57 protein-coding genes, 2 tRNA genes, 1 other RNA gene and 1 pseudogene (2 of these 61 only partly in view) are annotated in these 57,671 nt (G+C 31.1%); 30 read left to right on the top strand and 31 right to left on the bottom strand.

Features of this window, described 5'->3' with window-relative positions; translation table 11 throughout:
• From ACKTTR_RS08475 to ACKTTR_RS08465, 3 genes are all read right to left on the bottom strand, one after another.
• Positions 1-1,039 carry the 5' portion of a phospho-sugar mutase gene (locus ACKTTR_RS08475; protein ID WP_408027428.1) on the bottom strand. 671 nt of this gene lie to the left of the window's left edge, so only the first 1,039 of its 1,710 coding nucleotides appear in the window; the start codon lies at positions 1,037-1,039; the stop codon falls past the left edge of the window.
• 33 nt (positions 1,040-1,072) lie between these two features.
• On the bottom strand, positions 1,073-2,029 hold the full coding sequence (locus ACKTTR_RS08470) for a glycosyltransferase family 2 protein (RefSeq protein WP_408027427.1): 957 nt from the start codon (positions 2,027-2,029) through the stop codon (positions 1,073-1,075).
• Between the two features lie 78 nt (positions 2,030-2,107).
• Entirely contained in the window at positions 2,108-2,629 is a 522-nt protein-coding gene (locus ACKTTR_RS08465; RefSeq protein WP_408027426.1) for a DUF4199 domain-containing protein, read from the bottom strand.
• A 176-nt stretch (positions 2,630-2,805) separates the two neighbouring features.
• On the opposite strand from ACKTTR_RS08465, the gene ffs reads away from it, so the two are divergent.
• Positions 2,806-2,904, top strand: an RNA gene (gene ffs / locus ACKTTR_RS08460) — signal recognition particle sRNA small type.
• A 20-nt stretch (positions 2,905-2,924) separates the two neighbouring features.
• On the opposite strand, the gene ACKTTR_RS08455 is transcribed toward ffs, so the two are convergent.
• Positions 2,925-3,848, bottom strand: coding sequence for a site-specific tyrosine recombinase (locus tag ACKTTR_RS08455; RefSeq protein ID WP_408027425.1), 924 nt, complete (start codon positions 3,846-3,848; stop codon positions 2,925-2,927).
• Between the two features lie 94 nt (positions 3,849-3,942).
• Here ACKTTR_RS08455 and ACKTTR_RS08450 point away from each other — a divergent pair, with 94 nt between their 5' ends.
• The 3 genes from ACKTTR_RS08450 to aroQ all read left to right on the top strand — a co-directional run bounded on the left by ACKTTR_RS08450 (position 3,943) and on the right by aroQ (position 5,639).
• Complete coding sequence (locus tag ACKTTR_RS08450) at positions 3,943-4,431, top strand: outer membrane beta-barrel protein (RefSeq protein ID WP_408027424.1); 489 nt, start codon at positions 3,943-3,945, stop codon at positions 4,429-4,431.
• Positions 4,432-4,638: 207 nt separating this feature from the next.
• Positions 4,639-5,124, top strand: coding sequence for an outer membrane beta-barrel protein (locus tag ACKTTR_RS08445; protein WP_408027423.1), 486 nt, complete (start codon positions 4,639-4,641; stop codon positions 5,122-5,124).
• Between the two features lie 98 nt (positions 5,125-5,222).
• Complete coding sequence (gene aroQ / locus ACKTTR_RS08440; RefSeq protein ID WP_408027422.1) at positions 5,223-5,639, top strand: type II 3-dehydroquinate dehydratase; 417 nt, start codon at positions 5,223-5,225, stop codon at positions 5,637-5,639.
• On the opposite strand, the gene ACKTTR_RS08435 is transcribed toward aroQ, so the two are convergent.
• Both ACKTTR_RS08435 and ACKTTR_RS08430 read right to left on the bottom strand, forming a co-directional pair.
• Complete coding sequence (locus tag ACKTTR_RS08435) at positions 5,616-6,803, bottom strand: lipoprotein N-acyltransferase Lnb domain-containing protein (protein WP_408027421.1); 1,188 nt, start codon at positions 6,801-6,803, stop codon at positions 5,616-5,618. The two genes, aroQ and ACKTTR_RS08435, sit on opposite strands and share 24 nt — an antisense overlap.
• 84 nt (positions 6,804-6,887) lie before the next feature.
• On the bottom strand, positions 6,888-7,865 hold the full coding sequence (locus ACKTTR_RS08430) for a YheT family hydrolase (protein WP_408027420.1): 978 nt from the start codon (positions 7,863-7,865) through the stop codon (positions 6,888-6,890).
• Between the two features lie 105 nt (positions 7,866-7,970).
• Here ACKTTR_RS08430 and ACKTTR_RS08425 point away from each other — a divergent pair, with 105 nt between their 5' ends.
• Entirely contained in the window at positions 7,971-8,717 is a 747-nt protein-coding gene (locus tag ACKTTR_RS08425; RefSeq protein ID WP_408027996.1) for a CDP-alcohol phosphatidyltransferase family protein, read from the top strand.
• A gap of 539 nt (positions 8,718-9,256) precedes the next feature.
• On the opposite strand, the pseudogene lptB reads toward ACKTTR_RS08425, so the two are convergent.
• The 4 genes and pseudogenes from lptB to ACKTTR_RS08405 all read right to left on the bottom strand — a co-directional run.
• Positions 9,257-9,991 (bottom strand): annotated as a pseudogene (lptB, locus tag ACKTTR_RS08420) (LPS export ABC transporter ATP-binding protein); the annotation flags it as partial.
• A gap of 86 nt (positions 9,992-10,077) precedes the next feature.
• On the bottom strand, positions 10,078-10,425 hold the full coding sequence (locus tag ACKTTR_RS08415; protein ID WP_408027419.1) for a carboxymuconolactone decarboxylase family protein: 348 nt from the start codon (positions 10,423-10,425) through the stop codon (positions 10,078-10,080).
• A complete protein-coding gene (gene tatC / locus ACKTTR_RS08410; RefSeq protein ID WP_408027418.1) occupies positions 10,400-11,221 on the bottom strand; it encodes a twin-arginine translocase subunit TatC in 822 nt (273 codons plus the stop codon). Before tatC ends, ACKTTR_RS08415 begins: the two co-directional genes overlap by 26 nt.
• Position 11,222: 1 nt before the next feature.
• Positions 11,223-12,194, bottom strand: a complete 972-nt coding sequence (locus ACKTTR_RS08405) for a KpsF/GutQ family sugar-phosphate isomerase (protein ID WP_408027417.1) — start codon at positions 12,192-12,194, stop codon at positions 11,223-11,225.
• A 146-nt stretch (positions 12,195-12,340) separates the two neighbouring features.
• Here ACKTTR_RS08405 and ACKTTR_RS08400 point away from each other — a divergent pair, with 146 nt between their 5' ends.
• From ACKTTR_RS08400 to ACKTTR_RS08390, 3 genes are all read left to right on the top strand, one after another.
• Positions 12,341-14,536, top strand: a complete 2,196-nt coding sequence (locus tag ACKTTR_RS08400; protein WP_408027416.1) for a RecQ family ATP-dependent DNA helicase — start codon at positions 12,341-12,343, stop codon at positions 14,534-14,536.
• A 13-nt stretch (positions 14,537-14,549) separates the two neighbouring features.
• Complete coding sequence (locus tag ACKTTR_RS08395; protein ID WP_408027415.1) at positions 14,550-14,978, top strand: VOC family protein; 429 nt, start codon at positions 14,550-14,552, stop codon at positions 14,976-14,978.
• Positions 14,979-15,040: 62 nt separating this feature from the next.
• Complete coding sequence (locus ACKTTR_RS08390) at positions 15,041-15,571, top strand: YdeI/OmpD-associated family protein (RefSeq protein WP_408027414.1); 531 nt, start codon at positions 15,041-15,043, stop codon at positions 15,569-15,571.
• Here the strand turns inward: ACKTTR_RS08390 and ACKTTR_RS08385 are convergent.
• The 4 genes from ACKTTR_RS08385 to porX are packed head-to-tail and all read right to left on the bottom strand — an operon-like array spanning position 15,568 to position 19,192.
• On the bottom strand, positions 15,568-15,939 hold the full coding sequence (locus ACKTTR_RS08385) for a DUF4258 domain-containing protein (protein WP_408027413.1): 372 nt from the start codon (positions 15,937-15,939) through the stop codon (positions 15,568-15,570). The two genes, ACKTTR_RS08390 and ACKTTR_RS08385, sit on opposite strands and share 4 nt — an antisense overlap.
• Positions 15,940-15,977: 38 nt before the next feature.
• Positions 15,978-17,174, bottom strand: coding sequence for an alanine dehydrogenase (locus ACKTTR_RS08380; RefSeq protein WP_408027412.1), 1,197 nt, complete (start codon positions 17,172-17,174; stop codon positions 15,978-15,980).
• A 6-nt stretch (positions 17,175-17,180) separates the two neighbouring features.
• The gene (gene tsaE, locus ACKTTR_RS08375; RefSeq protein WP_408027411.1) at positions 17,181-17,594 is read right to left on the bottom strand and encodes a tRNA (adenosine(37)-N6)-threonylcarbamoyltransferase complex ATPase subunit type 1 TsaE; all 414 of its coding nucleotides are present in this window, start codon (positions 17,592-17,594) and stop codon (positions 17,181-17,183) included.
• A gap of 50 nt (positions 17,595-17,644) precedes the next feature.
• Positions 17,645-19,192, bottom strand: coding sequence for a T9SS response regulator signal transducer PorX (gene porX / locus ACKTTR_RS08370; protein WP_408027995.1), 1,548 nt, complete (start codon positions 19,190-19,192; stop codon positions 17,645-17,647).
• Between the two features lie 152 nt (positions 19,193-19,344).
• On the opposite strand from porX, the gene ACKTTR_RS08365 reads away from it, so the two are divergent.
• From ACKTTR_RS08365 to fabG, 8 genes are all read left to right on the top strand, one after another.
• Positions 19,345-20,577, top strand: coding sequence for an HD domain-containing protein (locus tag ACKTTR_RS08365; RefSeq protein ID WP_408027410.1), 1,233 nt, complete (start codon positions 19,345-19,347; stop codon positions 20,575-20,577).
• Between the two features lie 65 nt (positions 20,578-20,642).
• Positions 20,643-21,683: a UDP-3-O-(3-hydroxymyristoyl)glucosamine N-acyltransferase gene (gene lpxD / locus ACKTTR_RS08360; protein WP_408027409.1), complete on the top strand. Its 1,041-nt coding sequence runs from the start codon at positions 20,643-20,645 to the stop codon at positions 21,681-21,683.
• Complete coding sequence (locus tag ACKTTR_RS08355) at positions 21,676-23,067, top strand: bifunctional UDP-3-O-[3-hydroxymyristoyl] N-acetylglucosamine deacetylase/3-hydroxyacyl-ACP dehydratase (protein ID WP_408027408.1); 1,392 nt, start codon at positions 21,676-21,678, stop codon at positions 23,065-23,067. Before lpxD ends, ACKTTR_RS08355 begins: the two co-directional genes overlap by 8 nt.
• A gap of 2 nt (positions 23,068-23,069) precedes the next feature.
• Entirely contained in the window at positions 23,070-23,855 is a 786-nt protein-coding gene (gene lpxA / locus ACKTTR_RS08350; protein ID WP_408027407.1) for an acyl-ACP--UDP-N-acetylglucosamine O-acyltransferase, read from the top strand.
• A gap of 44 nt (positions 23,856-23,899) precedes the next feature.
• The gene (gene efp / locus ACKTTR_RS08345; RefSeq protein WP_408027406.1) at positions 23,900-24,466 is read left to right on the top strand and encodes an elongation factor P; all 567 of its coding nucleotides are present in this window, start codon (positions 23,900-23,902) and stop codon (positions 24,464-24,466) included.
• Between the two features lie 39 nt (positions 24,467-24,505).
• Positions 24,506-25,432, top strand: coding sequence for a UDP-3-O-(3-hydroxymyristoyl)glucosamine N-acyltransferase (locus ACKTTR_RS08340; RefSeq protein WP_408027405.1), 927 nt, complete (start codon positions 24,506-24,508; stop codon positions 25,430-25,432).
• A 67-nt stretch (positions 25,433-25,499) separates the two neighbouring features.
• Positions 25,500-26,372 carry a succinate--CoA ligase subunit alpha gene (gene sucD, locus ACKTTR_RS08335; RefSeq protein ID WP_099214339.1) on the top strand — a complete coding sequence of 291 codons (873 nt, stop codon included), beginning with the start codon at positions 25,500-25,502 and terminating at the stop codon, positions 26,370-26,372.
• A gap of 80 nt (positions 26,373-26,452) precedes the next feature.
• Positions 26,453-27,199, top strand: coding sequence for a 3-oxoacyl-[acyl-carrier-protein] reductase (gene fabG / locus ACKTTR_RS08330; RefSeq protein WP_408027404.1), 747 nt, complete (start codon positions 26,453-26,455; stop codon positions 27,197-27,199).
• Between the two features lie 285 nt (positions 27,200-27,484).
• Here fabG and ACKTTR_RS08325 read toward each other — a convergent pair whose 3' ends face one another.
• The 3 genes from ACKTTR_RS08325 to ACKTTR_RS08315 form a co-directional block, all read right to left on the bottom strand.
• Positions 27,485-27,910, bottom strand: a complete 426-nt coding sequence (locus ACKTTR_RS08325; RefSeq protein ID WP_408027403.1) for a helix-turn-helix domain-containing protein — start codon at positions 27,908-27,910, stop codon at positions 27,485-27,487.
• 644 nt (positions 27,911-28,554) lie between these two features.
• Positions 28,555-32,223 (bottom strand): phosphoribosylformylglycinamidine synthase, encoded by a 3,669-nt coding sequence (purL, locus tag ACKTTR_RS08320; protein WP_408027402.1) that lies wholly within the window; start codon positions 32,221-32,223, stop codon positions 28,555-28,557.
• A 98-nt stretch (positions 32,224-32,321) separates the two neighbouring features.
• Positions 32,322-33,104, bottom strand: a complete 783-nt coding sequence (locus tag ACKTTR_RS08315) for a carboxypeptidase-like regulatory domain-containing protein (RefSeq protein WP_408027401.1) — start codon at positions 33,102-33,104, stop codon at positions 32,322-32,324.
• Positions 33,105-33,326: 222 nt separating this feature from the next.
• Here ACKTTR_RS08315 and ACKTTR_RS08310 point away from each other — a divergent pair, with 222 nt between their 5' ends.
• A complete protein-coding gene (locus ACKTTR_RS08310) occupies positions 33,327-35,045 on the top strand; it encodes a thiol-activated cytolysin family protein (RefSeq protein ID WP_408027400.1) in 1,719 nt (572 codons plus the stop codon).
• 155 nt (positions 35,046-35,200) lie between these two features.
• Here ACKTTR_RS08310 and ACKTTR_RS08305 read toward each other — a convergent pair.
• Together ACKTTR_RS08305 and ACKTTR_RS08300 are read right to left on the bottom strand one after the other, a co-directional pair.
• Positions 35,201-35,283, bottom strand: a tRNA-Leu gene (locus ACKTTR_RS08305).
• 41 nt (positions 35,284-35,324) lie between these two features.
• Positions 35,325-35,397 (bottom strand) — tRNA-Lys (locus tag ACKTTR_RS08300).
• Positions 35,398-35,504: 107 nt separating this feature from the next.
• Here ACKTTR_RS08300 and ACKTTR_RS08295 point away from each other — a divergent pair.
• The gene (locus ACKTTR_RS08295) at positions 35,505-36,017 is read left to right on the top strand and encodes a shikimate kinase (RefSeq protein WP_408027399.1); all 513 of its coding nucleotides are present in this window, start codon (positions 35,505-35,507) and stop codon (positions 36,015-36,017) included.
• Here ACKTTR_RS08295 and ACKTTR_RS08290 read toward each other — a convergent pair.
• Complete coding sequence (locus ACKTTR_RS08290) at positions 36,009-36,512, bottom strand: phosphoribosyltransferase family protein (RefSeq protein WP_408027398.1); 504 nt, start codon at positions 36,510-36,512, stop codon at positions 36,009-36,011. The genes ACKTTR_RS08295 and ACKTTR_RS08290 overlap by 9 nt on opposite strands.
• Before the next feature lie 31 nt (positions 36,513-36,543).
• Positions 36,544-36,933, bottom strand: a complete 390-nt coding sequence (locus ACKTTR_RS08285) for an RNA-binding S4 domain-containing protein (RefSeq protein WP_408027397.1) — start codon at positions 36,931-36,933, stop codon at positions 36,544-36,546.
• A 79-nt stretch (positions 36,934-37,012) separates the two neighbouring features.
• On the opposite strand from ACKTTR_RS08285, the gene ACKTTR_RS08280 reads away from it, so the two are divergent.
• Positions 37,013-37,882 (top strand): FKBP-type peptidyl-prolyl cis-trans isomerase, encoded by an 870-nt coding sequence (locus ACKTTR_RS08280; RefSeq protein ID WP_408027396.1) that lies wholly within the window; start codon positions 37,013-37,015, stop codon positions 37,880-37,882.
• Between the two features lie 72 nt (positions 37,883-37,954).
• On the opposite strand, the gene ACKTTR_RS08275 is transcribed toward ACKTTR_RS08280, so the two are convergent.
• From ACKTTR_RS08275 to smpB, 5 genes are all read right to left on the bottom strand, one after another.
• A complete protein-coding gene (locus ACKTTR_RS08275) occupies positions 37,955-38,566 on the bottom strand; it encodes a porin family protein (RefSeq protein WP_408027395.1) in 612 nt (203 codons plus the stop codon).
• A 111-nt stretch (positions 38,567-38,677) separates the two neighbouring features.
• Positions 38,678-39,628 carry a transketolase family protein gene (locus ACKTTR_RS08270; RefSeq protein WP_408027394.1) on the bottom strand — a complete coding sequence of 317 codons (951 nt, stop codon included), beginning with the start codon at positions 39,626-39,628 and terminating at the stop codon, positions 38,678-38,680.
• Between the two features lie 54 nt (positions 39,629-39,682).
• Positions 39,683-40,264, bottom strand: coding sequence for a Maf-like protein (locus tag ACKTTR_RS08265; protein WP_408027393.1), 582 nt, complete (start codon positions 40,262-40,264; stop codon positions 39,683-39,685).
• Complete coding sequence (locus tag ACKTTR_RS08260; protein WP_408027392.1) at positions 40,251-41,147, bottom strand: UbiA prenyltransferase family protein; 897 nt, start codon at positions 41,145-41,147, stop codon at positions 40,251-40,253. Before ACKTTR_RS08260 ends, ACKTTR_RS08265 begins: the two co-directional genes overlap by 14 nt.
• Positions 41,147-41,605 carry an SsrA-binding protein SmpB gene (gene smpB, locus ACKTTR_RS08255; protein ID WP_408027391.1) on the bottom strand — a complete coding sequence of 153 codons (459 nt, stop codon included), beginning with the start codon at positions 41,603-41,605 and terminating at the stop codon, positions 41,147-41,149. The genes ACKTTR_RS08260 and smpB overlap by 1 nt, the downstream gene beginning before the upstream one ends.
• A 122-nt stretch (positions 41,606-41,727) precedes the next feature.
• Here smpB and ACKTTR_RS08250 point away from each other — a divergent pair, with 122 nt between their 5' ends.
• Entirely contained in the window at positions 41,728-42,363 is a 636-nt protein-coding gene (locus tag ACKTTR_RS08250; RefSeq protein ID WP_408027390.1) for an OmpW/AlkL family protein, read from the top strand.
• 134 nt (positions 42,364-42,497) lie between these two features.
• The gene (locus tag ACKTTR_RS08245) at positions 42,498-43,226 is read left to right on the top strand and encodes a DUF6503 family protein (RefSeq protein WP_408027389.1); all 729 of its coding nucleotides are present in this window, start codon (positions 42,498-42,500) and stop codon (positions 43,224-43,226) included.
• Positions 43,227-43,326: 100 nt separating this feature from the next.
• Here the strand turns inward: ACKTTR_RS08245 and ACKTTR_RS08240 are convergent, their stop codons facing one another.
• Complete coding sequence (locus tag ACKTTR_RS08240) at positions 43,327-43,755, bottom strand: Hsp20/alpha crystallin family protein (protein ID WP_408027388.1); 429 nt, start codon at positions 43,753-43,755, stop codon at positions 43,327-43,329.
• Between the two features lie 141 nt (positions 43,756-43,896).
• Positions 43,897-46,500: an ATP-dependent chaperone ClpB gene (clpB, locus tag ACKTTR_RS08235; RefSeq protein ID WP_408027994.1), complete on the bottom strand. Its 2,604-nt coding sequence runs from the start codon at positions 46,498-46,500 to the stop codon at positions 43,897-43,899.
• A gap of 156 nt (positions 46,501-46,656) precedes the next feature.
• On the opposite strand from clpB, the gene ytxJ reads away from it, so the two are divergent.
• Positions 46,657-47,049: a bacillithiol system redox-active protein YtxJ gene (gene ytxJ / locus ACKTTR_RS08230; RefSeq protein ID WP_408027387.1), complete on the top strand. Its 393-nt coding sequence runs from the start codon at positions 46,657-46,659 to the stop codon at positions 47,047-47,049.
• Positions 47,050-47,119: 70 nt separating this feature from the next.
• Positions 47,120-48,676 carry a DEAD/DEAH box helicase gene (locus ACKTTR_RS08225; protein ID WP_408027386.1) on the top strand — a complete coding sequence of 519 codons (1,557 nt, stop codon included), beginning with the start codon at positions 47,120-47,122 and terminating at the stop codon, positions 48,674-48,676.
• A gap of 3 nt (positions 48,677-48,679) precedes the next feature.
• Here the strand turns inward: ACKTTR_RS08225 and ACKTTR_RS08220 are convergent, their stop codons facing one another.
• A complete protein-coding gene (locus ACKTTR_RS08220; RefSeq protein ID WP_408027385.1) occupies positions 48,680-49,237 on the bottom strand; it encodes a Crp/Fnr family transcriptional regulator in 558 nt (185 codons plus the stop codon).
• A gap of 93 nt (positions 49,238-49,330) precedes the next feature.
• Between ACKTTR_RS08220 and ACKTTR_RS08215 the strand changes: the two genes are divergently transcribed.
• Both ACKTTR_RS08215 and ACKTTR_RS08210 read left to right on the top strand, forming a co-directional pair.
• Positions 49,331-49,906: an HD domain-containing protein gene (locus tag ACKTTR_RS08215; protein ID WP_408027384.1), complete on the top strand. Its 576-nt coding sequence runs from the start codon at positions 49,331-49,333 to the stop codon at positions 49,904-49,906.
• 9 nt (positions 49,907-49,915) lie between these two features.
• On the top strand, positions 49,916-51,091 hold the full coding sequence (locus ACKTTR_RS08210; RefSeq protein WP_408027383.1) for an MFS transporter: 1,176 nt from the start codon (positions 49,916-49,918) through the stop codon (positions 51,089-51,091).
• Positions 51,092-51,132: 41 nt separating this feature from the next.
• Here the strand turns inward: ACKTTR_RS08210 and fahA are convergent, their stop codons facing one another.
• Positions 51,133-52,413, bottom strand: a complete 1,281-nt coding sequence (gene fahA, locus ACKTTR_RS08205) for a fumarylacetoacetase (protein WP_408027382.1) — start codon at positions 52,411-52,413, stop codon at positions 51,133-51,135.
• A 168-nt stretch (positions 52,414-52,581) separates the two neighbouring features.
• Here fahA and glyA point away from each other — a divergent pair, with 168 nt between their 5' ends.
• Positions 52,582-53,856, top strand: a complete 1,275-nt coding sequence (gene glyA / locus ACKTTR_RS08200; RefSeq protein WP_408027381.1) for a serine hydroxymethyltransferase — start codon at positions 52,582-52,584, stop codon at positions 53,854-53,856.
• A 64-nt stretch (positions 53,857-53,920) separates the two neighbouring features.
• On the opposite strand, the gene rmuC is transcribed toward glyA, so the two are convergent.
• Positions 53,921-55,300 (bottom strand): DNA recombination protein RmuC, encoded by a 1,380-nt coding sequence (gene rmuC / locus ACKTTR_RS08195; RefSeq protein ID WP_408027380.1) that lies wholly within the window; start codon positions 55,298-55,300, stop codon positions 53,921-53,923.
• A 105-nt stretch (positions 55,301-55,405) separates the two neighbouring features.
• Between rmuC and ACKTTR_RS08190 the strand changes: the two genes are divergently transcribed.
• The 4 genes from ACKTTR_RS08190 to ACKTTR_RS08175 form a co-directional block, all read left to right on the top strand.
• Complete coding sequence (locus tag ACKTTR_RS08190) at positions 55,406-55,957, top strand: 1-acyl-sn-glycerol-3-phosphate acyltransferase (protein WP_408027379.1); 552 nt, start codon at positions 55,406-55,408, stop codon at positions 55,955-55,957.
• A gap of 80 nt (positions 55,958-56,037) precedes the next feature.
• A complete protein-coding gene (locus tag ACKTTR_RS08185; RefSeq protein WP_408027378.1) occupies positions 56,038-56,592 on the top strand; it encodes a DUF4251 domain-containing protein in 555 nt (184 codons plus the stop codon).
• A 46-nt stretch (positions 56,593-56,638) separates the two neighbouring features.
• Complete coding sequence (locus ACKTTR_RS08180) at positions 56,639-57,238, top strand: Crp/Fnr family transcriptional regulator (RefSeq protein ID WP_408027377.1); 600 nt, start codon at positions 56,639-56,641, stop codon at positions 57,236-57,238.
• A 215-nt stretch (positions 57,239-57,453) separates the two neighbouring features.
• On the top strand, positions 57,454-57,671 hold the 5' portion of the coding sequence (locus tag ACKTTR_RS08175; protein ID WP_408027376.1) for a hypothetical protein. It continues 124 nt past the right edge of the window; the window shows 218 of its 342 coding nt (coding positions 1-218); its start codon is at positions 57,454-57,456; its stop codon lies off the right edge, out of view.

The raw sequence follows: 57,671 nt of genomic DNA, 5'->3' as shown, positions 1-57,671 counted from the left end.
ATCCTACAAATTGTTTTCCATTTAATTTTCCTTGTTTTTTCCAATCGTTGATTAAAAAATCGGTCATCATGCTCATAGTTTGATTTCCGTTTAACAAGGTCATGTTTCCATCCAAATCTCTAACGGCTATTCCAATTCTATCCGAATCAGGGTCAGTTCCTAATACAATATCAGCATCAATTTTATTAGCTAAGTCAACCGCCATTTCAAGAGCTGCTGGTTCTTCAGGGTTTGGAGATTCAACTGTAGAGAAATCACCATCAGGTGTAGCTTGTTCTTCAACAATGTGAACCTGTGTATACCCAGCGCGTTTTAAAACTTCAGGAATTAACTTGATAGAAGTTCCGTGTAAGGAAGTAAATACAATTTTTAAATCTTCACGTCCTTTGATATCAAAAGTTCCGTTAGCTAAAGAAGCTTTCCAAAAAGCTTCGTCAATTTCGCTTCCGATAGAAGTTATCAATTCTTCTTTTGCATTGAAACTGATTTCAGAAAAATCTAATGAATTTACTTCGTTAATGATTTCTGTATCATGTGGAGGGACAATTTGTCCTCCATCATTCCAATATACTTTATACCCATTGTATTCTGGTGGGTTATGAGAAGCTGTTAAAACAATTCCAGCCTCGCACCCTAAGTAATTTACAGCGAAAGACAATTCTGGAGTGGGACGCATATCTTCAAACAAAAATACTTGAATATTGTTAGCAGATAAGACATTAGCAACTACTTTAGCCAACCACTCACTGTCGTGACGACAATCGTAACCGATAGCCACTTTTAATGCTTTATCAGGATATGTTTTGTGTAAGTAATTGCTTAGTCCTTGGGTAGCTTTCCCTAAAGTATATTTATTAATTCTGTTGGTTCCAGCACCAACAATTCCGCGCATTCCACCAGTTCCGAATTCTAGGTTTTTATAAAAACGATCGGCTAAATCGTCAGCATTAGTATTTATTAATTGCTGAATTTCTTGTTGCGTTTCTGAGTCAAATGTGTCAGAAAGCCATTGTTTAGCATTGTTTAAAATCTCTTCCATGTATCAAATTAAAAAAAGCACAAAGGTACGAGTTTAAAAATTCAGTTGTTCTCTAATTTTATAATGTTTTTGCTGGGGGTTACTCTTAATTATAAGCTCACCTAAGAAACCAGCTAAAAATAAAAGAGTACCTAATATCATAGAGGTTAAAGCGATATAAAACCAAGGGTTGTTTGTAACTAATATTGCTTTTACTCCCACAGTAAGGTGATATATTTTCATCACTCCAATAAAAAAAGCAGACAAAAAACCAAAAATAAACATTAAAGTCCCCCATAAACCGAAGAAGTGCATAGGACGTTTTCCAAACTTAGATAAAAAAGAAATAGTAATTAAGTCTAAAAAACCGTTGACAAAACGATCCATGCCAAATTTGGTAACACCATATTTACGAGCTTGGTGTTGTACTACTTTTTCATCAATACGGTTAAAACCTTCATTTTTAGCTAAAACAGGTATGTAACGATGCATTTCACCACTTACTTTTACTGCTTTCACTACTTCTTTTTTATAGGCTTTTAGTCCGCAGTTAAAATCATGCAATTTTAATCCTGATGTTTTACGTGCTGCCCAATTAAATAATTTTGAGGGAATATTTTTTGTCACAACATTGTCGTAACGCTTCTTTTTCCATCCAGAAATTAAATCGAAATTATCTTCGGTGATTAAACGGTACAGTTCAGGAATTTCATCAGGACTGTCTTGTAAATCGGCATCCATGGTAATAACTACACTTCCTTGTGCTAAACCAAAACCTGCGTCTAAAGCTTGAGATTTTCCGTAATTTTTTTGAAATCGAATACCTTTTACTGACTTGTTTTTTACAGATAATTCTTCAATAACACTCCAAGAAGTGTCGGTACTACCGTCATCAATAAAAATAAGTTCATATAAAAATCGATTGGATTGCATAACTTTTGCAATCCAATCGTGTAACTCGTGTAAAGACTCTTCTTCATTAAGAAGTGGTATTACAACCGATATATCCATATATTTTGTTCAATGTTTAAAGGGTAAAGTTACGAAGTATTACTTTTATGTAAAACTTAAACTTGTTTAAACTATGTTTTAATATTGTTCTTCTTCTGTTTTTTTCATGATAGCTCCTCCGATAGCAGAAATAATAAATCCGAAGAAGGCTGAAACAACTATAGAGACCGGAATAGTTATTACAGGGCTACTAAATTTTTCAGCCATGGCTTCTGAAGCTTCAATTTGTTCATCGCTCATGCCTGAATCTAACCATGCTTGTTTTTGTACTTCCATCATTTGGTTTTGAAAATCTGGTTCAATAACATTAGTAAATAGTAATGTATAAATAGTAGTAATTACGGCACTAATAACAGCAATACCAACTCCTACTTTTAAAGCTTGACCAAAAGTTAAAAATCCACCATTATCAGTTTTAAATTTTTTGATTCCTAAAACGATGATAGCAACCATTGCTATAAAGCTAATGACTCCACTTAACCATCCAAATTTAATTAAGGTACCTGTTGCATAAAATGCTAAATGAATAAAAACCCCAATAATACCTAGATATAATCCGTAGTTTAAAATAATGTTTTTACTGTTTGTTTGATTTTCCATTGTGTGAATTTAGTTAGTGATACAAATATATTCTTTTTTAATGTTACGTTTATTTAATACTGGCAAAAGCAAAAAATATAAACAACAAACTATTAGTATTCAAAAACTTAGAAATGTTACAGTTTTTTTATTGAAATTTTGTTGTTTTTTACGAAAAAATGGTTGTAAATTTGCATCGGCAAGTCCTACACAACCAGCTCCCTTTGAATCCCCCAGGGCGGGAACGCAGCAAGGGTATTAGGTCGTAGCGGTGTGATGTAGGTAGCTTGCCTTTTTTTATGCTCAAAAGTTTCGTTTATTTTTTCTCTTCCTTTTTATTTTTATCACTTCTAGGGTGATAATCTTCAACTACTTTTTTAAGAAAACTATTATCTAAATGCACATAAATTTCAGTTGTAGTAATACTTTCATGTCCTAATAGTTGTTGAATGATACGTAAATCTGCTCCATTTTTTAGTAAATAGGTGGCAAAAGAATGTCGTAGTGTATGCGGACCAATACTTTTTTTAAGACTGATTTTTTGAGCCAACTCTTTTAGAATAATAAAAATCATTTGTCTAGTTAAACGTTTTCCTCTTCTATTTAAGAAAACAGTATCTTCATCTTCTTTTTTTGGAGTAATTTGAGACCTGATTTCATTAATGTAAAAGGTAAGTCTATGAATTGTAGTAATATGTATAGGAACGAAACGATATTTATTCCCCTTTCCAAGTATACGTATATAACCATCATCAAAAAATAAATCTGAAAGTTGTAGGTTGATTAATTCACTAACACGAAGACCACAACTATATATGGTTTCAATGATAGTTTTGTTACGTTCTCCTTGAGGGTGACTTAAATCAATTGCATCAATTAGTTTATCAATATCTTCTTTTTCTAAAGTGTCTGGTAACTTTTTAATAATATTAGGGCTTTCTACTAAATCAGTAGGGTTGTCTTTTCGATAATCTTCAAATACCAAAAAATCAAAAAAACTACGTAAGCCTGAAATTAACCTAGCTTGACTACGAGCATTAATTTTTTTACTTACTTCGTAAATAAATTGTTGTATTGTTTCTTGGGTAATGTGAATAGGGGAAGGGTTAGTTTCTAAAGAGCTTACAAAAAAAGTTAATTTTTTTATATCCCTTTGATAACTATCAATAGAGTTTTTTGAAAGTCCTCTTTCGATTTTTAAAAAGTTAGTATAATCAGATATAGCTTGTTTCCAGTTCATTTGTCAAAAGAGTATTTTTTAGAAAAAGGTATTGATAAAAATAAAAATAAAGTTACTTTTGTTGGACAAACTTATAATTATAAATTTAAAAATTATGAAAAAATTATTATTAGTAATTGCTATGGTAGCAGTAGGTTTAACTGCTAATGCACAAGAAGGAAAATTTAATTTAGGAGCTAGCATTGGTTTACCTGCAGCAGATGCTGATACTGGTTACGATTTTGCAATAGGTTTGGAAGCTAATTATTTATTTAGTGTTTCAGATAATTTTCAATTAGGACCTTCAGTTTCTTACTCTCATTATTTTGGTGGTGATATAGCAGGTTTTGATATTGAAGATGCTTCTTTTTTACCTATCGCGGCAGCAGCACGTTTTAACGCTTCTGAAAAATTCATAGTAGGTTTAGATCTAGGTTACGCAGTAGGTATAAGCCCTGATGCAAATGATGGTGGATTTCATTACAGACCATTAGTAGGTTATAGTGTTTCAGATAATACTTCTATTCAAGCTTCATATTCAGGAGTTAGTGTTGAAGGTGGTACAATGGCTAATTTTGGATTAGGTGTTGTATTTGGACTATAGTTTAATAGTTTCAATAAAATAAAAAAGGGGGTAATTATACTCCCTTTTTTTATGCTAAAAGAATATCTTTTTTGCTAACCTTTTTGTTTTTAGCGCTTTAAGTAAGAGAACCTATTTTAACCTCTTTTTTATTAAAAAAATGAGATGTTAAAACCTTATTTAAGTGTATCTTTGCCGGCTCAAAATAAAACTTATAAAACAAAAATTATGAAAAAATTTTTAGTAGTTGCTATGATGGCTTTCGGTTTAGCTGTTAATGCACAAGAAGGACAATTAAACGTTGGTGGAACTATTGGATTACCTGTAGGTGATGCTGATGAAGCTAATGTAACAGGAGCAATTGAAGCTAACTATTTATTTGATATTGCTGAGAACTTTAAAGTAGGACCATCTGTATCTTATTTACACTTCCAACAGGAGGGAGCTGATGCTGCTTTTATTCCAGTATCTGTAGCAGGTCGATATAGTTTTGCTGATAAATTTTCAGTTGGAGCTGATTTAGGTTATGGTATTGGTGTAAGACCTTCAGGAAATACTGAAAGTGGTTTTTACTTCAGACCAATCGTTGGTTACCAAGTAACTGAAAAAATTAACTTACACGTAGATTATACAAGTGTTGTATTAGATACTGATTACGGTAATTTTACTCCTGCTACAATTGGAATTGGAGGAACTTATTCTTTTTCTTTATAATAAGAAACTTTACAATAAGTAAAAAAGGAAGCAATTTTGCTTCCTTTTTTTATGCTTAAAAGTTAAAAAGAGTATTTTTACTTTAGAAAATATTAAGAATGAAAAAAATAATCATAATCAACGGACCTAACTTGAATTTATTGGGAAAACGTGAACCAACTATTTATGGGGTAAGCACTTTTGAAGACTATTTGAAAGAGTTAAAAAATAAATATGTAAATATTCAGTTAGAGTATTATCAATCTAATATTGAAGGAGAAATAATAGATAAACTACATGAAGTCGGTTTTGATTATAATGGTATTATTCTAAATGCAGCAGCTTATACACATACTTCTGTTGGTATCGGCGATGCGGTAAAAGGTATTGATACTCCTGTTGTTGAAGTGCATATTTCTAATATACATGCTCGTGAAGAGTTTCGCCATTTAAGTTATATAGCTCCGAATGCTAAAGGTGTTATTTTCGGATTTGGTTTGCAAGGGTACGAACTAGCGCTTCAAAGTTTTTTGTAAATACCAGTAGCGAATCCATAGTAAGATAAACAATGGAATCATAGGATAGGTGTATAATTGTATTTCAGTGAGCCATACAATTGGTATAGTTATTAAAAAAAATAATAGAAATAGGCAGTATTTACAAACCCAAATAGGTGGCTCTTTTTTTAATAAGATAAAGGCTATAATAACATTTGGAGCAAAAGCCCATAAAAAGTTAAAGTTATTTGGAGCTGTGGAGTGATTGGTGAAGAACCATAAGAAAACAATTAATAAACCTAAAACCCCTGTGATGAAAAATAAAGTAAAATCAAGCCATTTGGTTCTTTTAGAGTTTTTAATGTCTTTATAAGTAATAAATATCCCAAGTAAGGAGAATAATAAAATTACTAAAAAAGGACTAACCACATCACTTTTTGATTCTTTCTCTTTAAAATCGAGTAATATATTAGTGTTTTGTACTAAATTTCCTTCTGTTCCATTTTTAATTATCTTAGACGCTTTTAAAGCTTCAAAAACATAATCGGGTAGATATAAATATTCTGAAGGTTTTGCAATTTTATCTAATTTACTTCCCAGTGCAATATTAATTCCTAAACTACCCCAAGTGTTAGGATTGATTTCTTTGTTCATTAATTGTCTTAGAGATTGTTTTTTAGTAACAAAATCATCCTTGAAAACTAAATTATCACTTGTAACTTTTTGTATTATATCACGCGGTCTAGTAGCGCAGTTATCAAAAAAAGGGTCGTAAAAATAGCTTGCATTTTCAGGTAGAGCATTTGTTTCTAAAAACTGAAAGAACTCATTTCTTTGTTGCTGTGTTAAATTTAAAATTTGCTCTTTAACCCAACGCTTGTCTTGTTGAGCACTTTTTAAAGATAAATGAAACGGATAACGAGCCAATTTATACTTCATATAACCTTTGGTGAAATTTACATAAAAGTTAGGGTCGTCAAAATCAAAAATACCATAGTTGTAAAGTAAATCTAATTGTAAAACAGGATCTTTCACACGGATAGCTGTGTGTCCAAATTTCTCGTATAAAGCCTCTCCAGGACCAGAAGTAATGATACTGATTTGAGAAAATTTAGATAAACCTAAAGTATTAACTCTTTGAGAAAAACCTAGGTTAATAACTACTAAACAAAGTAAAAGAAACACATGTTTTTTTATCATCATAAGGATCTGAGAAAGTTATTGTTGGTATTTGGTACAAATATCATAAATCCGATTAATATAACTGGGTATTTTTAAGGTTATTGTTTAAGATTTAATTCCAAGAGTTTCATGAATAAATTTTGAAATACGTTGCTCTAACCATTTGTTTTCTGTATTAGAAAAAGAAGATATAAAGCCAACATGTCCACCATAATTTGGTGTGGATAAATAAAAGTTTTTCATGTTTTTTGCTTCTTTTATCGGGTAACATTCTTTTGATAAAAAACTATCATCTAAAGCATTTATGAGTAATGTAGGGACTTTTATTTCAGGAATAAAAGGTTTTGCACTTGCTTTTTTCCAATAATCCTCAGAGCTTTTAAATCCAAAAACAGGAACTGTATATTGTTTTTCTAAATGTCGAAATTTACTTGCTTTGAATAAAAGTTCTTTGTCGAGCTGAAAATCAGGAAACTTTTCGGCTTTTTGTAACAGTTTCAACTTCATAGTACGTAAAAACTCATTTAGGTAAATTTTGTTTTTTAGTTTGTTTAATTCGGCTTGAGATGAAGTTAAATCTACAGGGACAGATACAGCTATTCCTCCTTTTACTTCCGAAGGAATATTGTTATATTCTCCTAAAAATTTCAGTGTTAGGTTACCTCCTAAGCTAAAACCAATAATTATAATGTTTTCGTAATTATAATTACTATTTAAATGCTTAATAACAAACTCAACATCATCAGTTTTTCCACTATGGTAAGTTTCTAAAAGTAAATTATCTTCTCCGCTACAACCTCTTAAATTCATACAAACTATATCGAAACCAATATTGTTTAAATGATTAGATGTTGTAATCATGTAATTTGATTGAGAGCTCCCTTCTAGTCCATGAATTAATAACACGAGTGTTTTAGATTCGACTAAAGAAAAATCTAAATCAATAAAATCAGCATCCCAAGTTGTAATTCTTTTTCTATGATATTTAATAGTGTCTTTCATGAATAAAGGTCGATAAACAGTGTTGAAATGAGCACTTTTAAAAGGTAAACTAGGTGAAAATGTATCTGAAATAATTGGCATAATACTATGTTATAGCTTTTTAAACAAATATGACAAAAAATAGCTAGAATGTAAAAGCCATTGAATGATTTCTTATTTTAGCTGTAAATTATGAGTACTATGAATATTAAAAAATATATTCCCAATTTATTAACTTTAGGAAACCTGTTATGTGGAACTATTGCTACCATTTTCGCTATAAAAGGTGATTTTTTTGCTACAGCAATCTTGGTGATGCTAGGAATACTTTTTGATTTTTTTGATGGATTTACCGCTCGTATGTTAAAGGTACAAGGTGAATTAGGAAAGCAGTTAGATAGTTTAGCAGATATGGTAACGAGTGGGGTAGTACCAGGGATTGTAATGATGCAAATGTTGGTAAATGCTTTAGACGTAGATGCTGTTGGATATTTTGGAGTTGATGAGTACGGAGCAACAGGTAGTAACTTACCATACATAGGATTATTATTAACATTGGGAGCTGGATATCGTTTAGCAAAGTTTAATATTGATGAGCGTCAATCAGATAGTTTTATAGGTGTACCTACACCAGCTATGAGTTTATTTGTAATTTCATTACCATTGATAGCTCAGTTTGATAAAGAATCATTTTTAATAGGTTTTATTGAAAATCAATACTTTTTGATATTAATTACAATATTATTTACATATTTAATGAATGCTGAAATTCCATTATTCTCTTTAAAGTTTAAAAACTTTTATTTTAAAGATAATGTGATTAAGTACGTGTTTTTAGCTTTATCAATTATATTAATTGTGACGCTAAAAATAGTAGCAATTCCAATGATTATTCTTTCTTATGTAGTATTGTCTATAGTAAATAACTCAGATAAAAAGCTTTCTTCAAAATAGAACCTGAAAAGGAGTAAATGAGGTATAAAAAAACACGTTGATAATCAACGTGTTTTTTTATTATAGACTTAACTTTAGATGCTTTTTTGAGGATTGTAAATATCTATTATGAAATGATAATTATCTAAGGATATCTTATCTTCAGCAAAGGCTTTATCCATAAGTTTATTTTTTGAAAACTCTCCTTTTTTATAAATATCCCAGTTTTCGTTGTTTCTATTGGTTAATATAACTTTATCAGAGTCTATTTCAAAGTTACACCAATCATTATAATTAGCTATTTTTTTATAGCTATGGTCAGATACTTTGATGTTTCCTTTAACATTTAAGTTTTTAATATCAATAGAAAGGTTACAGAAATCAACAAAATTTATATTATCAGCGGGTACTACAAGAAATGAATTAACATTTCCTTTTTTTCTATATAATTTAAACCCTTCTTTTAAATTATAATCATCATAGACTTTAGAAAAAGAAGAGAAAATATCTTCTTCTTTTGCGTTTTCAATTATAAAATGATTTTGTGTTACAGCTTGATTATCAAATTTCTTCTTTTTAAGCTCAAAATCCTTTCCAAGATATACTCTACGAACAGTTTCGTCTTCTGCAAGCTCTTCAGGAGTTCCTTCTTTTAAAATTCCTCCATTATACATTAAATAAGTTCTATCAGTAATTGCTAATGTTGCTTGTACATCATGATCGGTAATTAAGATACCAATATTTTTATTTTTCAGCTGTGCTACAATTCCTTGAATATCTTCCACCGCAATAGGGTCTACACCTGCAAAAGGTTCATCTAATAAAATGAATTTAGGATCAGAAGCTAAACAACGTGCTATTTCTGTTCTACGACGCTCACCACCGGATAATAAATCACCACGGTTTTTGCGTACATGTCCTAAACTAAATTCATCAATTAGTTCTTCTAAGCGTTGTTTTCTTTCAGCTTTAGTTCTGTCAGTAAATTCAAGAACCGACATAATATTATCTTCTACTGAAAGTTTTCTAAAAACTGAAGCTTCTTGTGCTAAATAACCAATTCCTTTTTGAGAACGTTTGTACATAGCATCGGTAGTAATTTCTTCATCATCTAAAAAAATATGACCATCATTAGGTTTAATCATGCCTACAATCATATAGAAAGAGGTAGTTTTACCAGCTCCGTTAGGACCAAGTAACCCAATAATTTCACCTTGTTCAACTTCTAAAGAAATTCCTTTAACTACTTTTCTACTACCGTATATCTTTTGTATGTTGTCTGCTCTTAACTTCATTTATTATTGTTGAAAATGGAATTGTTTAAGGTATAAAAGTAACAAAACTGTTTCTTAAAAACTTCTTAAATCAATTTATACATAAATTAAGCTTCGTTTTCCAAAGCTTCCCAAAACTCTACAGCTCTTCTTAAATGAGGGATAACAATAGTTCCGCCAACTAACGTAGCAATACTCATAGTTTCCATCATTTCTTCTTTGGTAACACCGTTTTCGTAAGCTGTTTTTAAATGATAAGCAATACAATCATCGCAGCGTAGCACTGCAGAAGCTACTAAACCTAATAACTCTTTAGTTTTAACAGGTAAATGCCCTTTAGTAAAAGCATTGGTGTCTAGGTTAAAAATACGTTTGATTACTTTATTATCTGATGCTAAAATCTTTTCGTTCATTTTAGCACGGTAGTCGTTAAACTCTTGGACTTTTTGTGACATTCTTTTGTTGTTGTTTTATGACAAATTTTGAAACATAAATACTCATTTCATATAAAATCATGATTGGTACCGATACAATTACTTGACTAGCCACATCTGGTGGTGTAATAATTGCAGATAATACCAATACTATTACTAAGGCATGCTTGCGATATTTTCTTAAAAATTCTGGTGTAATCAACCCTATTTTTGAAAGGAAGAAAATAACTACAGGAAGTTCAAAGAATATAGCTACACCCAATAATGTATTAGTAATAAGACTAATGTAAGCCTCTAATTTAAAGTTGTTTTGTATAGCATCTGATATTTCAAAATTGTAAAAGAAATACACAGACATAGGTAAAATAACATAATAACTAAATAAAATTCCTAAAAAGAATAGAAAAGAAGAAGTAAAAATAAACCCTTTTGATTTTTTCTTTTCACTTTCGTGTAAACCTGGAGCTATAAATCTCCAAAATTCCCACAAAATATAAGGAAAGGCAACTACAAACCCTAAGATTAGAGAAGACCAAATCCCCGTCATTAATTGCTGAGTAGGATTTAAAGCTTGTAGTGTTTGTTTAAAATTTATTGTACAAAAACTACTGTCAATTCCAATAGAAGAAAAGACCTTACAAAAGAATTGATAAGTTGCAAAATCAGGTTTTAAATGAGCTAAAAGTATCTCATTAAAAACAAAATTAATGTTTGCAAAAATTACAATTGCAATAATAAAGATTGCCGTAAAACTTCTTACTAAGTGCCATCTAAGTTCTTCAAGATGGTCTAAAAAAGACATTTCCTTTTCTGCCATCTTAAAATATTCCTTCTTTAATCAAATCGTGTAAGTGTACTACACCAACATAATTGTTGTTTTCGTTAGTAACTAGAATTTGAGTGATATTGTTGTTTTCTAAAGTGTCTAAAGCTTCCACAGCCATAGCATCTACATCAATTGTTTTTGGTGTAGTGCTCATAATATCAGCAGCAGTAAGCTCATCTATTTTAGTTGTTTTACTTAGCATTCTACGAATATCTCCGTCAGTGATAATTCCTGTAATTTTATCATTTTCATCAACAACAGCAGTAACACCTAAGCGTTTTTCTGAGATTTCAACAATTACCTGAGTAACTTTATCAGTACTTTTTACTTTAGGTAATTCGTTATTTTTAACAAGGTCTGAAACTCTTAAATATAAACGTTTTCCTAAAGCACCACCAGGATGATATTTAGCAAAATCACTACTAGTAAAACCTCTTAATTCTAATAAACAAACAGCTAATGCATCTCCTAAAACCAATTGAGCTGTAGTGCTAGTTGTAGGCGCTAAGTTATTAGGACAGGCTTCTTTATCTACAAAAGAATTTAAAAGGAAATCAGCATTTTTTCCTAAGAAAGAATCAGGATTTCCTGTTATAGCGATAATTTTGTTGTTAGAGTTCTTAATTAAAGGTACTAAGACTTTTATTTCAGGAGTGTTTCCGCTTTTAGAAATACAAATCACCACATCGTTATCCTGTACATTACCTAAATCCCCATGTATAGCATCGGCAGCGTGCATAAAAACAGCAGGTGTACCTGTTGAGTTAAAAGTTGCTACCATTTTAGTAGCAATATTGGCACTTTTTCCAATACCAGTTACAATAACACGCCCTTTAGAATTAAATATAAAATTAACAGCGTCCGTGAACGAGCTATTTAATAAATTTGCTAAATTAGCAATAGCATTACTTTCTAAAAGGATAGTTTCTTTTGCGGTTGAGAGAATAGCGTTTGCGTCTTTCAAGTTAAAAAAGTTTTAAGTATATTTTTAAAGTGTAAAAATAGGAATATTTGAGAAGAAAATCTTTTTTAATAAAAAGAAAGTTTACGTTATATATTGTTGGGAATTTTTGTAAATTAGTTCTCGTTTTTAATTTTTGATATTAGAAGATGAATAAAGAGCAGACGGATTTATATGGATCATTAAAAAAAATCTTCGGATTTAACCAGTTTAAAGGGCTACAAGAAGATGTAGTTAACAGTGTGTTAGAGAATAAAAACACATTTGTTATTATGCCAACTGGGGGTGGTAAGTCGCTATGTTATCAATTACCTGCCTTAATGAAGGAAGGTACAGCAATTGTGGTATCGCCATTAATTGCTTTAATGAAAAACCAAGTAGATGCCATTAGGGGGATTTCTGAAAATCATGGAATAGCCCATGTATTAAACTCTTCGTTAAACAAGTCGGAGATTGCACAAGTAAAATCAGATATTGAATCAGGAATTACAAAGTTATTGTACGTAGCTCCTGAATCTTTAATTAAAGAAGAGTACGCTGAGTTTTTAAGAAGGCAAAAAATATCTTTTGTAGCTATTGATGAAGCGCACTGTATATCTGAATGGGGACACGATTTTAGACCTGAGTATAGAAATCTGAGAAATATTATTAAGCAGATTGATAATGTACCAATTATTGGTTTAACTGCAACTGCAACAGAAAAAGTACAAGAAGATATTCTTAAAACTCTTGGAATGTCAGATGCAAACGTGTTTAAAGCATCTTTCAACAGGTCAAATTTATTCTACGAAGTTAGACCAAAGACTAAAGATGTAGAAAAAGACATTATTCGCTTTATAAAACAACGACAAGGAAAGTCAGGTATCATTTACTGCTTGAGTCGTAAAAAAGTGGAAGAAATAGCGCAAATTTTACAAGTTAACGGAATTAATGCAGTTCCTTATCATGCAGGTTTAGATGCAAAAACACGTGTAAAACATCAAGACATGTTCTTAATGGAAGACTGTGATGTTGTAGTAGCTACTATTGCTTTCGGTATGGGAATTGACAAACCAGATGTTCGTTTTGTAATACACCATGATATTCCTAAAAGTTTAGAGAGTTATTATCAAGAAACTGGTAGAGCAGGACGTGATGGAGGAGAAGGTTATTGTTTAACTTTCTATTCTTATAAAGATATTGAAAAGCTTGAGAAGTTCATGGCTAATAAGCCTGTCGCAGAACAAGAAGTTGGACATGCCTTATTACAAGAAGTTGTAGGATATGCTGAAACATCAATGAACAGGCGTAAATATTTACTACATTATTTTGGAGAAGAATTTGATGAAGTAAATGGAGAAGGCGCTGACATGGATGATAATATGAGAAATCCTAAGAAGAAGCATGAAGCTAAAGATGAAGTAGTAACCTTACTATCTGTTATTAGAGATACTAGTGAAATGTATAAACCAAAAGAAATTGTAAACACAATTATTGGTAAAGAAAATGCATTGTTAAAGTCTCACAAAACAAATATTCAACCTTTTTTTGGTATTGGTAAAACTAAAGATAATCATTATTGGATGGCTTTAATCCGTCAAGTTTTAGTGGCGGATTTAATCAAAAAAGAAATAGAACAGTATGGAGTTTTAAAACTAACAAAAGAAGGTAAAGAGTTTATAAAAAATCCATCATCATTTATGATGACAGAAAATCATGTTTATAAAACAGCAGATGATGGTACTATTATTACTAATGAAAAATCAGCAGGAGGAGTAGATGATAAATTAGTAGTAATGTTAAAAGACTTAAGAAAGAAAGTAGGAAAACGTTTAGGAGTACCTCCTTTTGCGGTTTTTCAAGATCCGTCTTTAGATGATATGGCATTAAAATACCCAGTAACATTAGATGAATTAGCAAAAGTTCATGGTGTTGGAGAGGGAAAAGCCAAAAAATACGGTAAAGATTTCGTTACGCTTATTTCAAAATATGTGGAAGACAACGAGATTATGCGCCCTGATGATTTAATAGTTAAGAGTACTGGAGTTAATTCTGGATTAAAGCTTTACATCATCCAAAATACAGATAGAAAATTGCCTTTAGAAGATATTGCTAAGTCTAAAGGTTTAGAAATGTCTGAATTAATAAAAGAGATGGAAGCTATTGTATTTTCGGGAACTAAGCTAAATATAGATTATGCAGTAGATGACTTACTTGATGAAGATCAGCAGGAAGAAATCCATGATTATTTTATGGAAGCTGAAACAGATAAAATTCAAGAAGCCTTAGATGAATTTGATGGAGATTATGATGATGATGAGTTACGATTGATGCGTATTAAATTTACTAGTGAAATAGCTAACTAAAAGACTCAACAATATGCAAGCAAGTACTTATTTACATTTTAACGGAAACTGTAAAGAAGCAATGACTTTTTATGCGGATGTTTTAGGAGGAGAAATGACAATGTTGATGCAATTTAAAGATGCTCCAGAAGAGGTTTGTAAAAATATTCCTGAAGAAGTAATGGAATTAACAATGCATTGTACTGTTGAAGCAGGAGATTTCTCTATTATGGGATCTGATTTTTTTAACGAAAATGAAGCTTTTGCCAAAGGAAATAATTTTGCAGTAAGTATAAATACCGAAGATGAAAATGAAGCAGTAGCTATTTTTAATGGACTTTCTTCTGATGAAGGTGTCGTTATAATGCCTTTTGCAGATGCTTTTTGGGGAGGTAAGTTTGGAATGTTAAGAGATAAGTATGGTGTAAATTGGATGGTGTCTTTAGAAGAACAGATAGGGTAATGAATCCTAAAGTAACACAATATATATTAGATAAAAGTAATTGAACGCAAGAGTTAAACCTCTTGCGTTCTGTTTATATAGATCTTCCTATTGAAGAAACTATTAAATGGGGAGCACCTGTTTATGTGTACAAAGGAAAAAATATAGTAGGTTTATCTGCTTTTAAAAACCACTGTGGTTTATGGTTTTTTCAAGGAAGTTTTTTAGTTGATAAAGAAAAAGTATTGATAAATGCTCAAGAAGGAAAAACACAAGCAATGCGTCAATGGCGTTTTAATCTGTTAGGTAAAATTGATACTGAGTTGATTAAAGAATACGTATTAGAGGCTATTAAAAATTCTGAAGAAGGAAGAGAATTAAAACCTAAAAAGAATACTAAATCTTTAATTATTCCTAAGAATTTACAGTTAGAATTGGATAAAAACGATAGGTTAAATGAAACTTTTAACGAGTTTTCTTTGAGTAAGCAAAGAGAGTTTACCAATTATATTTCTGAAGCAAAAAGAGTAACTACCAAAGAAAAACGACTTAAAAAAATAATTCCGATGATACTAAACGGTATGGGGCTGTATGATAAGTATAAAAACTGTTAGTTAATTATAATCTTATCAATTGTAGCAGTTGAGTCACAACGTATAATGTATAAATCAATATGATTTAAACTATCCTTTCCAGTAATAAAATACTCTGCACAAGGTTTTAAACGAGGTTTGCTTTTTCCAAAATCTACATCTCCATGATTTAAAATAGTAGAAACGGTAGCTGTATCAATCTTTGAAGTGGCTAATATTTGTTGAGCGTTATCAGAGAACAAACGTTTTTTTATTCTAATAGTCTTTAAAGTACGAGCATCCATTCCATAATCGAAAGAAACATCTTTACCTTTCCAAATAAAAAGAACGACTAAACTACCTAAGGTAATTCCTATTAAATAATAACCAACACGTTTTAACCACTGCATAATTTAAAAATTGAAGTGCAAAAGTAAGTAAAATTGAACTATAAAATCAATAAATTAATATCTCTGTAAGGAAGGTCAAACCAGTCAGCTACAGTTTTATTGGTTAAAATTCCGTGGTAAAAATACATTCCATTGCGTAAACTTTTATCAAAGCGAGCCGCATTTTCAAAACCTCCCTCTTCAGCTATTTCTAGCAGGTAAGGAGTAAAAATATTACTAATAGACACAGATGCTGTTCTAGAGTATCTAGAAGGAATGTTAGGCACACAATAATGTATCACTCCATGGTTAGAGAAAGTAGGTTTACTATGTGTAGTAACTTGTGAAGTTTCAAAACAGCCACCTCTATCAATACTTACATCAACAATAACGGCCCCATCTTTCATTTGTTCAATCATTTCTTCAGTAACAACCACAGGAGAGCGATCTTTACCTCTAATTGCTCCAATAGCAACATCACAACGCATTAAGGCTTTTTGTAAAGTTTTAGGTTGGATAGTAGAAGTGTAAATAGGCGCTTGTACACATGATTGTAAATTACGAAGTTTAGTTATTGAGTTGTCAAAAACTTTTACTCGAGCACCTAAACCTATAGCAGCTTTAGCTGCAAATTCTCCAACAGTACCTGCGCCCAAAATAACTACATCAGTAGGGGGAACTCCTCCGATATTTCCTAGTAATAAGCCATTACCACCATTAGAAGCTGTCATAAGTTCAGCTGCAATATGCATAGAAGCAATTCCAGCAATTTCACTTAGTGATTTTACTATAGGAAACACACCGTGTTCATCTTTAATATAATCAAAAGCAATTGCTGTTACTCTTTTTTTAGCGAGAGCTTCAAAGTATTTTTTGTTTTGTGTTTTTAATTGTAGAGCAGAAATTAAAACTGTTTGAGGATTTAACATCTGAATTTCTTCTAGAGACGGTGGTTCTACTTTTAGTACAATATTACAAGCAAAAGCTTCTTTTACATCGTACGATATTTTTGCTCCAGCATCAGAATATTCTTTGTCACTATAATTAGCTCCTTCACCAGCACCAGTTTCAATTACAATTCTATGTCCGTGAGCAACTAATGCAGCAACAGCATCAGGGGATAGACTGATTCGTTTTTCTTCAAAATGAGTTTCTTTTGGTAACCCTATAAATAAATCTCCTTTCTGCTTTTTAATTTCAAGCATTTCGGTTTGTGGCATTAACTGCTCTTTGGTAAAAGGTGAAATAGAACCCATCTAAATTTAGTTAGTTTTTAATTGAATGTTTCGTTGCCCATTTTCTAGCAAACTAATTGATATTGAAACAGTATCTAAAGGTAGTAAATTTTTAACATTTTCAGGCCATTCAACTAAACACCAGTTATTGCTGTATAAATAGTCTTCAACCCCCATATCATAAGCTTCTTCTTCATCTTCAATACGATAAAAATCAAAATGATATACTGTTTCGTTTGAGTTAGTTTTGTACTCGTTAACCAAAGAAAAAGTAGGAGAGTGGGCAATATCTTCTACACCCAAAACTTTACATATTTCTTTAATTAATGTTGTTTTACCAACCCCCATTTCTCCATAAAAGAGTAATATCTTATGTTGGGAAGTAGCAATAATTTCTTCAGCTACAGCTGTTAATTCGTCAAGTGAATAATTTCTGTTCATAAGTAGCAAAAATAATGAAGTAATGTTTGTTAATAAAATTTACTTTTTTACTATTTTGGATTATAAACAGCGCAAGGAATAACTATTTCTTCTAACGAAATTCCTCCATGTTGATAAGTGTTTTTATAATACTTTACAAAGTGATTATAGTTGTTTGGATAAGCAAAAAACAAATCTTCTTTTGTAAATATAAAAGGACTATTAATAGCTACTGAGGGTAAGAAAATATCTTTTGGATTTTTAACCGCGTATACATCTTTATTTTCATAACTTAAACTTCTACCGGTTTTATATCGTAAGTTGGAACTGATGTTTTTATCACCAATAACTTTGGTAGGGTGCTTACAATTTATAGTACCATGATCGGTTGTAATTATTAACTTTTGTCCTAACTTTTGTGCTTTTTGAATAATATCGTAAAGAGGAGAGTTTTTAAACCAGCTTACTGTTAAAGAACGATACGCTTTATCGTCACCAGCAAGTTCTTTAATAACTTCCATTTCAGTTTTGGCATGCGAAAGCATATCAACAAAGTTGTAAACTACAGCAGTAAGATCATTTTGTCGTGTTCCATTGTAGTTATCAGCTAAATCTTTTCCACTTTTTAAAGAAACTATTTTGTAATATTCATGTGTAATATTTAGACCTAAACGTTTTATTTGTTCATCTAAAAAATTAGCTTCAAATAAGTTTTTACCCCCTTCATCAGTATCATTTTTCCAATAATTTGGATGCCTTTTTTCCATTTCAGAAGGCATTAAGCCAGAAAATATAGCATTACGTGCATACTGAGTTGCTGTAGGTAATATGCTATAATAAGAGTGTTCTTCTTCTTTTTTGAAATAATTATTGATAAAAGGTTCTAAAACTCTGTATTGGTCATAACGAAGATTGTCAATCACTACCCATAAAACCCCTTGTTTTTTTGATAAATTAGGAACTATATAATCTTTAAATAAGGTGTGCGAAAACGTAGGTTTGTCATCTCCAGTTAACCAATGTTGATAATTCTTTTTAATGAACTTAAAAAATTGAGAATTTGCCTCTGATTTTTGAGATTCCAAAATCTCTAACATTCCGGTGTCGTTGATGTTTTCCAACTCAAGCTCCCAGTGAACTAACTTTTTATAAAGTTCAGCCCATTCTTCATAAGAATTTACCATAGCTAAGTCCATAGAAATTTTTCTAAATTCTTGCTGGTAACTCGATGTTGTTTTTTCTGAAATTAATCGAGAGTGGTCTAAATTCTTTTTTAAACTCAATAGTATTTGGTTAGGATTTACTGGCTTGATTAGGTAGTCAGCAATTTTAGAGCCAATGGCTTCTTCCATAAGATACTCTTCTTCACTTTTGGTAATCATAACAATAGGAAGGTTTGTGTTCTTTTGTTTGATTTCTGATAGTGTCTCTAATCCAGTAATACCAGGCATGTTTTCATCTAAAAAAACAATATCAAAATTATTTTCACTAACCAACTCAATAGCGTCTGTACCATTAGTACAGGTTGTAACTGTGTAATCTTTTTTTTCTAAAAATAATATATGTGGTTTCAATAAATCTATTTCGTCATCTACCCAAAGAATGTGTATGTTTCTCATCATAATTTTCAACTTGTTTTCTACCTAAATAACGGTTAAAAGTAGTTTTGTTGTGTTTTTAAAAGCTAAAAATACGTTAATTAAACGCTGGTTAATTTGGTTTTGTAGATAAATTATGATTTTTTTGTTTAAAATTCAAGGATTTATACATTTTGAAGAAATCAAAAACCAACAAATTAAAGATAATTAACGATCCTATTTATGGATTTATCTCTATACCAAATTCCCTAATTTTTGATATCATTGAACACCCATATTTTCAAAGACTACGTAGAGTAACACAAATGGGTTTATCAAACTTAGTATACCCTGGTGCTAACCATACTCGTTTTCATCATGCAATAGGCTGCATGCACTTAATGCAAAAAGCTGTACATGTGTTGAGAATGAAAAACGTTGAAATTTCAGAAGAGGAAGCAAATGCTTTGTATATAGCCATTCTGTTACATGATATTGGTCATGGAGCATATTCACATGCATTAGAACACAGTATTGTGAATGAAATTACCCATGAAGAAATTTCATTAAAATTTATGAAAGCTTTAAATGATGAGTTTGAAGGGAAACTAAGCTTAGCAATTCAAGTATTTGAAGGAAAGCACCCACGTAAGTTTTTATATCAATTAATATCAAGTCAATTAGATATTGATCGATTAGATTATTTAAAAAGAGATAGTTTTTTTACAGGTGTTGCAGAAGGAAATATATCATCAGATCGTTTAATAGCTATGATGAATGTAGTAGATAATGAATTAGTTATTGAGCAAAAAGGAATTTATTCGGTAGAAAAATTTGTTATAGCACGACGTTTAATGTATTGGCAAGTTTATCTTCATAAAACGGGCTTAGTAGCTGAAAACCTCTTGGTAAGTATATTAAAGAGAGCAAAAGAGTTAGCTACAAAAGGGGTAGAATTACCTTCTAGTAGAGCACTCAAGTACTTCTTATATAATCCAATTAATAAAGAAAATTTTTCAAATAAAACATTAGAAATATTTTCTGAGCTAGATGATTATGATGTGTTATCAGCTATAAAAGAATGGAAAAATCATGAAGACTTTATATTATCTACGTTAGCAACAAAAATTATTGATAGAAGCTTGTTAAAGATTGAAATTCAGGAAAAACCATTTACTGATGAGTATATTGAAAAGAGACGTAGAAAGCTCAGAAAACTTGTAGATTTAAGTGAACAAGAACTTGAATATTTTGTTTTTTCAAATGAAATAATGCATCAGGCATATAACACCAAGAAGCCGATAAAAATTTACACAAAAAAAGGAAAGTTAAAAGATATAGCTAAAGCTTCTGACCAGCTAAACCTTAAAGCATTAACAAAGCCTGTAGTTAAATACTACCTATGTTATCCTAAGAAAATTAAATAAATGAATATTTAGAAACAAATTCTAATCAAGAGGTATTTGAACAAAAATAATTACTTTTGCAAATAATGAAATTTACAGCAAAACAAATAGCCGATATTCTAGAAGGAGAGATTGAAGGGAATCCAGAGGCTGAAGTATCTATACTTTCTAAGATAGAAGAAGGCAAGGAAGGTTCTTTAACCTTTTTATCAAACCCAAAGTATAACTCATATATTTATACAACCCAAGCATCGGTAGCTATTGTAAATAAAAGTTTTGTTCCTGAAAAGGAAATAGAAACTACTTTGATTAAGGTTGAAGATGCTTATAAATCATTTTCAAAACTTTTAGAGTTTTACAATGAGGTAAAGAATAATAAGCAAGGAAGGGAAAACCCTCACTTTGTAGCTAATTCTGCGACTATTGGAGATAATGAGTATATTGGAGCCTATGCATATATTGGAGAAAATGTAGTTTTAGGTAATAATGTTAAAATTTATCCTAACTCCTATATAGGAGATAATGTTACTATTGGAGACAATACAGTTGTTTTTGCAGGAGTAAAGATATATTCTGAAACTGTTATAGGTAATAATTGCAAGATACATTCAGGAACAGTAATCGGAGCTGATGGTTTTGGATTTGTACCAGATGAAAATGGAGAATATAAGGCAATTCCACAAATAGGAAACGTTATTGTAGAAGATAACGTAGATGTGGGATCTAATTCAACTATTGACAGAGCTACTCTTGGATCTACAATAATCCGAAAAGGAGTAAAACTAGATAACCAAATTCAAATAGCCCATAATGTTGAGATAGGTAAAAATACCGTAATAGCTTCTCAAACAGGAATTGCAGGATCTACTAAAATAGGAGAGAACTGTATGATTGGAGGTCAAGTAGGTATTGTTGGTCATATAACTATTGGGAACAATGTGAAAATCCAAGCTCAATCAGGAATAGGAAAAAGTTTAAAAGATGAAGAAGTTGTACAAGGGTCTCCAGCATTTGGATATTCAGACTATAGTAAGTCTTATGTTCACTTTAAAAATCTACCAAAATTAGCATCTACAGTACATAAAATAGAAAAAGAGTTGAATGCTCAAAAAGTAAAAGATGAGTAAGAAACAAAAAACAATACAAAACGAAGTTACATTATCAGGTGTAGGATTACATACTGGTAATGAGGTTACGATGGTTTTTAAACCAGCGCCAGAAAATCATGGATTTGCTTTTAAGCGAGTAGATTTAGAAGGAGAGCCAGTAATAGAAGCAAAAGCGGATTATGTAACAAATACGCAAAGAGGAACAAACCTTGAAAAAAACGGAGTTCAAATACAAACGTCTGAACACGTTTTAGCTGCTGCAGTTGGTTTAGACATCGATAATTTATTGATAGAAATTAATGCTTCTGAACCTCCAATTATGGATGGGTCATCTAAGTTTTTTATAGAAGCTCTAGAAGAAGCAGGAATTGTTGAGCAAGAAGCTGAAATTGAGGAGTATGTGGTGAAAGAAGTTATTTCATACAAAGATGAACTAACAGGAAGTGAAATTATTTTAATGCCATCGGATGAGTACCAAGTAACTACTATGGTGGATTTTGGGACTAAAATATTAGGTACTCAAAATGCCACGTTAAATACAATTTCAGACTTTAAAGAAGAAGTTTCAGCAGCAAGAACATTTAGTTTCTTACATGAAATCGAAATGTTATTAGAAAATGATTTAATTAAAGGAGGAGATTTAAATAACGCTATTGTTTATGTAGATAAAGAGTTATCTGATAGTACAATGGAAAAGTTAAAAAAAGCCTTTAATAAAGATAATATTACTGTAAAACCTAACGGGGTATTAGATAACTTAACATTACATTGGGCTAATGAAGCTGCACGTCATAAGTTGTTAGACGTTATAGGTGATTTAGCTTTAACTGGTACTCGAATTAAAGGTAAAGTAATAGCAAATAAACCAGGACATTCTGTAAACACTACTTTTGCTAAGAAATTAGCTAAAATCATTAAAAAGGAAAAAAGAAACAATGTTCCTTCTTATGATTTAAACCAGCCACCATTAATGGATATCCATAAAATAATGGATATTTTACCTCACAGACCACCATTTTTATTGATTGATAGAATTATTGAATTATCAGATAAGCATGTGGTAGGGATGAAAAATGTTACTATGAATGAAGACTTTTTTGTTGGACATTTCCCAGGAGCACCTGTCATGCCAGGAGTACTTCAAGTTGAGGCAATGGCACAATGTGGTGGAATTTTAGTATTGAGTACAGTTCCTGACCCTGAAAACTACCTAACATATTTTATGAAAATGGATAATGTTAAGTTTAAACAAAAAGTTTTACCAGGAGATACCTTAATATTTAAATCAGAATTAATAGCACCAATTCGTAGAGGTATTTGCCATATGCAAGCCTATGCTTATGCCAATGGAAAGTTGGTATGTGAAGCAGAATTAATGGCACAAATTTCAAAAGTTAAATAATTATGAATCAACCACTTGCATACGTACATCCTCAGGCAAAAATAGCTCGAAATGTAGTTATAGAACCTTTTACAACGATTCATGCTAATGTAGAGATTGGATCAGGAACTTGGATAGGTTCAAACGTAACTATTATGGAAGGTGCACGTATTGGTAAAAATTGCCGAATTTTTCCTGGAGCAGTTATTTCAGCAATTCCTCAAGATTTAAAGTTTAATGATGAAGAAACAACTGTTGAAATAGGTGACAATGTTACTATTAGAGAATGTGTTACTATAAATAGAGGGACTTCTGATAGAATGAGAACAGTGATAGGCGATAATTGCTTGATTATGGCATATTGTCATATTGCTCATGATTGTAAAGTAGGACAAAACTGTATTTTTTCCAATAACTCAACTTTAGCAGGCCATGTTACTGTAGGAGATAATGTAGTACTAGCAGGTATGGTAGCAGTTCATCAATTTGCTTCAGTAGGGAATCATGCTTTTGTAACAGGTGGATCTCTGGTACGTAAAGATGTTCCTCCTTTTGTAAAAGCAGCAAGAGAACCATTATCGTATGTAGGAATTAACTCGGTAGGTTTAAGGAGAAGAGGGTTTACAACTGAAAAAATTAGAGAAATTCAAGATGTTTACCGAATCTTATTTCAAAAGAATTATAACAATTCTCAGGCGATAGATATTATAGAAGCTGAAATGGAAGCGACTTCAGAAAGAGATGAAATTATTCAGTTTATAAAAGATTCGCATCGCGGAATAATGAAAGGATATTTTAAAGCAAATTAATTATTAAAATTGCACTTATAAGAGCAACAATAAAGATCAAATAAATGGCATCAACATCAGATATTAAAAAAGGATTATGTATAAAATATAATCACGATATATTTAAAATCATTGAGTTTTTACACGTAAAACCAGGTAAAGGTCCAGCTTTCGTTCGAACAAAACTTAAAAGTGTTACTTCTGGGAAAGTGATTGATAATACTTTTTCTGCAGGTCATAAAATTGAAGACGTTCGTGTAGAAACACATAAATTTCAATATTTATACCCTGAAGGAGATTTGTACCACTTCATGAATACAGAAGATTATAACCAAATTACACTTCAGAAATCAGTATTAGATGCACCAGATTTAATGAAAGAAGGAGAAGTAGTTACTGTTTTGATAAATACAGAAGACGGAATGCCATTATCAGTAGAAATGCCATCACACGTTATATTAGAAGTAACTCATACTGAGCCAGGAGTAAAAGGCAATACAGCGACGAATGCTACAAAACCAGCAACTGTTGAAACTGGTGCAAGAATTAATGTACCTTTATTTATAAATGAAGGAGACAAAATAAAGATTGATACTGAAAAAGGCGCATACACAGAACGTATCAAAGAATAAATATACTATTCCCGCTTTGGCGGGAATTTCTTTTTAAAGATGAAATTTAAACAGCCTCAAACTTTAGAGCAAATTGCTGCTTTATTAAATGTAGAATTTGTTGGAGAAAGTAGTTTTCCTATAACAGGTATTAATGAAATTCATGTAGTAGAAAAGGGAGATATAGTCTTTGTAGATCATCCAAAATACTACGGTAAAGCATTAAACTCAGCTGCTACTACAATACTGATAAACAAAAAAGTAGATTGTCCAGAAGGAAAATCATTATTAATTTCTGAAGATCCCTTTAGAGATTTTAATAAAATTACTAAACATTTTAATCCCTTTATAGCCTCTAGTAAAAGTATTTCAGAAACCGCTATTGTAGGTCAAAACACAGTTATACAGCCTAATGTTTTTATTGGAGATAATGTGGTAATTGGAGAAAACTGTGTAATACATCCAAACGTAACAATTTATAGCAATACAGTTATTGGAAACAATGTAACTATACATGCAAACAGTGTTTTAGGAGCCGATGCTTTTTATTATAAAAACAGACCAGAAGGTTTCGATAAATTACTTTCAGGAGGAAAAGTAGTGCTAAAAGATAATGTAGATTTAGGAGCATCTTGTACTATTGATAGAGGAGTTACAGGAGATACTACTATTGGTGAAGGAACAAAAATTGATAACCAAGTACATGTAGGGCATGATACAATTATTGGTAAAAAATGTTTAATAGCATCACAAACAGGAATTGCAGGATGTGTTGTTATTGAAGACGAAGTTACTATTTGGGGGCAGGTAGGAACAAATAGCGGAATTACTATTGGTAAAGGAGCGGTTATACTTGGTCAAACAGGAGTAACAAAATCGGTACCAGGAGGTAAATCATATTTCGGAACTCCAATTTCAGAGTCTAGAGAAAAGTTAAAAGAACTAGCTGAAATAAAACAATTTTTAAAAGAACAAAAAAAGAAGTAAAAGTTTCACAAATCAATTACAAAAAGTTACTTTTGTGAAGCTAAAAAAATAAAATAAAAATAAACCAATGAGTGTTTTAGTAAATAAAGATTCAAAAATTATAGTTCAAGGTTTTACAGGAAGTGAAGGAACTTTTCATGCAGGTCAAATGATCGATTACGGAACAAACGTAGTTGGAGGTGTAACTCCAGGCAAAGGAGGTCAAGAACATTTAGGTAAACCAGTTTTTAACACAGTTGATGAAGCTGTACAAAAAGCAGGAGCCGACACTTCAATTATTTTTGTACCACCAGCATTTGCTGCTGATGCTATTATGGAAGCTGCTGAAGCAGGAATTAAAGTAATTATTTGTATTACTGAAGGAATTCCTACAGCTGATATGGTTAAAGTAAAAGCATATATCGATCAGTTAGATTGTACTTTAGTTGGACCTAACTGTCCAGGTGTAATTACTCCAGAAGAAGCTAAAGTTGGTATTATGCCAGGATTTATTTTCAAGAAAGGTAAAGTAGGTATTGTTTCTAAATCAGGAACTTTAACGTATGAAGCTGCTGACCAAGTTGTAAAACAAGGATATGGAATTACTACTGCTATTGGTATTGGAGGAGATCCAATTATTGGAACTACTACTAAAGAAGCAGTTGAGTTATTAATGAATGATGATGAAACTGAAGCAATCGTTATGATTGGTGAAATTGGAGGTAACTTAGAAGCTGAGGCTGCTCGTTGGATTAAAGCTGATGGAAATCGTAAACCAGTTGTTGGTTTTATTGCAGGTCAAACAGCTCCAGCTGGTAGAACAATGGGACATGCAGGTGCTATCGTTGGTGGGGCTGATGATACAGCGCAAGCAAAAATGAAAATTTTAGCTGAAAATGGAGTACACGTTGTAGAGTCTCCTGCTAAAATTGGAGAAATGGTAGCAAAGGTTTTAGCATAATAAACACATACATATTAGAATAAATTCCCGTTTTTAACGGGAATTTATTTTTATATTTGACTTATTAAAACAACTAATAAATGAAACTTTTAGAAAATAAAACAGCAATTATTACAGGAGCTACTAGAGGTATTGGTAGAGGAATTGCATTAGAGTTTGCGAATCAAGGATGTAATGTTGCATTTACTTATAACTCTTCTGTAGAGGCAGCAACTGCTTTAGAAGATGAATTAAAAGAATTAGGAGTAAAGGCTAAAGGATATCAATCAAATGCAGCTGAATTTGATGCAGCTCAAGAGTTAGCAAAAAATGTTTTAGAAGAATTCGGAACTATTGATGTATTAGTAAACAACGCAGGTATTACCAAAGATAATTTGTTAATGCGTATTTCTGAAGATGATTTTGATAAAGTAATTGAAGTAAATTTGAAATCTGTTTTCAATTTAACTAAAGCAGTTATTCGTCCAATGATGAAACAACGTGCTGGTTCAATTATTAACATGAGTTCTGTTGTTGGGTTAAAAGGAAATGCTGGTCAAGCAAATTATGCAGCTTCAAAAGCAGGAATTTTAGGATTCTCAAAATCAGTAGCATTAGAACTAGGTTCTCGTAATATTCGTAGTAACGTAGTTGCTCCAGGTTTTATTGAAACTGAAATGACTGCAAAATTAGACGAAAAAGTAGTTGAAGGTTGGAGAAACGAAATTCCTTTAAAAAGAGGAGGAACTCCAGAAGACATTGCTAATGCTTGTGTATTCTTAGCATCAGATATGAGTTCATATATTACTGGTCAAACATTATCAGTTGACGGAGGAATGTTAACATAAAATTTGACTTACTATAAAAAGTAAAAAAGCCTGTATTATTTTTATAATACAGGCTTCTTCTATTTTAAGGGGTTGTGTTTGCTTGTAAGGGGGCAAGCACGAGGGGTTTGCCTTGGGGGACAATTTCTAAACTCAACTTAAAGGGGTATAAGTTTTAGGGGGAGTTTAGTTTTTAATGACTCATAAAATTCAAACGATTTGTTGGGGATACAAATACTGAGGGGTTATTTGAATTTCACAACTCATTAAATTCTTTGGGGATTTTTTAGGGAATCATTTATAGTATCATCTTTTTTTGTAATCTTCAAAGGTTCCATCATCGTATAGAACTAAAATATTTTTAATTTCTCTAAAAGCTTCTGATTCTTTTGGTTTTGAATGGCTCTCTGAGAATTGCGTATTTGATTTTTTTTCGGGTTCTTGGTCAAATACTGTATTTTCAGTGAACAGAGAAGGAGCCTCATTTTTCTCTATTTTAATCTCTTTCTCTTGGTTTTGTGTATTAGGAGGAAAACTACCTTTACCATATACTAACCAATTTAGGTCAACTTCATCAAAAGCCGTTTCAACTTTTATAATAAAATCTAAGCTCGGTTTATTTCTTCCTGATAATAGGTGAGAAATGCTAGATCTTGGAACATCAATTTTATCTGCAAAATTCGACGCCGATAAATTGTAATAATCTAATATCTGTTTTAGTCTTTCTATCATTTGTTTACTTATGTAAACATTAGGGGTTGTTTACAGTTGTAAATATAGGTTGTTTTATAATTGTAAACAAGTAAAATTTAATATTTTTTCAAAACTCTTTAAAACACAACCATTAAATACTTTAATAAAACCCACTTAAATAGCTGTAAAACAATAAATTACATATTTAGTATAAAGAAAGTTTATTGTTGTAGTAAAAATTAGTATTTACACTTGTAACTTTTTATATAGTTACTTTCTTGAGTTTATAAATGTAAAAACTACTCTTTTTTAATAAATAAGCTATACTTAAATAACTATTTCCCTTATTTAGTTGACTTAAACATCAAATCAATAGCTTTAATATAAATATTAATGATACTTAAGCTGTTTTTAGCTTATATACTTATGAATCAGGGTACAAACTATATAATACTTATAAACACACTTTAAATTGGCTATAAGTTGAATTAAATAGTCTTAGAATGCTTTTATAAACGTATAACCCTTTTAGAATTGAAGCAGTATTAGAGATTATTACAATTGTAACGGGTAATCTATTGTTAACAAATGTAAAATTCAAGATTTTAAGTTTACTTTTGTAAAAAAAAGAAAGCACCCTGTTTACAGAGTGCTTTTTTGCAGTTGAGAATATAGTATTCTACTTATTTTTTATTCTCTATCCATTTTCTTGCATTAACAAAAGCTTCTAACCAAGGAGAAACTTCATCTTGTCTGTCTTGTGGATAATTAGCCCAGTTCCATTGGAAAGTAGAACGTTCAATATGTGGCATTGTTACTAAATGACGACCAGTTTTATCACACATCATTGCAGTGTTATAATCTGAACCATTTGGGTTGTTAGGATATCCTTCATACCCATATTTAGCAACAATGTTATAATTGTCTTCAGTTTCTGGTAAATTGAATTTTCCTTCTCCATGTGAAATCCAAACTCCTAATTCAGTTCCTGCCAAACTAGATAACATCACTGAATTATTCTCTTGAACTTTTACAGATGTAAACGAACTCTCATGTTTTTTAGACTCATTGTGAAGCATCTTACCATGTTCGTTATGCTCTGGATTAATTAATTCCAATTCCATAAACAACTGACATCCGTTACAAATACCAACAGAAAGAGTATCTTCTCTTTTGAAGAAGTTTTTCAAAGCAGTGTTAGCTTTTTCATTATATAAAAATGCTCCAGCCCATCCTTTTGCAGAACCTAAAACATCTGAATTAGAAAAACCTCCAACAGCTCCAATAAATTGAATGTCTTCTAAAGTTTCACGACCAGAAATTAAATCTGTCATGTGAACATCCTTCACATCAAAACCAGCTAAATACATAGCATTTGCCATTTCACGTTCTGAGTTAGACCCCTTTTCACGAATGATAGCAGCTTTTGGTCTGTTAGTTACAGTACCAACAGTATCTGCAAGTTTACCTGTGAAATGAGTTGGGAATGTATATTTTAATGGTTGGTTTTTATAATTATCAAAACGATCTTTAGCTAAACCATTAGCCGTTTGCTTTTGATCTAATAAATATGAAGTTCTATACCAAGTATCTCTTAATTCAGCAATTGATAAAGCAAAAATATCAGATCCATTCTTAATATTTAATCGATCAGACTCAGTTACCGAACCAATTTTAAAGAATTCAACATTATTATCAGTTAAAGTTTGTTCTACAGAAGTATCAGCTGCTTGGAAAACAATTCCTGAGTTTTCAGCAAATAACAATTTGATACTATCAGCTTCATTTAAAGCAGATAAATCTAAATTGGCACCTACATTTACATTCGCAAAGCACAATTCTAATAGGGTAGTAATCAATCCTCCAGATGCAACATCGTGACCAGCAACGATTTTTCCTTCTTTAATTAAATTTTGTAAAACATTAAATGCCGATTTAAAGAACTCATTATTAGTAATAGTAGGAGCAGAGTTACCTAATTTGTTTACTATTTGTGCAAACGAGCTTCCTCCTAATTTAAAATCATCTTGTGATAAGTTGATATAATAGATGTCTCCTTTGTTTGGTTGTAAAACAGGTTCTATTACTTTAGTAATATCGTTACAGTTAGCAGCAGCAGAAATAACTACCGTTCCTGGAGAAATTACTTCTTCATTAGGATACTTCTGTTTCATTGATAAAGAATCTTTTCCTGTTGGAACGTTGATTCCTAAATCAATAGAAAAATCAGAAATAGCTTTTACTGCTTTGTATAAACGAGCATCTTCACCTTCATTTTTACAAGGCCACATCCAGTTTGCTGATAATGAAACCGATTGTAAACCATCTTTTAAAGGAGCCCATACTATATTTGTTAAAGCTTCAGCGATTGAGTTTTTACTTCCAGCTTCAGGATCAATCAACCCAGAAACAGGAGAGTGTCCAATTGTAGTAGCAATTCCTTCTTTACCTTTATAATCTAATGCCATTACACCGACATTATTTAATGGAATTTGTAATGAACCAACACATTGTTGTTTTGCTACTTTTCCACCAACACAACGGTCAACTTTATTAGTCAACCAATCTTTACAGGCAACAGCTTCCAATTGTAAAACTTGCTCTAAATATAGAGTAAAGTTTTCTTTAGAATACTCAACATCAGCATAATTACGTTCTACTGTTTTATCAGTCATAATTGTTTTCGGAGAACTACCAAACATATCTTCTAAAGCTAAATCCATTGGCTTGTTACCATTGGTTCTAGATTCAAAAGTAAAACGGTGGTCACCAGTAACATCACCTACTGTGTACATTGGAGAACGTTCACGATCAGCAATCTTATTAAGGGTGTCGATATGCTCTTCAGCAATTACTAACCCCATACGCTCTTGCGACTCATTTCCAATGATCTCTTTATCAGATAGAGTAGGATCACCTACAGGTAATTTATCTAAATCAATTTTTCCACCAGTGTCTTCCACTAATTCTGATAAACAGTTTAAGTGCCCACCAGCTCCATGATCGTGAATAGAAACAATAAAGTTCTCATCACTTTCTACCATACCACGAACTGCATTTGCAGCACGTTTTTGCATTTCAGGGTTTGAACGTTGAATTGCGTTTAATTCAATTCCTGAAGAAAACTCTCCTGTATCAGCAGAAGAAACCGCAGCTCCTCCCATACCAATACGGTAGTTTTCACCACCTAAGATTACTATTTTATCTCCTTCTTGTGGAGTATCTTTTAACGCTTGTTCTTTTTTACCATATCCAATACCACCAGCTTGCATAATAACTTTATCGAAACCAAGTTTGCGAGCATCTTCTTCATGTTCAAAAGTTAATACTGAACCACAGATTAATGGCTGTCCGAATTTATTACCAAAATCAGAAGCTCCATTGGAAGCTTTGATTAAAATGTCCATAGGAGTTTGGTATAACCATTTACGTTCATCCATTCCTTTTTCCCAAGGACGTTTCTCTTCTAAACGAGAATAAGAAGTCATATAAACAGCAGTACCTGCTAACGGTAACGATCCTTTTCCTCCAGCTAATCTATCACGAATTTCACCACCTGACCCTGTAGCAGCACCGTTAAACGGTTCAACAGTAGTAGGGAAGTTATGTGTTTCAGCTTTTAAAGAAATAACTGATTCAAATTCTTTCGTTTCGTAAAAATCTGGTTTGTCAGCACTTTTCGGAGCAAACTGTTCTACTTTTGGTCCCTTAATAAAAGCTACATTGTCTTTATAGGCAGAAACAATATCGTTAGGATTTTGTTTAGATGTTTCTTTAATTAATTTGAATAAAGAAGTTGGCATTTCTTCACCATCTATAACAAAAGTTCCGTTAAAAATTTTATGACGACAGTGTTCTGAATTTACTTGAGAGAATCCAAATACTTCAGAATCTGTTAGTTTTCTCCCAATTTTAGTAGCAACTTCTTCTAAATAAGTAATTTCTTCATCATTTAAAGCCAAACCTTCTTGCTCATTATAAGCGGCAATATCATCAATTTCTAAAATTGGTTCTGGTTGAATATCAATGGTAAACGTGTTTTGATGTAAACCATTAAATTTTTGAGAAATCATCGGATCAAAATCAGAAAAATCATCAGCTACTGCTTCAAACTCTTCTATTCGGATAATTCCAGAAATTCCCATGTTTTGTGTTATTTCAACAGCATTGGTACTCCATGGAGTAATCATTGCAGCTCTAGGCCCAACAAAAAAGGCGTCAAGAGACGCCGCATTTATTTTCGGTTGGTTGCCAAATAACCAAGTTAATTTCGAAATTGTTTCAGATGTTAATTCTTCTGTTGTTTGAACGGCAAAAACCTTGCTGTTTACGTTTCCAAAGAAATGAATCATTATTAGTTGTGTTTGTGTGTGTTTTTGAAAGGTGTAAATTTAGTTCTTTTGGATGAAATATGGGTATAAAAAAAGCAGCAAAATTTTGCTGCTTTTATTTATTTCTGATCAGGTATTCTGTTTCTTTCTATTTTACCTTTTTTTCCGGTTTTATAATTTTCGTAGCAGTTTAAAACAGCTTCTATTAATTGCAAGTCACTAGCTTTTTTTATAAAATATTCAGAGTAGTTACAGTCTGATAGAAGTTTGTTTAACTCAGCTCTATCCATTTCAAGATATTCCATCATAACTTCTCGATCAAATTTACCTGCTAACATTTTACGTAAATTGTCTTCCTTTTTTAGTTTTTTTAGCTTTTTAAGTTGTTTAGGCTTTTTGCCAAATAGATTATATACTAAATCAACAGGGTTTAACAGCTTAGCAATAGGAGAGGAAATTTTTTGAGGTCTTCCAACTTCATATGTTTGTGGTAATCCGTTAATATGTATTCTTGTAAAACGATCTTTTGGAACTTGTTTTATATCCACTTCTAAGACACCTATTAGTTTAGTTGATTTAATCACCACTTCTTTTACCTCTTCAGGCTTTTCTTCTAAAGATATAACAACTTCATTACCTTTTAAAAGGTCGTTAGTAACTTTTAACTTAATAGAGGCATAGCCTAGATAAGAAACTAACACAGTATCGTTTGCTTGAGCCACAAGATCAAAGAGTCCATTTTCATTGGTAATGGTACCAACTACACTATTAAGGTTTAAAATATGAGCTGCACTTAAAGGTTTTTTAGATTCGGAGTCTATTATTTGTCCTTTTAATTTGTCTTGTGCTTGAATAGACAGACTAAATACTATTGCTACTAAGAATAATAATTGTTTTTGCATAGGGCGAAAATAAGAATAATAGGCTTTGTACTCGTTAATAATATGTGAAATTACTTATTACTTACATTAAAGGAGTATTATTTATAAAAAACGTAATAATATAATATTTTATAATGATTAAAATTAAAAAAAACAGATAAAAAAGTAGGGAAAATATATTTAAGGATGTTTAATTACTCCTCGAGGTCATAATTAGTACAATGTTAAATTAAAAAATAAATAATGAAAAATCTAAAAATACTTGGATTAACCCTTTTTTCAATTATTTCATGTCAAAAAGACGATTTATTACATAATTCCGAAATAAATTTTAGCACAGAGCAAATAGCTCAATTTATAACATCAGATAAGCCAGATGGTATTCATAATTTAAATATCAAAGAACTACATGATAACACTTCCTTCAGAGCTAAAGGAGTAGCTGTTGAAGAAAACTGTGTAGATAAAGAAGTATCATTTACTCAAACAGATTCAGATTTCTTTATTCTAGACGCCAATAGCTCTTTATTATGGCCTGGTAATTTGGTAGCTGCGAGATCTATACAAGAAGGAGCCCCAGTGTCTATACCTATTTTTGGAGAAGACAGGAACCCTGTTGAAGTAAGAGTTAATGTACTATCAGGAACATCTGCTTCCACTTCAAGAATAATTGAAGAACCAACACCAGGAAAAGTGCAGGACAATTTAAACGCTATTTTAAATGCTTATTATAAGAGTGAGGCTAACTTTCCTGCTAGTTTTGATATTAGTATTCAAAGAATTCATGATGAAAAACAATTTCAACTATCTTTAAATGCAGGGTACTCTGGACCTAGTGTAAATGTGTCAGGTAGTTTTGGGTTAGATTTCTCTACTCAGAAAACTAGATATGCAGTTACTTTGAAACAACGTTTTTTTACAGCTTCAGTATCTCCTAAAGAAGGAATTATTGGAAACAATGGTTGGCTTAGTAATAATGTTTCTCCGGATAGGTTAAAACCGTATGTTACTGATTATTTAGAGGTAAGTGAAGATAAACAAAATCCATCTTCATATATAGAATCAGTAACTTATGGTAAACTATATACGTTAATTTACGAATCTAGTAGTAGTGCTAAAGAAGTTGAAGCAGCACTGAATTTTGCTTATAAATCAGTAGGAACAGAAGTAAATGCAGAATTAGAAGCTAGGTATAAGTCAATTTTTAGTGAATCTACTGTTAAAGTAAAGCAATTGGGAGGAAACGCTACTTCTGGAATAGCATCATCTTTAGCTGCTATGGCTAATAATTTAGATAGAGTTGTTGATTTTCTAAAAGAAGGAGCAGAGGTATCAGTTGATAATCCAGGATACCCTATCTCATATAAAGTGAATTATACCTATGATAATAGGCCTTTTAAAGTAAGCTCAAATTTAGAGTATACTATCAAAGAATGTGATTTAGTATATTATGATAAAATAAGAGTAGATCCAACTGATGTAGCATTATATGGAAGTGATCATGGAACTAGTGGAGGAGAACTTTTTGGTAGATTTTATGTAGAAAAGTATGATCAAGAATTAGGATCTTGGTATTTAGCAGGAAAGAAAATTTATTGGGGATACGGAATTGAAGATCATGTAGGTTTAGACTATTATAAATTTGGTCAAAAAAGAAGTGTAGCTGATGGAAAAGTAATTGACTTTATGGTAAAAGCTAAAGCAGGTGAGCGCTTTAGAATAGTTTCTGTAGTAGGTGAATGTGATTCTGGATGTTATGTTTATAGAGATGGAGTAAAGGCTTATAATGAATATGAGTATAATCTTAGTTCAAAGAAATGGGAAGATTATACAAGACATAATCCGTATGTAGATAATTATGCAGTAGGAGATGGTTTTCATAATCAAACATGGAATGGAGTAAGAACCATAGTTCAAGGAGATACCTGTTATTTAGATTATAACACATATATTTTAAACTAAATAATTAACTAGATAAATTTAATGCAAGGAGACTATATAGTCTCCTTGTCTTATTTGCATAAGATTTTTATTATTTGAATAGGGTTCTTATGGTATTTTGAATTCTACAGAAATAAAAAAAGCACAGTACATTAACGTACTGTGCTTTTTTATTGTGCACGTAACAGGAGTCGAACCTGCACTTCCGTTGGAAACAAGCCCCTCAAGCCTGCGCGTCTACCAATTCCGCCATACGTGCATAAATAAAAAAAGTTAAGCTTTAAAAAGCTTAACTTTTAGTGACCGGGCTGGGGCTCGAACCCAGGACCCTCTCCTTAAAAGGGAGATGCTCTACCAACTGAGCTACCCGGTCATTGCTTCTTTGTGAAAGCGGTTGCAAATATACAACTGTTCTTTAAATCAAAAAAGCTTTTTTATAATATTTTTTACTCATATTTGTAACTGCTTAATTACTAGTTTATGAAAATTGTATTATTAGGATATATGGCTAGCGGAAAATCGACAATTGGACGAATTTTAGCCGAAAAGATGCAAATTCCATTTATCGATTTAGATGATTATATAGAGAAAAAGGAAGAAAAAACGATTTCTGAGATCTTTGAGACGAAAGGAGAGATCTATTTCAGGAAGCAAGAACACATTTATTTAAAAGAACTTTTAGAAAAACAAGAAGATTTTATTTTGTCTTTAGGAGGTGGTACACCATGTTATGCAGGAAATATGGATGTACTATCAAGTTTTAATGATGCGAAGTCTGTTTATTTAAAAACAAGTATAAATACAATTGTAGATAGGTTAACGAACGAAAAAAGCAAACGTCCATTAGTAGCTCGTTTAAATAAAGAGGAGTTAGCAGAGTTTGTTGCTAAACATTTATTTGAAAGAAGTTATTACTATAACCAATCTAGTTATAAAGTTGATAATAAAAATAGAGATGAAACAGTGGAAGACTTATTATCTTTATTAAGTTAAGTAAGCAATTGTTTCGTTAGTTTTAAACTCTACGACTACGTGTTCTTTTATGGAAGTTGATAGAGAAATTCCTTTAAAATCAGCTTTTACAGGATATTTTTTATGATTTCTATTTACTAAAACAGCAGTTTTGAATCGTTTTAAGGGAACTTCTAAGAAATGCTTTACGCCATATATTAAAGTAGTTCCTGAGTTTAAAACATCATCTACTAAAACTAACGCTTTATTTTGGTATCCTTCACTATTAATAGAAGTAGTAATTGGACTAATAGGATTTTTCTTATTGATAAAAACTTTGCATAAAACTACTTTTATAGGAGAAATTTCACTTAATACATTTGAAATTTTTTCTGCTAAAAAATATCCATTATCAGCAATACCAGCAATAATAACTTCTGTTTCATTACTATTACTTTCATAGATTTGAAAGGCAATTCGACGAATTTTTTGTTCAACTTGAGTATTGTTTAAGATGATATTGTTCGTGTCAGTCATTTTATTTCGTTAGTTTTAACTTTGTTCAGGATTACAAATTAACATCATTTTTATTAGAATCGTCATAATAATCATCAATATCACGTCGATCTTTTTTGGTAGGACGTCCAGTTCCTTTTTTACGATAATAGTCCTTTGCGTATTTTAACAACTCAGTTTTTTCAAACTCTTCTTTAGGTGTTAAATCTTTTCTGTATAAATCAACCAATTTAGCCCCAACACGGTTAGGAGGGATGTCTAGTACTTTTATCTTATAGTTAATTTGATTTTTTCGGATAGTAATTTCTTCGTTTCCAAATATTTCTTTTGAAGGTTTTAAATTGGTGTCATTTATTTTAATATGCCCTTTTTTACAAGCTTCTGTGGCTATACTACGAGTTTTAAATAAGCGAATACACCACAAATATTTGTCAATTCTCATATAAAAAGTTAATTTTTATCGTTTCGTTTTTTACAAAGGTATAAAAATGGTAAATTGCGCGTTAAAATTTCAGAATTAAATGATAAAATTTAAACATCTAGTTTATACTGCTATAGTAGGTACTCTTTTATATGCATGTGGAAGTGATAGTAATTCAAGAGTAGATAATTTTGACCATGAAGCTCAAGCTATAATTGATAATGATTCATTGGTAGTATTTTTGAAGAACAACTATTATAATGAAACGTTAGATTCGGTTAAACCAATTACTAATGGCGAAACATCATTATTTGATGATGAAAATTTAGTGACTAAAGAAGTAACTGAAAATGATATTAATTATAAACTTTATTATTATGTAAATACGGTTGGTACTCCAGATGTTGACAAAGGTTTTCCAACAGTAATGGATTCAGTATATGCTAAATATAGAGGACAAAGAATAGTTAGAAGAGATAGTTTAAGTCCTGATTTTGATAAAAATACAGCTTGGTTTTCTCTAAATAGAGTAATTAAAGGTTGGACATATAGTTTTATTCACTTTAAGGGAGGAAATAATGTAACCAATGATGGACCAATTAAATATGAAGATGGAGGAAAAGGGATTTTGTTTATACCTTCTGGTTTGGCTTATGCCAATGTAAGTAGAACATCAATACCTCCTAATTCAATTTTATTGTTCTACATTGAGTTATGGGATTTAGTTCCTGGCACAGATGATGATCAAGATGGAATTGCTTCAATTGATGAAGACCCTGATGGTGATGGTAATCCTAGAAATGATGATACAGATAAAGATGGTGTACCTAATTATTTAGATACAGACGATGATGGTGATGGTGTTTTATCAAAAGATGAGGACAAAAATGGAGATGGAAATCCAGCAAATGACTTTAGTGATCCAAATAAACCTAATGTACCTGATTATTTAAATAGAGATATTTTTTAGGTATAAAAAAAAGTATAAAAAAAGCCGAAGTTTTAAACTTCGGCTTTTTTATGTTTAGAATTTAAAGAAGCTTTATAACCTGTATGATAAACCTACAATAATTTGATTCACACGAGTATCAAAATTTACATTCCCTACGTTAGAGTCTACAAACTCAGCTTCTGTATCAGACAAAGCTCTTTCCCAACGTATATCTAATCCTAATTTACCAAGCTCAACACCAGCTCCTAACTGTAAGCCAACAGAAAAACCATCAGAATCCACTTGTTTAAGATCTTCAATATTAAAATCAGAATCTAGAATATATTGAAAAGAAGGTCCTGTAAAGACATGTCCTACTTTCAAAAAGTTAAACCCTAATAAAACAGGTATATCTATTTTTTGAATCTCATAAGTGGTAGTTTTAGCTGTAAAACCAGCAGGCTCATAAGAAACTTCATTGCTTAGTTGAGTATATACTAATTCTGGACGAATATATAAACCAGTAGCAGGTAGTTTTATACGTAACCATGCTCCAGCATGAAAACCTGTTTTACTTTTTGCTCCATTAAAAACATCATCTTTTACATCAGCAAAAGAGTCTGAATTATAGTTAATACCTCCTTTTATACCTCCTTGGATTTGACTTTGAGCTAGTTGAACTCCTCCTAAGAAAAGGAAAACCATTAAAATTACTTTTTTCATTTTAGTTTAATTTATTTATTAATAATTGGGGTTATACTTAAATTTATTATAAAAAAATACATCACTTTAAACCTAAAAAGTGATGTATTTATTGTTTAATATCTTATGTTTTTATTTTCTAGAAATAACTTTTTCAACTGCTTTTACAATGGCTTCATCATTTAAACCATATTTTTTCATTAACTCAGCAGGAGTAGCAGATTCTCCAAAACTATCATTTACAGCAACAAATTCCTGTGGAGCAGGAGCGTTAGTTGCTAAACAACGAGCAACACTCTCTCCTAAACCTCCATACTTATTATGCTCTTCAGCTGTAACTACACATCCTGTTTTAGCAACAGATTTTAAAATAGCTTCTTCATCTAATGGCTTAATTGTATGAATGTTTATTACTTCAGCAGAAATACCTTTTCCTTCTAGTTGCTCAGCTGCTTGTAAAGCTTCCCAAACCAAATGACCTGTAGCAATAATAGTAACATCATTACCTTCAGTAAGCTGAATAGCTTTTCCTATTTCAAAAGGTTGGTCTGTCATAAAAACAGGAACACTTGGTCTACCAAAACGTAAGTATACAGGTCCTTCATGTTCAGCAATAGCTAAGGTAGCTGCTTTGGTTTGACTATAATCACAGGTGTTAATAACTGTCATGCCAGGTAGCATTTTCATTAGCCCAATATCTTCTAATATCTGATGTGTTGCTCCATCTTCTCCTAAAGTTAATCCTGCGTGAGAAGCGCATATTTTTACGTTCTTATCAGAATAAGCAACTGATTGACGAATTTGGTCATAAACTCTACCAGTTGAAAAGTTAGCGAATGTACCTGTAAAAGGGATTTTCCCTCCAATAGTTAATCCAGCCGCAATTCCTATCATATTTGCTTCAGCAATTCCTACTTGATAAAAACGCTCAGGGTGATTTTTAGCGAATTCATTCATTTTTAATGAACCTGTTAAATCTGCACATAGAGCTACAACATTTGGATTTTTTTGTCCTAACTCTGTTAAACCATCACCAAACCCAGATCGGGTATCTTTTTTTTCTGTGTAAGTATATTTTTTCATCAGTTTGTGTTGTGTAAATACGCGTCAAAAATAATCTTTTATATAGATGTAAAGCTACAATTTTGATAATTCTTTGTAAAGTTTATGAATAGGGAATCCCATAACATTAAAATAACTTCCTTCAATTTTAGTTATTCCTATTTTACCTATCCATTCTTGTATACCATAAGCTCCAGCTTTATCAAAAGGCTTGTAAGTTTTTATGTAATAATCAATCTCATCATCTAAAAGCTCTCTAAAACTAACAATAGTGGTATCATTTACCGTTTTTTGAAATAATTTGTTGGTAATACATATAGAGGTAATAACTTCATGTGTGGTATTTGATAGTTTTTTGAGCATTTGAAATGCCTCTTCATAATTTTTAGGCTTTCCTAAAGCTTTATTATTTATCCATACTATGGTGTCTGATGTTATTAATAACTCATTCTCTTTTAATTCTTTTTTGAAAGGAGTAGCTTTTAAGTCAGCCAAAAAATCAGTTATTTCTGTTTGATGTAATTCCTGAGGATAAATCTCTTCTACCTCTTTGGTTTTAATGGTAAAAGGAATATCTAAGCTTTTTATAAGTTCTTGTCTTCTAGGAGAGTTTGAAGCAAGAATAATGGAGTATTTTGATAGTTTAGTTGATAACATATTTAATATAATAAGCTATGGTAGGAACACTTAAAAGAGCTAAAAAGAAGTTTACATAACTAATTTTACGTAAGTTTTGATAGTCTTTAGCTTCTGAAGCTAACATTAATCTATATATAAAATGTAGCTCAGGAATGGTTCCTAGTAGCATAATAGTTGAAAAGATAAATTTATTTTTGATAAAAGCGACTGCTATAGCAAAAACAAATAGGCAGCCTATAATTGAGAGCATTAAAGCTATGTCTTTTGCTCTTTTTCTTCCTAATAAAACTGGTAAGGTGTTTTGTTTGTTTAGATTGTCTTGGTTTACGTTAATAATATCAATAATAATTTCCATTACTATATTACTTAAGAAAGAAATAATTACATAGCCTATGGTAATTAATTGAAGGTTGTAAAACAATTCCCACTGCTCAATAGATAAATTAAGAGGGAAATCAAACCACCAAAGTGTTAGTAACGCAAAAGGTTTTAGGAATGATGTAACAATATTGCTAAAAAAAGTTTTTTGAACATTGTTTTTTGAATACAGGTAGACAATAATAGGACAGATTATAAATATAAGCCCGTACCAAGCTTTATTTACTTTTATAGATAAGAATAAACCTACTAGAATTCCAACTATTGTTAAGTAAATAGATAGTTTTTTTACTTTTTGTAAAGGAAGTTTAGTTTTTTTTTGTGTATTTCTAAAGAAAAAACTGGTTAAGTAACCAGAGGCTAGTAAAAAAGCACTTGAAATAGATAATAAACCTAAATCAAGAAAAGAAAGAGTTGTTTTAAAGCCATAACCATGTAAAAAAGAAAACTTAAATAAGAATAAGATAAAAATAAAGTATATAATTTTCTTCCATTGAATGATATTTAAAAAAGTATCATTCATTAATTATAAGCCTTTTTAATTCTGGCTAAATCACGTTTGTTATCACGATCTTTAATGTTTTGTCTTTTATCATGAGTTTTCTTTCCTTTAGCTAAAGCAATGTCTAATTTAGCCCAACCGTTTTCGTTTATAAACAAGCGTAACGGAACAATTGTACTTCCTTTAGCTTCAACTTCTTTCTCAAGTTTTTTTAACTCACGCTTATTTAATAATAAACGACGTTCACTTTTAGGTTTGTGGTTATAGTGATGTCCGAAAGCATATTCTTCAATATACATGTTTACCACAAAAAGTTCTCCCTTTTCGTTAAATTCACAAAAGCTTTCAGTAATTCGAGCTTTACTTTGTCGTATGGACTTAATTTCTGTACCAGTAAGTTGAATTCCTGCTGTGTATTTATCAAGTATCTCGTATTCAAAACGAGCTTTTTTATTCTGTATGTTAATCTTTTTTTGCATAAATAGAACAACAAATATAACTATAATTTTAAGTTGTTAAATAAAATTATTAAGCTATGATTTAAGTCATGTTTTTAGGGAAGAGTGGAGTGTAATTTTGCCTAAAATTTAAACTTATAATCATGAAAAAAATTATATTAAGTATTGTATTAGGAACATTGTTTTTTAGTAATGTAAATGCTCAAGAAACTACTAAGACAAATGATTTTAAAAAATGGCAAGCACGTTTTAGATGGGTGAGTGTTTTACCAAATGAATCTGCAACAATTGGTACTATTGGAGGAGATGTTGAAATAGGTAAAAATTTTATTCCAGAATTAGACTTTACTTACTATTTTACTGAAAATATCGCAGCTGAATTAATTTTAGGTACAACAAATCATGATGTAAAGGCGATAAATACAGCGTTAGGAAACGTTAATTTAGGAGATGTTTGGTTATTACCTCCAACACTAACTTTACAATATCACTTTAATATAAGCGATTTTAAACCTTATGTTGGAGCAGGTGTCAATTATACTATTTTTTACAATGCTGACCCAGGAGCTGTGGTAGATGTAGATTATGAAAATAGTTTTGGATATGCTCTTCAATTAGGGTTTGATTATGACCTAGATGATACTTGGTTTTTAAATGTAGACGCTAAGTACGTTGGGTTAAGTACGGATGTATCTGTAAATGCAGGTATAGCAACCGTACCAGCTGAAGTTGATATTAACCCTTTACTTATTGGTTTTGGTGTAGGTATAAGGTTTTAACCAATAAAATTATAATCCCCTTTATAGAGCTACATTTTTGTAGCTCTATTTTTTTGTGTTAAACTTAACAATTTAAATTAATGAATACTCCTAAATTTGTACGCTAAATTAGAGATGAACACAAACCAAAATTTATGCGATTTTTATACATTTCACTACTTTTATTAGTTGTTTCATGTAAACCAAAGTTTACTGCTCAAGAAATAATAGATAAATCAATAGAGTATTCTAAATTGAATGAAATAGAAAATGCTACAATTTCTTTCAACTTCAGAAAAAATAGCTATGAAGCAACCAGAAAAAATGGAACATTTGAACTAGTAAGAGTTATAAAAAATGATTCAGTAAATACAAAAGACATACTATCAAACGATAATTTTAAGCGTTTTGTAAATGATAGCTTAGTAGAGTTATCTGAAAAAGATAAAAATCGTTATAGTAATTCGGTAAACTCTGTTCATTATTTTTCAGTATTACCTTTAGGATTAAATGATAAAGCGGTTCAAAAAAAGTTATTAGAACCAGTTATAATTAAAGGAAAAGAGTACTATAAAGTTAGAGTAACCTTTACAGAAGAGGGCGGAGGTGAAGATTTTGACGATGTTTTCATTTATTGGTTTGCTAAAGATAGTTTTCAGTTAGATTATTTAGCGTATAAGTACCATACAAATGGAGGAGGAGTACGTTTTAGAGACGTAAAAGAAGAAAAAGTTGTTAAAGGAATTCGTTTTGTAAATTATAATAATTATAAGCCTCTGGATAAGGACATAGATTTTTACACGATTGACAACTTATATAAAGAAGGTAAGCTGAAAAAATTATCTGAAATCGTTTTAGAAGATGTACAAGTAAATACTTTTTAGTCGCTTTATTGATTGAAGGTTATATAAAAACCGAGTATTCCTGTAAGAATACTCGGTTTTTTGTTTTTTGTAAATTAAAATAAGTAATTATAGACTTAAATTATTCAACCGTAATTAGTTTAGCAGGCTTAGGTTTTGCTGCTTCTAATTTTGGGATGTTAATCTTTAGCTCACCGTTTTTATAGGTAGCTTTAATTTTTTCACTATCAACAATACCTTTTGGTAGCGTAAAACTTCTTTTAAACGACATATAACTATATTCTTTTCGTGTATAGTTATCGTTTGTGTCCTCTTTATTCTCTTTTTTTTCTGATGAAATGGTTAAAATATCATTTTCAAGATTTACTTGAAAATCTTCCTTATTCATTCCAGGAGCAGCTACATCAACTGTAAACTCATTTTCATTTTCTTTAATGTTTACAGCTGGTAATGTAGTGTTTGTGTCTGAGAAATTTGAAGTTGACCAGTCTCTAAAAAAATCATTAAAGACGTTTGGAAAAACTGGAAAATCAGTGTTTTTTAATAACATAACTTTACATTTTTTGGTTAAACATTAATCTTTAATAACTATCGTTCAAAAAAAATACCAATTGAAAAAAGTGACATTTTTTCACTAAAAAAAATGAAAAAATGTCACTCTATATGTTGATTTACAGTTGTTTATTTATTATTAGTTTTCAACTAAATCGGATTGGTTTCTGAATACTAGTTTATCATCAAAAGCGTCTAATAAGATAATACTATCAGTAGTTATTCTTCCTGATAAAATTTCTTTAGATAATTGATTTAAAACCTCTTTTTGGATTACACGTTTTACAGGGCGCGCACCAAATTCTGGTTGATAGCCTTTTATTGCCAAGTAAGCAATTGCTTCATCGGTAGCATCAAAAGTTATGTTTTGTTGCGCAATCATCTTTTTAACACTATTCAATTGTAATTTTACAATTTCTTTAATATTATCTTCTGATAATGGAGTAAACATAATAATATCGTCAATCCTATTCAAGAACTCAGGTCTTACAGATTGTTTTAATAAACCTAAAACTTCTGTTTTTGCTAAATCCATAGTTGTATAGATGTCTCCCTTCATATTATCAAACTTCTCTTGAATAATATGGCTTCCCATATTAGAAGTCATGATAATAATAGTGTTTTTAAAATCAGCGACACGTCCTTTATTATCGGTTAATCTACCTTCATCTAACACTTGTAGTAAGATGTTAAAAGTGTCAGGATGCGCTTTTTCGATCTCGTCTAATAACACTACTGAATATGGTTTTCTTCTAACGGCTTCCGTTAACTGTCCACCTTCATCATAACCAACATATCCAGGAGGTGCACCTACCAATCTACTTACAGAATGACGTTCTTGGTATTCACTCATATCAATACGAGTCATGGCATTTTCGTCATCAAATAAATATTCAGCAAGAGCTTTAGCTAATTCTGTTTTACCAACCCCTGTTGTTCCTAAGAATAAGAAAGAACCGATAGGCTTGTTAGGATTTTGTAAACCAGATCTTGAACGGCGAACCGCATCAGAAACAGCTTCTATTGCTTCTTCTTGACCAACAACACGTTTGTGTAATTCGTCTTCTAATAGTAATAGCTTTTCACGCTCTGACTGTAACATTTTAGTAACAGGAACTCCGGTCCATTTAGCTACAACTTCAGCAATATCATCATACGTAACTTCTTCTTTAATTAAAGAAGTTTCTTGTTGGTTTGCTAAAATTTCTTGTTGTTTATCTAGCTCTTCTTGTGCATCTTTAATTTTACCATAACGTAATTCAGCTACTTTACCATAATCTCCATTACGTTCAGCTTTTTCAGCCTCATGTTTGTAGTTTTCTATATCAGTTTTTAAGTTCTGAATGGCGTCTACAACACTTTTTTCAGATTGCCATTTTGCATTGATTTCATTACGCTCTTCCTTTAAATTAGCTAAATCAGCATTTAAGGATTTTAATTTAGTTTCATCATTTTCACGTTTAATCGCTTCAATTTCAATTTCCAACTGCATTATTTTACGATCTAACACATCTAATTCTTCTGGTTTAGAATTGATTTCCATACGTAATTTAGAAGCAGCTTCATCCATTAAGTCAATCGCTTTATCAGGTAAAAAACGATTAGTAATATAACGTTGTGATAATTCTACAGCTCCAATAATAGCTTCGTCTTTTATGCGAACTTTATGATGTGTTTCGTATTTGTCTTTAATACCACGTAAAATAGAAATAGCACTTTCTGTATCTGGCTCATCTACCATTACTCTTTGAAAACGGCGTTCTAAAGCTTTATCCTTTTCAAAATATTTTTGGTATTCGTCCAAAGTCGTAGCTCCAATAGCTCTCAATTCTCCACGTGCTAAGGCAGGTTTTAAAATATTCGCAGCATCCATTGCACCTTGACCACCTCCAGCACCTACTAGAGTGTGGATTTCATCAATAAATAAGACAATGTCTCCTTCAGACTTTGTAACTTCTTTTACTACAGATTTTAAACGCTCTTCAAATTCACCTTTATATTTAGCTCCGGCAATCAATGCTCCCATATCTAGAGAGAAAATTTGTTTTTCCTTTAAGTTCTCAGGAACATCTCCACGAATAATTCGATGTGCTAATCCTTCAGCAATAGCTGTTTTACCTGTACCGGGTTCACCAACTAAAATAGGATTGTTTTTGGTTCTACGTGATAAAATTTGTAATAAACGTCTAATTTCTTCATCACGACCAATTACTGGATCCAATTTTCCATCTTGTGCTAATTGATTTAAGTTTTTAGCATATTTATTTAAAGAGTTATAGGTATCTTCGGCACTTTGTGATGTTACACGATTCCCTTTACGTAATTCTTCAATTGCTGCTTTTAAACTTTTTTCTGTAACACCTTGATCTTTTAAAACTTGTGCTATTTGGCTTTTAGATTTAAAAATAGCCAAGATTAAGTGTTCAATAGAAACGTATTCATCGTTCATTTTTTTAGCGATAATAGCAGCTTCATTTAATGTCTTATTTGCTTCACGAGAAAGCATTAAATCAGCACCAGTAACTTTAGAAAAACTTTCCAATTGTTTATCTAATACTTGTTGTATAACATCAACATTAATATTGAGTTTCTTTAAAATGAAAGGAAGTACATTTTCATCGACTAAAAATAGAGCTTTGAAAATGTGTTCATTTTCTATAAGGTTGTTACCATAACTTTGCGCTAATTGTTGCGCTTGCTGTATGGTTTCTTGTGATTTTATTGTATAATTGTTAAAATTCATATCGTTTTTATTTTTTTCTCTATAAAAGTCAAATTCAGTACCAATTGATTTTTTCAATAAATAAGAGACATTTTGTCTTTAAAAATAAGTTTTTTATGACTTTTTGACTGGTATAGTGATGATTAAGAGTAATAATGTTATTAAAATAAGAATTTAATGGGAGTATTAAACACTATTTTTGGAAGAAAAGACAAAAATAAAGAAGGAGAAGAGTCATTTATTAACTGGACTCCATTAACATCGATAGAGCAAATAAAGGAGATAAAAGAATTATCGAATAAACAACCAGTTGCTATTTTTAAACACTCAACAAGGTGTGGAATTAGTAGTATGGTAATTAAACGTTTTGTAAACAGTTTTGATGAGGAATTAAAAGATTTTAAAGTGTATTATCTTGACTTACTTAGTTATAGAGATGTTTCTAATGAGATAGGGTATACATTTCAGGTTTTACATCAATCCCCTCAGTTGTTGGTAGTTAAAAATGGAGAAGTAATTTCGCATGCTTCTCATTATGATATTGCTCGTATTGATTTGAAAAAAATCTAAAAAAGATGCCATTTTTAATGGGATTTCCTTAAATACCTCGTATTTTTGCATATTTCAAAATTATAGAGATTTGAGTAACGAAACAGCAACTTCACAACCAAAGAAAGGAAAAAATCTATACGATTATCAAAAAGAAGCATTGCACAAAATTTTCAAAAGTTTTGAGAATGCCCCCGAAAATTACCATTTACTTTATCAACTACCTACAGGAGGAGGAAAGACAGTTATTTTCTCTGAAATTACACGTCAATACTTAAAACATTATCAAAAGAAAGTATTGATAATGACGCACCGAATAGAATTGTGTAAGCAGACAGCGAAAATGCTTAAAGAATTTGGTGTAGTAAATAAAATTATAGACAGTAAAGCAAGTTTAGAAGACCAAGATGAGTTTGATTGCTTTGTGGCTATGGTAGAGACTTTAAACAATCGTTTAAATGACGATATGTTGGATATTTCGGATGTTGGTTTAGTTATTATTGATGAGGCACACTATAACTCTTTTACTAAGCTATTTAAATTCTTTGATAGGTCTTTTATATTAGGTGTAACAGCAACTCCTTTAAGTTCAAACATTAAACTTCCTATGAAGGACAATTATGATGAACTTATTGATGGAGAAAGTATTGGATCTTTAATTCAAAATGAATATTTAGCGAAAGCAAATATCTATTCTTATAATGTAGGATTAACTTCATTAGAAGTAGGAGCGAATGGTGATTATACCGTAAAATCATCAGAAGATTTATATACGAACACAGATATGCTTTCAAAGCTTTTACAAGCTTATGAAGAAAGAGCAAAAGGTACTAAAACCTTGATTTTTAACAATGGTATTAATACATCACTACATGTGTATGATACTTTTAAAAGAGCAGGGTATCCTATTGCACACCTAGATAACACAAATACTAAGAAAGAGCGTGATTTTATCTTAAAATGGTTTCATAAAACACCTAATGCTATAATTACTTCGGTAAGTATCTTAACAACAGGATTTGATGAACCCTCTGTACAGTCAATTATTCTGAATAGAGCAACGAAATCGTTAACATTATATTACCAGATGATTGGTCGTGGTTCTCGTATTTTACCAGGGAAATCAGAATTTAATGTAATTGACTTAGGAAATAACTTCCATCGTTTTGGACCTTGGGGAGCCGATTTAGATTGGCAAAAAATGTTTAGAGCACCGAATTTCTATTTAGATAATTTATTATCTGATGAAGAAATAGAAAGCGACTTCAAATATGAGTTACCAGCAGATGTTAAAGCAGAATTTGCTAACTCTGAAGATTTATATTTTGATGTTAAAAAAGTGTATAGAGATACTATTCAAGGAGGAGAGTCTTCAAAAAGAGTTCTAGAAAAATCAATCGAGCACCATGCTAAAATGTGTGTTGAAAATAGTGAAGATGTTTTTGATGCTTTAATATTAGCAAAAATGTTGGGAGGAGATATTGACGATAGAATTTTTAGGTATTCAAAGTGTATATCAAAGAGTACTCATAATTTTATTGATTGGTTACAAGATGACTACCGTAAAAAATTAAATAGTTATTTGCGAAGTAACTTTGATGAAGTGTATGAGCAAATTCACGGACACCCACCACCGGAGGAAGAATAAAGTTTAAGAAATATTTTTCAAAGCTCTATTAAGGCTACGAAGTGTAATGCCCAAATAATTGGAGATATCGTTTTTAGAAAAGATATTTTCAAAGTTTGGGCATAATTCTTTAATTTTTATAAGATTAGCTTCAATAGAGTAGGACTGCTGAAAAGAATGCCTTGGAGCTTTATATCCAATTTTCTTAGCCATAGACCTGATGACAAGCTTATTAAAAATAGGATCACTATCAAGTAGTGCGGTGTAATGTATATAGGATATTTTATATACCTCCACATGATTAATAGCTTCAATAGAACAATAACTTAAATTTCCTGAAAAAACTTCCAATTCTCCAAATTCCATTCCTTCGCTTAAAAACTCTTGAATAAAGTCTTTCCCATTTTCATCAGAAAGGTAACACTTGGTAATTCCTTTTTTGATGATATATAAATGATGGTATCTTTTATTTTGTTGTAGAATAATACTTTTAGGAGAGTGTTTTTCTTTTTGAAAAAAATCTGGGTGTCTTTCATTTATTTTTTCAACATATTCTAAAAAATCAATATCAGTTCTAATCATTTTTTAGGGGGTGGGACAAATGTCCTTTTTTAAAATTTATATTCTAAAGTTCTTTGTAAGGTAAAATTATATAATAAAATAGAATTGTAACTAATGAAAAATAGTTTATTGCAACAAATCCAGTTTATAAAGGAAATAGACAAGTTAAAATACATTCAGAGAAAAACTAAACTATTTAATAGTAATAGGAATGAAAATGATGCAGAACATAGTTGGCATTTGGCTATGATGGTTATGGTCTTAGCAGAACACAGTAATACTAAAATAGATATTTTAAAAGTCCTAAAAATGGTGTTGATTCATGACATAGTTGAAATCGACGCTGGAGATGTTTTTATTTTTGATACTCTAAAGGAGCATAATAACACTAAAGAAGAACTAAAAGCAGCGAAAAGAATTTTTGGTATTCTACCTAAAAATCAAGCAGAAGAATTTATAAGTTTATGGTTAGAATTTGAAGAGGGCTTTTCCAAAGAGGCACAATTTGCAAAAGCAATGGATCGTTTTGAACCTATTTTACAAAATACTTCTAATAATGGAGGTACTTGGAAAGAGTTTATGGTACCTAAAGAAAAGGTAATAAATAAAACAAAAGGTATTTCTAAAGGTTCTGAAACTATATGGGAATATTCACTGAATGAAATAGAATTAATCTTTAAAGAGCTTTAAATAAAAACTATGAAAGTATTACAAGTAACTCAACAACGTATTTATACTACTCAATTTTTATTAATTTGTTTAAGCTCATTATTTTTTTCTGCAAGTTATAATATGTTAATTCCTGAACTACCAAGTTATTTAAGTGGTTTAGGAGGAGCAGAGTATAAAGGGCTCATAATTTCCTTATTTACTTTAACGGCAGGATTATCAAGACCTTTTAGTGGTAAATTAACAGATACTATAGGTAGAAAGCCTGTTTTAATTATAGGGGCTTTGGTTTGTGTAATAACAGGTATGTTTTATCCAATTTTAACCAGTGTTTCAGGCTTTTTATTTTTACGCTTGTTACATGGTTTTTCTACAGGATTTAGTCCTACAGCTATTACGACTTATGTTTCTGATATTATTCCTTCTGATAGGTTAGGAGAGGCAATGGGAGTTCAAGGTTTATGTTTTAGCACAGGCTTGGCTTTAGGACCAGCTTTAGGAAGCTATATAAAACTGTTAACAAATTACAATGTATTGTTTTATAGCTCTTCTATTATTGCATTACTATCGATAGTATTAGTTTTTAAAGTGCAAGAGACCTTACCTACTAAACAAACTTTTAAATTAAGCTCACTTTTAATTTCAAAATCAGACATTATTGCAAGAGAAGCATTATTCCCAGCTATAATTACTTTTGTATCGTATTTAGGGTTTGGTGCTATATTAACGCTAATACCAGATTGGAGCGATTATTTAGGGATTGTCAATAAAGGAACATTTTTTATAGCATTTACGATAGCTTCAGTTTTAGTAAGAATCATAGCAGGGAAAGTTTCAGATGTTTATGGAAGAAAGCATGTAATTGTAATAGGCTTACTAATTTTAATACTAGCATTAATTTTATTAGGAAAACTTGAAAGTATAAGTGGATTATTATTAGCAGCAATATTATATGGAATGGCTATGGGGATTTTATCACCTACAGTTAATGCATGGACTATTGATTTGAGTAAATCATCAACCAAAGGAAAGTCTATAGCTACTATGTACATTGCTTTAGAAGCAAGTATTGGTTTAGGAGCTCTATTTTCAGGATGGTATTACAGTAATAATATAACGAATGTTCCAGTTGTTTTCTACACTTGTTCATGTATAGTGGGGATAGGCCTTCTTTTTATGTTATATACTAAAAAAACCTCGCTATAATTAGCAAGGTTTTAAATTGATTATAAAGATTACTTTATATCTTATTCTTTAGCTGGTAAAATTTTACCTGAGCATTCACCAAAACCAATTCGGGTTTTTTCATTTTTACAGTAACCGCGCATAATAACAGTGTCGTTATCATTAATAAATTTACGCTCACTACCATCATTCATTTTAATAGGGTTTTGACCTCTCCAAGTTAATTCTAACATTGATCCAAAGCTATCTTGAGTAGGTCCAGAAATAGTACCGCTACCCATCATATCACCTGCATTTACAGGACATCCGTTTACCGTATGATGCGCCAATTGTTGTACCATTGTCCAGTACATATACTTAAAGTTAGAGTTACATACTACAGTTTCTTCTTTACCTTCTGGTTGAATAGCCATTTGCAAATTAATGTCGTAACTATCTTTTCCTTCTTTCTTTAAGTAAGGTAATGGTTCGTATACTTGTTTAGGGTTGTCTACTCTAAAAGGTTCTAAAGCATCTAAGGTTACAATCCAAGGAGAAATAGTAGATGCAAAATTCTTTCCTAAGAAAGGTCCTAAAGGAACATATTCCCAAGCTTGAATATCACGAGCAGACCAGTCATTAAATAATACTAATCCAAAGATATATTCTTCTGCTTCTTCAATAGGAATTCTGTCACCTAAATCGTTTGCTACTGTTGTAATAAACGCCATCTCTAATTCAAAATCTAATAATTTTGAAGGTCCAAAGTTCGGTGTAGTTTCTCCCTCACTAGGGCGTTGTTGTCCAAGAGGACGACGAATTGGAGTTCCTGAAGGTACAATTGAAGAACTTCTTCCATGGTAACCAATAGGTATTTGTAACCAGTTAGGTAATAAAGCATTTTCAGGATCTCTAAATAAGCTTCCTACATTAGTCGCATGCTCTTTACTTGCATAAAAATCAGTGTAATCTCCTACAGAAACAGGAAGTTGCATTTCAACTTCATCCATTCTAAAGATTATCTTGTCTTTGTGTTCAGCGTTATCTCGTAGCTTACTGTTTTTTACATCAAAAATATCAGCAATTCTATTACGAACTAAACGCCAAGTTTTGCGTCCATCAGCAATAAAATCGTTTAAGGTATCTTGTAAGAAAATATCATCTGTTAACGGTATTCCATCAAAATATCCTAATTGATGTAAGGCACCTAAATCAATCGCGTAATCACCAATTCTTGTACCAATCGTTATAATATCATCTTTTGTAAGAAAAACCCCAAAAGGTATGTTTTGAATAGGAAAATCTGAGTTTTCAGCTACAGTTAACCAAGACTTTCTATTCGGGTTATTAGCAGTTATTTCCATTTATCGTTTTTGTTATATTTTCATCAAACCTACATATTTTTTTCAATTTACCCCAAAAAGATGAGTAAAAAAAATGCTAAAGTATTTTTGTATATACTTCTTGTAAAATCCATATAATTTGAATAATAAAATTAGTACTTTTGGCTACTTTATGTAACAACACACAACATGCAAAAAGATCATCAAGTATTTGATTTAATTCAAGAAGAAAAAGAACGTCAACTAAACGGTTTAGAGTTGATTGCTTCTGAAAATTTTGTAAGCGACCAAGTAATGGAAGCTCAAGGATCAGTTTTAACAAATAAATATGCTGAAGGATACCCAGGTAAACGTTATTATGGAGGGTGTGAAGTAGTAGATATCGTTGAGCAAATTGCGATTGATAGAGCTAAAGAATTATTTGGAGCTGAGTATGTAAACGTACAACCACACTCTGGAAGTCAGGCTAACACAGCAGTTTTTGCTGCTTGTTTACAACCAGGAGATACTATTTTAGGTTTTGACTTATCTCACGGTGGTCACTTAACTCACGGTTCACCAGTAAACTTTTCTGGTAAATTATACAATCCAGTATTTTATGGTGTAGATAAAGAAACTGGTTATATTGATTATAACCATTTAGAGCAACAAGCTAAAGAGCATAAACCAAAATTAATTATTGCAGGAGCTTCAGCGTATTCACGTGATATGGATTTTAAGAAGTTTAGAGAGATTGCTGATAGTGTTGGTGCTATTTTAATGGCAGATATTTCACATCCAGCAGGATTAATTGCAAAAGGAATTTTATCTGATCCGTTACCACACTGTCATATTGTTACCACAACAACTCACAAAACGTTACGTGGACCTCGTGGGGGAATGATTATGATTGGAAAAGATTTTGAAAATCCATTTGGATTAAAATTAAAATCAGGAAAATTAAAGAAAATGTCTACGTTGATTAACTCTGCGGTTTTCCCAGGAAATCAAGGTGGACCATTAGAGCATGTTATTGCAGCAAAAGCCGTAGCTTTTGGTGAAGCATTAACAGATGAGTTCTTAGAATATCAAATTCAGGTTAAAGAAAATGCACAAGCAATGGCAAAGGCATTTGTAGCAAAAGGATACGAAATTATTTCTGGAGGTACAGACAACCATTGTATGTTAATTGATTTACGTAACAAAAAGATTACAGGTAAAGCAGCTGAAGAAGCTTTAGGGAAAGCAGAAATTACTGTGAACAAAAACATGGTTCCGTTTGATACAGAATCACCATTTGTTACTTCTGGTATTCGTGTTGGTACTGCTGCAGTTACTACACGTGGTTTAAAAGAGGAAGACATGGAGGTAATTGTTGATCTAATGGATGAAGCATTAATGAATGCTGAGAACGAAGAAGTATTAGAAGCAGTAGGAGAGAAGGTATATGATTTAATGCATAATAGACGCTTGTTTATTATGTAGAAGAAAATATCTTCAATAAGTATAAATAAAAAGGTCGCTCTAAAACATTTTAGAGCGACCTTTTTTATTCGTCATTATCTTGAGCTCGTTCGAGAATTTTTTCTGGAAGCGCCTTTTTAGCTTTGGCTCCCATTTTTTTTAGTTTTTCTACACTTGTGATTAAGTTTCCACGTCCTTCAACTAGCTTATTCATAGCTGCAGCATAATCAGCTTTAGTGCCATCTATTTTCTTACCTATATTCACTAAGTCTGCCAATAATCCATGAAACTTATCATATAAAGCACCAGCTTGTCTTGCAATTTCTAAAGCATTACGTTGTTGCTTTTCGTTATTCCACATGGTGTCAATAGTACGTAACGTAGCTAATAAAGTAGTTGGAGTAACAATAACAATATTTCTTTCAAAAGCTTTATTATATAAGGTATTGTCTTCATTTAAAGCTACAGCAAAGGCAGGTTCAATTGGTACAAAAAGCAGTACGAAATCTGGAGACTCTATCTTATAAATGTCTTCGTATTTTTTTTCTGAAAGTTGCTCAACATGTCGCTTTAATGAGTTTACATGTTCTTTTACAAAACGTTCTTTTTCAATATCATCTTCACTATTTACATATTGTTCATAGGCAGTTAAAGATACTTTAGAATCGACCACCATTTTTTTGTTATCTGGTAGATGAATTACCACATCGGGCATAATACGTTTACCTTCATCATTAGTAAAAGATTGCTGTACAAAGTACTCCCTGTCTTTTTCTAATCCAGACTTCTCTAAGACACGTTCTAACACTAACTCTCCCCAGTTTCCTTGGGTTTTGCTATCACCTTTTAAAGCTTTGGTTAGGTTTAATGTTTCTTTACTCATTTGAGCATTTAACTCTTTTAATCCTAATAACTGCTCTTTTAAAGCAGAATGCATCGAAATACTTTCTTTTTGAGTGTCTTCAACCTTCTTCTCAAAAGTTTGAATTTTTTCTTGAAGCGGATTTAAAATATCCTTTATGTTTTTCTTATTTTGCTCAGTAAACTTGTTCGATTTTTCATCTAGAATTTTATTTGCTAAGTTTTCAAACTCTTTGGTGAACTTATCTTGTAGTTTTTCTACTTCCTCTTTATTCTCATTCAGTTTTAACTGTAAATTTTTCAATTCTTCATTCTTTCTAGCCAATTCAATAGAAGAAAACTCTTTTTCACGACGTAGCTCACTATTTTCTTTAGTTTTTTCATCTAATCGCTTTAAAAAGTCTTCTTTTTGCTGAGAAAATGATTCTTCTTTTTCTCTTTTCTGAATTTCAAAACTAGTTTGATGGTTTTGTAGTGTTACAATCTCTTTTTCTAAATCAGATGTTTGTTGTTTAAATTTCAATTTAGAGAGTAAGTTTCCAATAACAAACCCAATTAGTAAGGCACTAATAGCAATTAAAATAAGTAAAAGAGTGGTATTCATTAGAATAAATAAAAGTTTATTAAGTGAACAAATATAGGACAAGATAGGTTAAATTTATTTGATTTTTGTAGGGAAAACCGTATCATTGACCTTTATACCTAATAAATGATATCTAAATTTATATTTCACAAAGTTTTAGGCTGGAAGGTAGTTGGAGATTTTCCAAGAGACTTAAAAAAATACGTTGTTATTGGAGCTCCACATACCAGTTGGAAAGATTTTCCAATCGCTATTTTGGCTAGAAACACTATTGGCGTAAAAATTAACTTTATAGGTAAGGCTTCGTTATTTAAACCTCCTTTTGGTTTTATTTTTAAAGCTTTAGGGGGCGCTCCTGTTGATAGAAGTAAAAGCACAAATAAGGTGGATGCAATAGTATCAGTTTTTAATCAGCATGATGAATTCCGTTTAGCGTTATCTCCTGAAGGAACTCGTGCTAAAGTAACCTCATGGAAAACCGGGTTTTATTACATAGCTAAAGGAGCCAATGTACCTGTGGTAATGTTTGCTTTCGATTTTGAAAACAAACAAATTATAATAGAACCTCCTTATTACTTAACAGATGATATGAATGCTGATATGAATCATTTTTATGATTTCTATAGAGATATTAAAGGAGCAAAACCAGAACTGTTCTCAGTACCTGATAAAGAGTAAAACAAACGTTAAATACTCTTATTTACTTGAAAATTTTACGATATTTAAGTACCTTGTAGAAGGTTTAAAAACAGTAAGATATGAAAAGGTTTGTTTTTTTAATTAGTATGACTTTTATACTGCTTAGTTGTGCCTCTTCCAAAAATGCAACTCAAGCAGAAATAGATAACTTAAACGCTCTTATAGAAAGTAAAACTTTTGAAATAGAAGCAGAATGGGCTGAGCCTATGGTTACAAACGCAATGGCACAAATAGCTAATGCAGGTTTGTTACCTATAGGAAGTAATGCTGGAAACATTAATTTAGTAGGAAATAGTAATTTTTTCAAAATGAAAAAAGATACTGTTGCTGCCTATTTGCCATATTTTGGTGAGCGACAAGCAGGTGGTTCTTATGGAGGTACAGATATTGGAATTGAGTTTGAAGGTGTTCCTAAAGATTTAGTTGTGTCTGAGGATAAAGAGAATAGCTACAAAATAAGTTTTAAGATAAAAGATAAAAATACAACGACTGAAAATTATAATGTGATAGTTAGAGTATATCCAAGTTTATCAAGCACTATTTATGTGAACAGCTCACAAAAAAACTCAATTAGATACAGAGGTAAAGTACTTAAAACTTCAAAAGAAAAGTAAAACATTATATATAATAATGTATTTTTAGTAGCTCTTAAAATGATGTATGGAGTTACCTAACTTTAAAAAGTATCTTATTGAAAAAGGAGGGCTTTCAGAAGCAAACTTCCTTTTAATACAACCATTTATTACTGTAAAAAACGTTTCTAAAAGTGATTTTTTACTAAAAGAAGGAGATGTGTGTTCACATTTCTTTTTTGTAGAAAAAGGTTTGTTACGCTTATATGCCTTAAATGAAGAGGGAAAAGAGAATATTTTACAGTTTGCTACTGAAAATTGGATTGTAAGTGACAGAGGAAGTGTTTATTTTCAACAACCTTCTACATATTATATTGATGCTGTTGAAGATACACTCGTTGTAATGTTAGATGAAGGTTTTATAAACAAAGTATCAGAAATAAATACTGATTTTAGAAGGAAAAATGAGCATTTATTGCAAAAGCATATACGTCAATTATACAAACGTATTAGTCAACTACTAGGAGCATCGGCAAAAAGACGTTATTTAGATTTTGTAAAGATGTATCCAGATATTATGTTACGAGTTCCTCAATGGATGATTGCTTCTTACTTAGGAATTACTCCAGAAAGCTTAAGTCGAGTTCGTAAAGCACTTGCTGAGGAAAACTTCAAACCAAATAATTAATTTACAATTTATAATTATTGATTTAGGGTTGTTAGATAATTGTAAATCGTTCTTACCATAGGTCAATGCATACCTTTTTTTGTTGCTGTAATTTTACAGTGAAATAAAAAGTAGAGATCAACTCACTAAATATTTCAGATAAAATAAACGCAATTTATTTCGATGTTAACCATCGAGTAATTAACCCTACTTAATGGGTAAAAAAAGGATATATTATGAGACATTTAAAAACATTAGTTGTAAGTCAAAATACAACAGTGCCTAAAATTTTAAATTGGCAAGTTTCAACTGTTCCTAATATCGAAACAGCCATTGAAAAATTATACCAACAGACATATAACGTTTTAGCTATTTCAAAAGATACAAGTGAAATAGATAAAAGTAAATTACAAAAAATTATAACTGTATTATTCCCAAACGCAATTTTAGTTGA

Origin of the sequence: Tenacibaculum litoreum (assembly GCF_964513915.1) — a bacterium.
Taxonomy (GTDB): domain Bacteria; phylum Bacteroidota; class Bacteroidia; order Flavobacteriales; family Flavobacteriaceae; genus Polaribacter; species Polaribacter litoreum.
The sequence above is the reverse complement of the archived record's forward strand: the minus strand, read 5'-3'. Positions and strand labels throughout refer to the sequence as shown.

Bases quoted from the DNA above. Each gene is read 5' to 3' on its own strand.
- lpxD (WP_408027409.1), top strand. From the start codon at position 20,643: ATGAAATTTACAGCAAAACAAATAGCCGATATTCTAGAAGGAGAGATT.
- clpB (WP_408027994.1), bottom strand. From the start codon at position 46,500: ATGAATTTTAACAATTATACAATAAAATCACAAGAAACCATACAGCAA.
- glyA (WP_408027381.1), top strand. From the start codon at position 52,582: ATGCAAAAAGATCATCAAGTATTTGATTTAATTCAAGAAGAAAAAGAA.
- ACKTTR_RS08310 (WP_408027400.1), top strand. From the start codon at position 33,327: ATGAAAAATCTAAAAATACTTGGATTAACCCTTTTTTCAATTATTTCA.
- ACKTTR_RS08445 (WP_408027423.1), top strand. From the start codon at position 4,639: ATGAAAAAATTTTTAGTAGTTGCTATGATGGCTTTCGGTTTAGCTGTT.
- ACKTTR_RS08340 (WP_408027405.1), top strand. From the start codon at position 24,506: ATGAAATTTAAACAGCCTCAAACTTTAGAGCAAATTGCTGCTTTATTA.
- fahA (WP_408027382.1), bottom strand. From the start codon at position 52,413: ATGGAAATAACTGCTAATAACCCGAATAGAAAGTCTTGGTTAACTGTA.
- ACKTTR_RS08465 (WP_408027426.1), bottom strand. From the start codon at position 2,629: ATGGAAAATCAAACAAACAGTAAAAACATTATTTTAAACTACGGATTA.
- ACKTTR_RS08450 (WP_408027424.1), top strand. From the start codon at position 3,943: ATGAAAAAATTATTATTAGTAATTGCTATGGTAGCAGTAGGTTTAACT.
- aroQ (WP_408027422.1), top strand. From the start codon at position 5,223: ATGAAAAAAATAATCATAATCAACGGACCTAACTTGAATTTATTGGGA.
- ACKTTR_RS08250 (WP_408027390.1), top strand. From the start codon at position 41,728: ATGAAAAAAATTATATTAAGTATTGTATTAGGAACATTGTTTTTTAGT.
- ACKTTR_RS08240 (WP_408027388.1), bottom strand. From the start codon at position 43,755: ATGTTATTAAAAAACACTGATTTTCCAGTTTTTCCAAACGTCTTTAAT.
- ACKTTR_RS08400 (WP_408027416.1), top strand. From the start codon at position 12,341: ATGAATAAAGAGCAGACGGATTTATATGGATCATTAAAAAAAATCTTC.
- sucD (WP_099214339.1), top strand. From the start codon at position 25,500: ATGAGTGTTTTAGTAAATAAAGATTCAAAAATTATAGTTCAAGGTTTT.
- tatC (WP_408027418.1), bottom strand. From the start codon at position 11,221: ATGGCAGAAAAGGAAATGTCTTTTTTAGACCATCTTGAAGAACTTAGA.
- ACKTTR_RS08430 (WP_408027420.1), bottom strand. From the start codon at position 7,865: ATGCCAATTATTTCAGATACATTTTCACCTAGTTTACCTTTTAAAAGT.
- fabG (WP_408027404.1), top strand. From the start codon at position 26,453: ATGAAACTTTTAGAAAATAAAACAGCAATTATTACAGGAGCTACTAGA.
- ACKTTR_RS08385 (WP_408027413.1), bottom strand. From the start codon at position 15,939: ATGCAGTGGTTAAAACGTGTTGGTTATTATTTAATAGGAATTACCTTA.
- ACKTTR_RS08215 (WP_408027384.1), top strand. From the start codon at position 49,331: ATGAAAAATAGTTTATTGCAACAAATCCAGTTTATAAAGGAAATAGAC.
- smpB (WP_408027391.1), bottom strand. From the start codon at position 41,605: ATGCAAAAAAAGATTAACATACAGAATAAAAAAGCTCGTTTTGAATAC.
- tsaE (WP_408027411.1), bottom strand. From the start codon at position 17,594: ATGAACAGAAATTATTCACTTGACGAATTAACAGCTGTAGCTGAAGAA.
- ACKTTR_RS08185 (WP_408027378.1), top strand. From the start codon at position 56,038: ATGAAAAGGTTTGTTTTTTTAATTAGTATGACTTTTATACTGCTTAGT.
- ACKTTR_RS08395 (WP_408027415.1), top strand. From the start codon at position 14,550: ATGCAAGCAAGTACTTATTTACATTTTAACGGAAACTGTAAAGAAGCA.
- rmuC (WP_408027380.1), bottom strand. From the start codon at position 55,300: ATGAATACCACTCTTTTACTTATTTTAATTGCTATTAGTGCCTTACTA.
- ACKTTR_RS08260 (WP_408027392.1), bottom strand. From the start codon at position 41,147: ATGAATGATACTTTTTTAAATATCATTCAATGGAAGAAAATTATATAC.
- ACKTTR_RS08265 (WP_408027393.1), bottom strand. From the start codon at position 40,264: ATGTTATCAACTAAACTATCAAAATACTCCATTATTCTTGCTTCAAAC.
- ACKTTR_RS08470 (WP_408027427.1), bottom strand. From the start codon at position 2,029: ATGGATATATCGGTTGTAATACCACTTCTTAATGAAGAAGAGTCTTTA.
- ACKTTR_RS08295 (WP_408027399.1), top strand. From the start codon at position 35,505: ATGAAAATTGTATTATTAGGATATATGGCTAGCGGAAAATCGACAATT.
- purL (WP_408027402.1), bottom strand. From the start codon at position 32,223: ATGATTCATTTCTTTGGAAACGTAAACAGCAAGGTTTTTGCCGTTCAA.
- ACKTTR_RS08245 (WP_408027389.1), top strand. From the start codon at position 42,498: ATGCGATTTTTATACATTTCACTACTTTTATTAGTTGTTTCATGTAAA.
- ACKTTR_RS08180 (WP_408027377.1), top strand. From the start codon at position 56,639: ATGGAGTTACCTAACTTTAAAAAGTATCTTATTGAAAAAGGAGGGCTT.
- ACKTTR_RS08220 (WP_408027385.1), bottom strand. From the start codon at position 49,237: ATGATTAGAACTGATATTGATTTTTTAGAATATGTTGAAAAAATAAAT.
- ACKTTR_RS08285 (WP_408027397.1), bottom strand. From the start codon at position 36,933: ATGAGAATTGACAAATATTTGTGGTGTATTCGCTTATTTAAAACTCGT.
- ACKTTR_RS08325 (WP_408027403.1), bottom strand. From the start codon at position 27,910: ATGATAGAAAGACTAAAACAGATATTAGATTATTACAATTTATCGGCG.
- ACKTTR_RS08290 (WP_408027398.1), bottom strand. From the start codon at position 36,512: ATGACTGACACGAACAATATCATCTTAAACAATACTCAAGTTGAACAA.
- ytxJ (WP_408027387.1), top strand. From the start codon at position 46,657: ATGGGAGTATTAAACACTATTTTTGGAAGAAAAGACAAAAATAAAGAA.
- ACKTTR_RS08190 (WP_408027379.1), top strand. From the start codon at position 55,406: ATGATATCTAAATTTATATTTCACAAAGTTTTAGGCTGGAAGGTAGTT.
- ACKTTR_RS08210 (WP_408027383.1), top strand. From the start codon at position 49,916: ATGAAAGTATTACAAGTAACTCAACAACGTATTTATACTACTCAATTT.
- lpxA (WP_408027407.1), top strand. From the start codon at position 23,070: ATGAATCAACCACTTGCATACGTACATCCTCAGGCAAAAATAGCTCGA.
- ACKTTR_RS08380 (WP_408027412.1), bottom strand. From the start codon at position 17,174: ATGGGTTCTATTTCACCTTTTACCAAAGAGCAGTTAATGCCACAAACC.
- porX (WP_408027995.1), bottom strand. From the start codon at position 19,192: ATGAGAAACATACACATTCTTTGGGTAGATGACGAAATAGATTTATTG.
- ACKTTR_RS08435 (WP_408027421.1), bottom strand. From the start codon at position 6,803: ATGATGATAAAAAAACATGTGTTTCTTTTACTTTGTTTAGTAGTTATT.
- ACKTTR_RS08355 (WP_408027408.1), top strand. From the start codon at position 21,676: ATGAGTAAGAAACAAAAAACAATACAAAACGAAGTTACATTATCAGGT.
- ACKTTR_RS08280 (WP_408027396.1), top strand. From the start codon at position 37,013: ATGATAAAATTTAAACATCTAGTTTATACTGCTATAGTAGGTACTCTT.
- ACKTTR_RS08275 (WP_408027395.1), bottom strand. From the start codon at position 38,566: ATGAAAAAAGTAATTTTAATGGTTTTCCTTTTCTTAGGAGGAGTTCAA.
- ACKTTR_RS08455 (WP_408027425.1), bottom strand. From the start codon at position 3,848: ATGAACTGGAAACAAGCTATATCTGATTATACTAACTTTTTAAAAATC.
- ACKTTR_RS08415 (WP_408027419.1), bottom strand. From the start codon at position 10,425: ATGTCACAAAAAGTCCAAGAGTTTAACGACTACCGTGCTAAAATGAAC.
- ACKTTR_RS08270 (WP_408027394.1), bottom strand. From the start codon at position 39,628: ATGAAAAAATATACTTACACAGAAAAAAAAGATACCCGATCTGGGTTT.
- ACKTTR_RS08315 (WP_408027401.1), bottom strand. From the start codon at position 33,104: ATGCAAAAACAATTATTATTCTTAGTAGCAATAGTATTTAGTCTGTCT.
- efp (WP_408027406.1), top strand. From the start codon at position 23,900: ATGGCATCAACATCAGATATTAAAAAAGGATTATGTATAAAATATAAT.